Raw genomic sequence first — 57,671 nt, forward strand, 5'->3', positions numbered from 1 at the left:
TGCAAACCTCTTTAATGGATTTATTTCTCTGCAATCCCATCCAAATGACGAGCCATACGGCTTGTTGGGCTGGTAGCCGACGCCTTCTGATACTCGCTTTAGATGTTTCATAGAGAGCTTGCTCTATCCATTCAAGTTGAATGGCATTAATTACAGACTCATAATTTTTGCCATCTTCAATAGTATCATGAGCTAGAACTAACTCTTCAGCCAACATAGAAAAATCCCCACTAACAAAGTTAGTGGGGATTATCATACGATCCCAGGATCGTTCAAGTCTCTAAACCGATCGGCATTAACACCTAATGGTGTGGCTTATCTGCGGTCAGATTGTATTCCAGTGCGGAAGAGAGCAGTTTTGGCTTGGACAGCTGATGGTCTCGGCTTTCTCGTTGAGTGACAAAATCTTGTTGTGTCGTGTGCTCACTCATCATGACATTTTCATGTTTTTCTTCACCGATCGTTGTCTTGTAGACCAACTCATTCTCTGTATTTGGGTAATTGTGGCAGAGATATACCGCGGTCGAGTCTTTTAACGCGTATAGTTTTTCAAGTGACTCATACATTTGCTCTGCGCTGCCTCCAGGACAATCGATCCTCCCTGTTCCATGGTGAAACAGTGAATCACCTACAAAAATCGCATCACCAATTTTAAATGTTAGATCAGACGCGGTATGCCCCGGTGTTTCAATCACTTCCAAATGTGAATGACCAAAATCTAAGTGCTCATTTTCCATCAGAAAATGTTCGAAGTGATAAAGCTCGGATAAACAAAGCTCATCTTTACAACTCGCATAAACCTCTTTGACATGATCAGATATATAGATGGGAGCTTTAAAGACTTTACTGAGATGAAAACAACCAGACAAATGGTCAGCATGAATGTGCGTTTCTAAAATTGCTGTTACGTGAAGATGATGCTGCTCTACGTATTCAACGATACTCTGTGCAGATTCAAAACTAATTTTGCCATGGTCTTCATCGTAATCGGCTACAGGGTCAATAATAATTGATTCGTTGGTATCAGAATCGGCCACGACATAACTGACACTACCCGAATCAGAATGGAAAAAATGCTGGATAACCTGACTGGTCATTAATGCCTCCTTTGCGTTCAAATTTCGAACAAAACAATTATTATTTTAGTCAATAAGGCATTCTCATAATCGAGACGGACTGTGATATTATATTTTTTGAGTATCAATTATTGTGGTAACAACAGCTTAAACCCTTCGTGGGTCGCTTTAAAACCTAGCTTTTCATAAAACCTCAGTGCATCAGGTCTTAGTTTATCGCTAGTCAGTTGAATGACACTGCAACCCCTAACTTTCGCCTGATAAATAGCGTATTCAAACATTATCTCTCCAAGGCCCTGACCACGAAAGGCTTTATCAATCCTGACACCCTCAATCAAACAACGCCAACTCCCAATGTGCGTCAAATAAGGTATGTAAGTCATCTGCATCATACCAATCAGAGCACCCTGACTTTCAACCACGAGAAGTTGATTGTTTGGATCAGCAGAAATTGCATTAAATGCCGATGTGTAGGATTCATTGAGAGGCATGCTTGCATCTTCTCTTTGACTCCCTAGTTCATCATCAGCAAGAAGGAATACTAAACTGGCTAAATCATCTAAGTTGGCACTGCGATAGGTAAGGTTCATTGGAACTTCCTTGTAGACATCCATACAAACACATAAGACTTACACAAATAATATTTTTATTAAAAATATCATGACTTTAGAGTTTAATATAGAGATAACTTGATATGGACAGTCTAAAAAGGCAGTGTAATCTGAAATTAAACTGCCTTAGACCAGAAGATGCCTTAATCACATTTTAAAGAAACTGCTCAAACGTTTAAGCTCTTCACCAACTCTGGCAAGGTTACGGCTGGATTCAGACGTTTGGTCAGATGCGTGAGAAGTTTGGTCTGCAACATCACTAATCGTATTCATACGTTGACTGACATCTTCCGCGACTTCTCCCTGTTCGTTAACCGCCTGAGCAATTTGAGCATTCATTTCGGTAATCGTGCTTACTTCGTTTGAAATCGATGACAAAGACTCTTTGACCTGCTCTGTTTGCTCTACCATACCGTCGACCTGCTTCTTACTTTTCACCATTTCTGCAACCGCGGATTCGGCGCCAGATTTGAGCACTTCTATCATTTTCTCGATTTCGACCGTAGATTCTTGGGTTTTTTGAGCAAGAGATCGCACTTCATCAGCAACAACCGCAAAGCCTCGACCATGCTCGCCAGCGCGAGCCGCTTCAATCGCAGCGTTTAAGGCCAACAAATTGGTTTGATCAGAAATATTTTTAATCACGTCTAAAATAGTCGCAATATTTTCGCTATCCCCTTTCACTCGCTGAATTACATCTTGAGACTGCCCTATGGCTACAGCAAGTTGATTCATCCCATCAACGGTTGTACTGATCAGTTCATTACCTTTTACGGTTTGAGAATTTGCTAAATTCGCTGCATCTGACGTGGTATTGGCTTTTTGTGCAACTTCATGAGCTGACGAGCTCATCTGAGTCATTGCAGTGGCAACCTGATCAATATCTTGCTTCTGCTGCCCGACACCTTCACTCGTTTTGGTTGTCAGAGACGATAAATCCTCTGATGAGTTGGCAATGCTTTCAATATTAGTCGACAAGTTGCCAATCATATCTCGAAGCTGTTCTGTCATGGTCGCGATCGCACGCAGTAGCTCACCAATCTCATCGTTTCGATTGACTTCAATGACAACGCCAAGGTCGCCAGAGGCAATGCGCTGACTGGCTTCTACAGCACTTTTAAGCGGTGGTACGGTTAATCTCGTCATTAGCATAGAAACCCCCACCCCAAGAAGAATGGCGACCAATGCAATCAACAGGTTGGTCACACCCAAATTCTCTTCGAAGTCTTTGAGCATCGCCTTACCAATCTTACGTGCTTCAGAGGTCAAATTTTCGACATCTCTAGCTTCAGTTAACATAAGTTTATTGGTTTCAACGCTTTGCTTGTTAACGGCAAGATAGTTATCAAAAGCCTGTTGATACAGCAGTATTGCACTTTCTAAATCTTTAAGCTTTGGGGTATCCTCAGGGAAGCTTTTCATCAATAAATACATATCCGATAAGGTGTCACGAACATTCTTTATTGATTTCTCATCACCAGACAAAATGAAGTTTTTCTCAGCTCGCCTTGCTTCTAACATCCATTTAATCATTCGATTTGCATCATCAGCGATTTTAATTGAGGTCAAAATTTCTTCAGGTGGCGCATTAAATTCAAAAAGTTGTTCGACTTCCTGCTTTTCGATAATACGAATGTTGGTCACGATTTCATCGACCTGTCTTGCGTACTTACGCATGTCTTCACCGGCTTTGGCTTTCTGCCTTCTCTGAGATACATATTGATCCAAAGCAGCTTGGTATGCATTTAAAGAGTCAACCACCTCATTAAGCAAATCTTTAACCTTGGATTCGCTAACTCTGCCCTGTAGCTCACCGGCTAGAGCATTACTCTTGGAAATAAGGTCTTTAATTTCTCCAGCATAAGCTTCGTCATTACGCAAGGCGAGATTTTTTTCAGCAATGCGAATCTCACCGGTATATTTGACGATTCGATTAAAATCATCGGCAATCTCTACTTCACTATTGAAGCGAGACATTCCCATCATACCATTTAAGGTCACAACAGCTGTCATAATAACCAGCAAGCCAAAGGCACCAGATAGCTTAAAGCCCATTTTTAGATCATATAAAAACTGCATTTGCACTCACCGATTGGATTGAAATGATAGTTATAGAGCGATACTTAGTAAGCCTAGGATCTACCCACGACAATTCAAATGGTTTTATTCACATAAGTTGTGAAAGTACTTCGATGATAATGATAGGAAACGGATGTGAGATAGATAGTTCAGTGGGTAGCGGGAGAGACGGCTATCTGCCTCCTCAATGGTAAAAGTGACACGCGAAGGATGTTATGGCTAAATGGCAAAGCCATCATTTTCTGGGTCATGATTCCAGACGTATTCCGTCAGATGCGCGACTTTTTCTGCATGCTCACGACCATACAAGTGCTCTAATATAGCAAGAGACATATCGGTTCCAGCGGAGACACCGGAGGAAGTATAAATATTGTCTGATTTGACCCAGCGGGCTTTCTTATGCCAATTTGTTGAAGTACTGAAACCTTGTACCCAGTCAAAGGCAATTTTGTTTGTCGTCGCGCTGTGATTGGATAAAACACCGGCTTGAGCCAGTATCGCGACACCTGTGCAAACTGATACAACATAAGTTGCTCGTTCACTCTGAGCCTGGACCCAGTCAATCAGTTCCTTGTTGTTCACTTCTTGTCTTGAGCCTAACCCGCCAGGAATCATCAAAATATCACAGGTTTCAAAGTCACTAAAACTGTAATCGCAAACGCTCTTAGGCCCTGCACTACTTGCGACAGCACCACCAGTCTGAGAGACGAATTTGAGATCAAGGCCTTGATTAATGAAACGAGACATACCAAACATTTCCACAGGACCAAAAACATCCAGTAGCTCAAAATCAGGATATAGAAGCGTTGCAACGATAAGCTTTTTTGAAGTACTCGTTACATCTTTGCCTGAAGTTCGTTTACTTGCTGCTGTCTGATTACTCACTGCAGTAATCTCCTTGATATGAGGGTTCTGAGAGGAAAAAGCGCCCCTTTCTATTTTACTTACACAAACATGCCTGAACAAATATCGGGCTTTACAGCCAAAATACGTGGGCTTAGTAAAACAAAAAGGGGCCGCTGTTTTTAGATAGGTAGTGAGATCAGTTCAACGCCCAGTACGCCGCTGACTCCCATCACAACTAATAAGGACACTTTAAATACGGTTTTTGACCAAGGAATATAGTTATCCTCATCAACTTTTTTAAAGGTTACCTTCATCCACGAAAAGCAAGCGATCGCAGTAACTGCCAAGTACTCATAACCAGCTTCACCTAACACAAATAACGCGAATGAAGTCGCAGCAAAGGCCACAACATAAGCTTTCATGTGACGATGAGCTTTGCTAATTCCTTCTTTAACTGGCAGCACCGGAATACCAGCATCTCGGTAGTCTTGCATGCGGAACATAGCAATGGCATAAGAGTGAGGCATTTGCCACAAGCAAAACATAGCAAAGAGCAGAACGGCCTCCGTACTTATGTAATTAGTCACCGCTAAGTAACCAACAAGTGGTGGGACAGCACCAGAGATGCTGCCAACCAAGGTACCGTATACAGAAGTGCGCTTGTACCACATAGTGTAGAAGAAAACGTAAAATACGTAGCCAAGCAAAACCACTACTGCAGAGAGAGGGTTCGCCATCTGAAATAAAATGGCCGTTCCAGCGAGTAATAAAACGAGAGAATATATAAAAGCAACATCAATATTAATGTTTCCTTTGGCAAGTTCCCGATTTTGTGTGCGCTTCATTTTCTGATCGATATCTCGATCGAAAATGTTGTTTACCACACAACCCGATGCAATCACTAGCCCTACCCCAGCAAGGGTTGCCAATAATAAAGCTACACTGACGTTCTCTGTTTTTGCGGCAAGGAAGAACCCTGCCGCAACAGATATCAGGTTGCCGAAAATGATGCCTGGTTTAGTAATAGACAAATAACTTTTCAGCATGCTCCGACCTACAACTTCATGTTCACGGTCATGTTGTAGATGATCCACACAGAACCTGCGATTAAGATCAGTACAACAATGGCGGTAAACATTAGCGATACAAAGTTCCATTGTCCATCTTCAGTTTTCACTTCCATATGCAGGAAGTACTTAAAGTGGACGAAAATCTGCACAATCGCACAACCAAACAATAAGACATAAGTTGCCGTATCAGGAAGAGATTGAGACCAGACAAAATAGAAAGGTATTACAGTCAAGATTAAAGACGCAATAAAGCCTTTAACATAATCTGACGCACCTGTTTCCAAATGTTGAGCCATTACATTACCCCCAGCAAGTAAACGATAGTGAAGACACAAATCCATACAATATCGAGGAAGTGCCAGAACAGGCTTAAGCAGTTAAAGCGCATCGCCATGTTATCGTTAAGTCCCTTGGTTGAAAGCTGGTGATAGCATACTGCTAGCCAGATAAGGCCAAAGGTTACGTGAAGACCGTGAGTTCCTACCAGAGTGAAGAAAGCGGACAAGAAAGCGCTCTTCTCTGGTCCATGGCCTGCGGCGATCAGATGATGAAATTCATAAATTTCCATGCCAATAAAGCCAAGACCAAGTAGGAAGGTTATTTTCAACCAACGCTTGAGCCCAGCGACATCTTGGCGTTTCATTGCGATCATGCCAAAACCAAAGGTAATACTACTAAACAGTAGTAACATGGTTTCAACGAACACGAACGGTAGCTCAAAGATGTCTTTACCAGTAGGACCACTAATTGAGCCTGTTTCAAGTACTGCGTATGTTGCAAATAGAGTTGCGAACAGTACACAGTCACTCATCAAGTAAACCCAAAAGCCGAACAATTTATTACCGTTCGTATCATGATGGTGATCATGATGACCGTGAGATACAGAATTAGCTTGCATACGTTACCTCCAGATCATCTTTCTTATCGCCTTGTGGAGATTGTTTCTTCGCTTCTTCAAGCTGAGCACGGCGCTCTGCTTCAATCGCTTTGATTTCTTCTACTTCCACGTAGTAATCCACATCGTCATTGTAACTGTGTTGGATACAAGCGACGACAATGCCCACAAAACTTGCAGCGGCTAGCCACCAGATGTACCAAATCATTGCAAAGCCAAAAACTAAAGCCCATGCAGAAACATAGATTCCTGTCGGTGTGTTCTTAGGCATATGAATACGCTCGTATTCAACCTCTTTGGTAGGATCAAACTCACCATTTTGCTTTTGATACCAGAAAGCATCCAGCTCATCACCTTTTGGCAGGTGAGCAAAGTTGTAGAATGGTGGTGGTGATGAGGTCGCCCACTCAAAAGTACGTCCACCCCATGGGTCACCAGTAAGATCGCGATTCTGATCTCGGTCACGAATACTCACATAAATCTGAATAAACTGACAAAGAACACCCAGAGCGATAACCGCAGTACCCGCAGCAGCAACGGCAAGTAGAGGGAAGAACTCAGGGTTAATATCTTGACTCAAACGGCGAGTCATACCCATAAAGCCAAGCGCGTATAGAGGTAAGAACGCCATCAAGAAGCCGATGATCCACAAATAGAAAGCGCGTTTACCCCAAGTTTCATTCATCATGAAACCGGTTGCTTTCGGGAACCAATAGGTGATCGCAGCAAAACAGCCAAATACAACCCCACCAATAATAACATTATGGAAGTGGGCAATTAGGAATACTGAGTTGTGAAGTACAAAATCAGCACCAGGAACCGCCATCAATACACCTGTCATGCCACCCACACTAAATGTGATAAGGAAGCCAACTGTCCACATCATTGGTGTAGTAAAGCGGATACGACCTTTGTACATAGTAAATAGCCAGTTGAAAATCTTCACCCCGGTTGGGATGGAAATGATCATAGTGGCGATACCAAAGAAGGCGTTGACATTCGCACCTGAGCCCATGGTAAAGAAGTGATGTAACCAAACCACAAACGCCAAGATGGTAATGACGACTGTCGCCCATACCAAAGAGGTGTAACCAAACAATTTCTTACGTGAGAAAGTTGCCGTTACTTCAGAGAACACTCCGAAAATAGGCAGAACTAAGATGTACACTTCTGGGTGACCCCAAGCCCAAATCAAGTTGACGTACATCATAACGTTGCCGCCAAGATCATTGGTAAAGAAGTGGAAGCCTAAGTATCTATCCAGCGTTAGAAGCGCAATCGTAACCGTTAAGATTGGGAACGAGATGATGATAAGGATGTTGGCACACAAAGAAGCCCAAGTGAATACTGGCATCTTCATGATTGGCATAGAAGGCGTGCGCATACGCAAGATAGTCACAAAGAAGTTTACGCCAGTTAACGTTGTGCCCACCCCAGATATCTGCAGCGCCCATATCCAATAATCGACCCCGACCCCTGGACTGGCCTCAATACCAGACAGTGGAGGGTAAGCTAGCCAACCTGTTTGACCAAATTCACCTAACCCAAGCGACATATTGGTGAGAATAACACCCACAATAAATAGCCAGAAGCTCAGGTTGTTCAAATAAGGGAAAGCCACATCACGAGCACCAATTTGCAATGGTACGATAATGTTCATCAAACCGATTACTAATGGCATAGCAACGAAGAAAATCATTATCACGCCGTGGGCAGTAAAGATCTGATCATAGTGATGCGGCGGTAAATAACCCGCTTCCCCAGCAGAGGAAAGCAGTTGTTGGCTACGCATCATGACGGCATCAGCGAAGCCACGAATAAGCATTATCATAGCCACAGCTATGTACATGAAGCCAAGCTTCTTGTGGTCTACTGACGTAAACCATTCGTTCCACAGGTACTGCCATTTCCCTGCTTTTGTTATCGCGACCATTACCGCTAAACCAACCAAAGCAACGACGGCTAAGGTGATAACAATAATGGGCTCATGATAAGGAATTGAGTCTAGAGTTAATCTTCCAAACATTTCGATTATCCTTGGTTTTCAGGCAAACAGTTCATTGAACCAGGATGCTGTGTCACGACATCAGTAAACAAAAATGGCGGAACACTTGAGAATAGAGTGACGGGTTCTGCAATACTTGGCTCAGCCAAAGTTCTGAACTGTTCCCAGTCTTCGATTCGATCTGGACTAGACTTCACTTCTTGAACCCAGTTAAGGAAAGCAGCTCGGTCAGTCAGTGCTGACGCCGTAAATTTCATCTGAGAGAAACCTTCACCGCTATAGTTAGAAGCAAAACCTTTAAAGTTACCTTCATGATTAGCAATCAAATTCAGCTTGGTTACCATACCTGGCATAGCGTAGATCTGAGAGCCTAAACGTGGGATAAAGAATGCGTTCATGATGTTGTCAGAGGTGAGTCTAAACGTCACAGGCACATCTTTAGGAAAAGCGACATAGTTGACAGTAGCAATGTTCTCGTCCGGATAGATAAACAACCATTTCCAGTCAAGCGACACTACTTCAATCGTCATAGGTTTAACGTCACTTTCAAGAGGCTTAGAAGGCTCAAGCTCGTGTGTTGAACGCCATGTTATAACGGCAAGAATAGCGATGATAATGATAGGAATCGTCCATACGACCAATTCTATCTTAGTCGAATGTGACCAGTCAGGCGCATACTCTTGATCAGTATTCGTATCTCGGTATCGGTATGCGAAATACACTGTCATTAGAATCACGGGTATGACAACAATTAGCATCAACAAAAGGGCCGTAATTATGAGCTCTTTTGTTTGAACGCCAATAGCGCCTTTGGGGTCAAGTAAAGCAGAATTACACCCAGATAAAAAAAGAATGGCCGTCGCCAAACTTCCTCTAGACAAGATGCGTTTATATCTTGAGGCTTCCATTAACTTTCTCGATGTTTGTCCGAGTTCAGCTTTCATACACTGAAGCTCAGTTGTTATATTCATTAGAATGTTTATGTGTTGAGCGTGTAACACTGATACAAAGAACAAAGTAAAAAAATCAGCAAAACAGTCAATAACCATGCTATTTATGCGGATTATTCTTTACACTTTGAAGGAGAATGTTACAAGTGGCGCATTATGCTTAGATCAAGATCGAAGCTCACCCCTCGTATGCGCAAACTAACATTTCATTAATGGAACTATAAAGAAAAGAGTCAATATAAAGTGAGTGGGTATAGAGATAAAATTATTAAATAACAACAACTAAACAAAAAGCAACCAAACCGATTGTGTTTAAAATTCGTTCAAAAAAGACATAAACCACCATCAATTTAAGATGGTGACAAAAATCACAAATATAAGATCACATAGTATTAATAAGGTATTTAGATGCTTTATTTAAGCGCTTAACACATTCAAGAATAGGGTAAATAATAAAGTTCAGAGAGAGCGAATGCCCCAAGGTAAGGACTGTGAAACTTGGCTTATGTTTTTGGGGCTGATAACACACGCTCTGTGTTATCAGCCCCAAACTATTATCGACTCTATATCAATTACTTGATTCCATACTTGGCCAAAATTTTATCAAAGGTTCCATTTGACTTTATTTCCGCTAGCCCTTTGTTGAACGCGTCGATGTATTTGCCATTGTTAGAGTTAGCTAAACCAGAAGTAACATGCAGTGGATTAACCGACAAAGCGTTTTTAGTAAACTCGAAATTAGCCAGATTCATCCCCGCGCCGGATAAAGTCGACTTGGCCACTAATTCATCTTCTAAAGTTAGATCAATCCGTTTGGCAACCAGCTTCTTCGCATTGGAGACTAAATCGTTAGCTTCAGGTTTCTTGAAGTTGCTTGCACCAAGGAAATCATCGCCATAACCGTAATTGCGAATGATACCAACCGTTTTTCCCGATAAACTATCCATGCCGTTGTATTCAAAAGCGTCACCTTTACGTTTAATGAACTTGAGTGAATTTTCAAGATAGGGTTCGCTATAGTTGAGAAAAGCCGTTCTTTCGTTGGTAAACCATGTGGCGACCAATATATCAATTCTTCCATCTTTAACTTCGTTTAACGCCCGAGTCCAAGGCATTATTTTAAAATCTACGTCATAGCCCTGTGTTTTCATCGCTTCGGTTAAAATTTCAACCGAAACACCGGGACTACTGGTATCTTTTTGGACAAAGGGAGCCCATGGATCTTGAGCTGCTGTTACGGTTGCAGCAACACTCTGCACCGAAAAAAGGGCCGCAACGGCCAGCAATAAAAGGTTTTTCATAACAGGTCCTCAATAACTATTTAGCTTAAGTTCGGAATTTAGACATATGGTTTGCAATACTCTGGCTCAAGCTAAGCACTTCCTCTGTTGTTTGTGCATTTTGATCAGCACCTGACGCTACTTCATTCGTTGCTTCAGACGCTTCGACAATTGCTCGACTTATTTCTTCGACCGCCATTCTTTGTTCATCAGTAGCTTGTGATATTTGACCACTGCGATCAGATATTATGGTGATTAGGCTCTGAACTTCCCCGACAGACTCTTGAGATTCACTCACTCTTGCCGCTGTGTCTTCCAAAAGCGTTGCTATACGAGTCAGTTCGTCTTCGACTGACTTGGTCGCTGAACCCAAAGCGGTAATATTTTTCTGGATCTGTTCTGTCGACTCGCTGGTTTTTACCGCGAGGTTACGGACTTCGTCAGCAACCACAGCAAACCCTCTTCCTTGTTCGCCAGCTCGAGCAGCCTCGATCGCAGCGTTAAGAGCAAGCAAGTTGGTTTGTTCAGAAATGTCATTAATAACGTTAAGGACGGTAGTGATCTTCTCGCCTTCCTCCACCAAAATATGCATTTCGGCATTAACATGATTCATCTCTTCGCGCATGTTAATAATATCTGTGGCAGAGCTTTCTATTGCATTATTAACGCTGGAAGCTAACCCTGTCGCCGTCTGTGCCTGATCTGCTGTTTCAGAGGCGGTGTCAGCAACAATAGCCACTGACTGGTTTAGCTCTGTCGCTGCAGCTGCTACTGTCGTCAACTGGTGTTTCTGTGAGTCTAAACTGTCAGCATTTTTTCGCGCCGTTGCTCCGTTAGCCTGGGCTTTCTCACCGAGCGCTTCAGAAGACTCATTCACCTCTTTTACAATGACACGCAGAGATTCTGTGAATGTATTTATCCCATTTGTGATTGCATCAAATTCTCGGTACTTTGCAGGAGCCAGCTTGTTGGTTAAGTCACCATCACCAGACGCAAGGTCTTTTATGACATCCGTCAACTGAGCAATCGGTCTTAATACTGTGATTGAAAGCGCCACAATGATCACAACGGAAATAATCAGGTCTAACACAACAAGTTCGATGATGCTTGTACGAAGGGAATCTGCAAGCTTGGCGTCCATGGCGTCTGTATCGAAATAGACGACGACCTTACCGACATTGTTTTCTTCGCCATAATCAACAAAGGTAAGTTCGGTAGTTTGGCTCAATTCTTCTGGGAAGGAATCTTTGTTGGTTACGTCAACAAGCTGTTTCTCTTCGCCCTCTCCTTCCTTGGTCAAAAATAGCAGTTCGCTGCCTTGGGCATCAATAAGTTGGATTGCAGCAATCTCAGGTAAATCAAGTTCAGCAGACATTGCAACTTTGGCAGTATCCAAGTCAAAATCCCACACCGCTTTAGGAAGACTTATCGACATGCGTTGACTAGTGTTTTGCACATTGATTTCTAACTCTTGGTGTAAGTTTCCTTTGAAAGTCTGATATTTAATAAACGCAGAAACGAGCAGCACAAAGGTTAGTGCTACAATCACTTGAACAATAAATACTACCTTTAACCTTTTCAAAACTTGCCCCTCATGATTTTCGGCAGTTACTAAAAAAGTAGTAACTGATTAATCAATTATCAAATAGGATTATAAATGAGACCCAGATCACACTATATGCCATTGATAGCATTGTGTTTTATGTAGGGGCGAAATGTGGAGTTTTTTAACTATTCGTTAAATCGTGCCTAAACTCACGTGTCAGCGTAAAAGCCAATGAAGACGAAATCAGGAAATGAGATAAAAGATTAACAAGGACATATTTAAAAAATCAAGTCAGGCTATAGAGCTACGATAAACGCATACCTCTCGGGATTTTCCCCTCACTTGGACAAAGCGATTTTCTTTATACTGTATTCCAAGTTTTCTAATCACAGAGCAGGACTGATGATTGTCAGCAAGATGCTGAACTTCAACTTTAGAAACCTTGAGCTCACGCTTTGCGTAACCTATCAGAGCTTGCGAAGCTTCTAGAGCAATTCCCTTCCCCCAATAGTCAGTCCCTAACCAGTATCCTAAAATAGCAACCCCACTCTTTAGGGAAGGAAAGCTTACCGCACCAACAATGCTATCACTTTCTTTGAGGGTAATAGCATAAATAACCGCGCTTTTATGCTCAGATTTCTCTGAATGAGTCCCGATCCACTCAATTGCCATTTCCTCGGTATAGGGATGGGGGATATTTGCTGTCATATCTGAAATAATTTTTTGGCCAGCCAATAACGCAACTCTCTGACTATCTGATAGGCGAAAAGGTCTTAAAAGTAGTCTTGGCGTCTCAATACTTGGTTGCATTATTTCTCCGCTTTATATTTACAGTGTAAAAGCCAAAAAGGATGTGGAAATGAGAATGATAGCCCTAGAATAATAAATTAATCAAAAAGATAAAAGAGTAAATCATTTCGTCTCACCTAGCTACTCTCTAACTCATGCATCAAACATTTCAGGTTTTGGTTTATTTGCTTTTTTTGCTCTTGGCTCAACCCCTTTACTAACTGACCTTGCATTTGCACATGCTCTTCTAGAATTCTATCAATCAGTCCAACACCTTGTTTTGTCAGTTGGACGGGCAAACTACGACGATCAGATTGATTGCTTTGTCTTGTTATCAAACCTTTGGAAGTTAGTTTATCCAGGCGGTTTGTCATTGCTCCTGAGGTCAACATCATAGAGTCAATAAGCTCAGATGGAGTTAATTGAAATGGTTTGCCACTGCGACGCAGTGTTGCTAACACATCAAACTCTCCGAATGTTAGTCCGTACTGTTTATGAAGTTGTGCAACTTGAGTTTCCATATATTTACTCACTCTAAGAAGCCTTCCCATAATCGCCATAGGTTCAGTCTCTAGCTCAGGTTTTTCTCTCGCCCATTGCGCTACCAATCGATCAACTGCATCCATAACCTTTTCTCTCAAGTCTGTGCTAATCAAATACCTTTACATTAAGATACTTTACAATAACACACTAAAAGCGTACATTTCGCAAAGTATCTTAACATAAAGATAAATTAGCATGAATATACTACTGGCAATGATTCCCGCTTTTTTCTGGGGTACTACGTATGCGGTTACCCAATATACCTTGGCTGATTGGCCTCCTCTTTTGCTCGGTGCACTCAGAGCATTGCCTGCTGGACTGCTGTTATTAGCCTTAAAACCTTCACTACCCAAAGGTGAAGATTTGCCGAGCCTACTAAAACTTGGGCTAATTAATATCGCGGCTTTCTTTTGTTTGATCTTCATTATGGCGCAGTCATTACCTTCAGCAATATCAGGAGTTGGGATGGTATCTGTACCTGTATTTGCTATGTTGTATCACTGGCTTGTGCATAAACATCGGCCCACATTCATTCAAGCTTTGTCTGGTGCCATTTTGGTTATGCTGGCTTGGCTACTATTTTCACCAAGCCAAATATCACTTGATCCACTCGGACTGTTAGCCATGCTTTGCGCTATTATGTGTATCGTTGTTGGTAGTACGATTACTAAATCCTTGGGGAACAGAATCCATTGGTGGACGGTATTAACTTGGCAAATGATTCTTGGAGGTTGCTTACTATCGGTAATCGCAATCCTTGATGCCAGTGCTTCTCCGGATCGATATTCTGCTGTTATAAATCATTTTTCGATACTAAATGGCGCTGGCTTACTATGGGTAATTGGTTTAAACACTGCTCTTGGGTATGGTATGTACGTCTGGCTACTGCAACGCATGACAGTGGTGGACTTTACATTTGGCGGTATTGCAAATCCGGTAGCTGGAATTATATCAGGATTGATATTACTTGGTGAATCCTTTACCTCCTTCCAGTACAGCCTCATGGCAGGGATGATAGCCATGTCCCTTCTACCTCAAATAATACTCGCTATCAGGCAAAATAAACCTTTGCCTGATGCCAATTAGATGAAATGTGTGGCCTCACTAACTAGGCTATCAATTGGGTAGTATTTTATTCGTGAGAAAGCATCGCGTTTACAGTGTAAACCGATTTAAGAGTATTCTGGCAATACAAAATCATAAAAAAACCGAGTTTCAAAAACTCGGTTTTTCTTCAACGTAACTAACTCAAATCTCAGCGTTGTGATAAACCTGCTGAACATCATCACACTCATCTAAAAGATCTAGGAATTTTTGAAATTTCTCAGCATCTTCGCCAGTAACGGGAGTGTGGTTCTGAGGAACAAAAGTAATCTCCTCAACCTCTAAGGTTAACTCAGGGTATTCTGCGTTGAGTGCCGTCTTTGCTTTAAAGAACTCAGTATGTGGGGCAAATACAGTGATGACCCCATCTTCAAGCTCAATATCTGTCACATCAACATCAGCCATCATCAGTGCTTCAAATACGGCTTCTTCATCTTCACCTTTAAACTGAAATACCGCTTGATGATCAAACATATGAGCGGTTGTACCGGGAGAGCCAATTTTCGCACCTGTCTTAACAAAGCATTGACGAACATCTTGAAAAGTACGGTTTCCATTGTCTGTGAGACAGTCAACAATAACGCTAGCGCCACCAGGAGCAAAACCTTCGTAACGCGCTGGTTGATAATCTTCACCACCACCACCACAGGCTTTATCAATAGCTTTATCGATCACGTGTGCCGGAACCTGGTCTTTTTTCGCTTTAGTAATAAGGTGTTTTAGCGAAAGGTTCATGTCCGGATCGGAGCCGCCATTCTTGGCACACATGTAAATTTCTTTACCGTACTTGGAATAAACCTTAATTTTTGCGCCTTGAGTTTTAGCCATGGAGGCTTTACGCACTTCAAAACTTCTTCCCATCGGGATATTCTCTCTAAATCAAATGAACGCGGAGGATTTTAGCAAAAAACAAAACCATTTCAATTTATCAATATAAAGCAAGAATGCCTCAACCAAGTCCCATGATCTGCTTATATTTGGCGACGGAGTCAAGGAAAATATTTCTCTCGTCAGGATCTTGAATTTTATCAGCACTGCGCGTTATTTCTTCCGGGCTGGCTTTTGCTTCTCTCAGTTTCCAAACGAGAAACGACGCCTGCTTATCAAGCTCTATTTTGTTTTTGTCTTTTGCTGGGAGTGTGGACAGATTTATCGACATTTCAACACAAAGTCAGTTTACCAGTGTAGAGGTACTATAACACAATATCCCACCCCTTTGGCATACAAAACTAAGGGTGGCTTAATTGCCACCCTTTTTAGACTGTTTGAAAAGTTGAAGTCAGTGCCATATGCCGAGCTCTTTCGCTTCTTCAAGTGTCAATCCACTTTCACGGATTTCCTTTAAGGCTTCGATGCGTCTGCGAGCTTCCGCTGATTTAACACTTTTATTTGGCTTTTGTGACTCGACTTCATCATTGATATCCCACTTGTCAGTGATCTCAGTCATTTCATCATGGTCAATAGAATTAATGGACATTATAACCTCCGAAAAAACCATGCAGTGACAGCTAACGTATAGCAAAACCATACTGCCCTTGTTAATAATTTTAGACTCAGAATGTGATTAAGCTAATAATTTGAAATGAATTAATATCAATTTGATTAATAAATTCAAATGCAGCGTGAAGCCAGAAACATTGAATTAGTACCACCTATTCAGTCTTTCTAAGATAATAAATCGATATTGTTCAGGTATATAGCCAAGAAATTTTCTCTATTGCACCTATGTTTAATGGCACCATTGATACATCAGATATCAGCAATTCCGCGATCGCGTTTATTTAAACTAGATGACGGTTCAAACCTACTATTTATCAAACTATCAGTAATGCTAGCCTTCTGTAGATTTATTATCCAAGACTCTACGGGAGAGAAAATGTATGACTTCACCAGTGGCAAACACTAATCTGACTAGCCAAATCTTTAAAATAGAAAGTTTGGAGGGGCTGCTTGCAAGGAACTCTGAAAGTTTAGCTATGGACTCTGACCAACTATCAATTCGTCCTGCACTTATGGTACTTAAACCAGCAAAAGGCCCTCTGAGACTCTATTGGGAAATATCTCTAACTATCAAAGCCTTCTCACAACTTCTAAGTAGTAACACTTCCAGTTCAGAGAAGCACACCATGCTGGAAACATGTCTTGCTTCTTTATTGAATCAACGAGCACAGCTACAAGATATTTTGAATCAACATAGCTCATCCCAAAGAATAAAAAATAGTATCAAGATCAACAAGATAAATCGACAGCTTTGCAATCAACTCATCGACTATCTCAAGTACCCAAATCATCCTTCAGAAAGTGTCCAAAAAATTCTCCTTCTCGGACAGCCCGAAGAATTTAGACTTATATCTAAGCCTAAGCATAGCGAATTACCCCAATCTTTAAATTATCAAGGCCACCCTCTTCTTCCCGACATTACCGCGAGCGAGAATTATGTTCACTTTGGTGATGAATTAACCCCTGATCAACAGCGATCAATTCGTCTTAAATCTCGCATTCTCGATTTAGAACTCGGGGACCGACTCAATATCACTAATCATGATGATGAAATAAGTAACACCCTACAACAAGCTATTGAACATGCTGGTTCAATCAAAGATGGATTATGGGAAAGCTTCTGCTTGGGTGAAATTAAAGACGAAACGAGGTTTCACAAGAAATACCGAATACTCTGTTCCACACACTTCATGTTATATGCAGGAAGAATGCATCACATTGCCAAATGGCAGCACCCTCAGTTAATAAAAGACTATCTCGAACGCAAAGGAAAGAGCCTCCCTTGCAAAGTACTATGCAGATTCAGCGATGATGGAAACCATTCAGTTAACTACTATTCGATACATACGCGCGATATGTTGAAGAGTATTTTCCCCAAGCACGTCAGTACAGGTAATATCACCCTTTTTCTTGATGACAATAGTAAGATTACCGCTGAAAACTTGAAATGGGTTTTCAACATCTATACATCAGGTCAACGTGATTCACTACCAGCATTACCAAGCTTCCACTTTACCCAACTGAAAAAATGGAGTGAGTGTGTCGATCAACATGAATATTACCAGCAATTTTCAGACTACAAAAATGACAAGCTCCCCGAAGCCCTTCTGCTAAAAGACTCTCAAACCTTTACCTCTTCTGCATTTTGCCAATCTTCTGTCAACCCTTTAGACACGAAGGAAAAAGCGGAAGTCCTTGGTCGTTTTGAGCTTATCAGGCCCTTCTATAAATATGACGAAATAGAAAAAATGTGGCAGCGGTTTGCCACTTTAGACAGTGATGACAAGAAAGCCGTCGCCATTTCTAATTTTCTTGCCCAAAGTGACGAACCGCTCTTAGTCCTTTTCGGCGTCTTTTTTAGGGGAAAAGTCGTAGTGAAAAAGACGGGAGAAGCTATTTCCAATGTTTTTACTACGATTAAAAATCTGTTCAAGGAATACCATACTATTTCTGGAAGGATCACCATAGTCAAACTAAATACTGACCAAGTCATGGTAATCTCGACGCTCATGCATGATACTGCTATTGGCTACATTGATCTTACACAAGACAATCAAGTAACTCGACTAGTCCGTGAGTTAATCAAAACTGGAAATCAATCTATTAATTGGCTTAGCGAAACCAAAGACAATGCCAAGGCGCTACTTTCTCATCTCGGTTATAATCCGGACACTATCCTGCCGACACCGCAAGCTGACTATGATAGTAACCACGTTATGTTCAGAAACTGTGCATTTGACAACGAAGCATGGGAAGTCAAAAATGAAAGCGTTTTAGTTAATCTGAATCCCATTGCAGCCCTCACACTTAATTCGCTTCCAGGTATTCCAATCAAAGGGATATCCACCTCCTACGATACCCTATACGACTGCGTCGAAGATGAAGCTCGCGAAGTCATGCTATATAACGCCAATATTTACAAAGCGTTTCTAAAAGACAGTGAATGGTGGGAAAAGCTCCCCTCATTTGTGCCTTTCTTTGACCTATTCAACGCTTTAGTTAACGACCCAAGTTATGAGTTTGATCTTTCGTCAGAAATAGATGGCATCCTCTTTGATGTATTTGATCTTATCGTTACCGCTTTATGTATCGGTATTCCTATCACAAAACTAACCACTGCAGGAAAAGTGGCATTTAGATCGTCAGTAAGACTTCATATCACAAAAGGGCTGAAAGGAAATGCTCTTAAACGGGCAGTCACAAGAGATATGTTAAAGCTCGCGATGCCAGTGGTTAAAAATACCACTCGAGAATTGTTTGAGTTTCTCGTCGTGCCGCTTCCTTCACTAAACAGCGCTCCAAAACGTATGAGAACATCTAACCTTTGCTCAGATCCTAGCCGTGCTCGGTATGCGAGTAGCACTCGATATGAGCTCGATTCAGGCCCCAGTAGAGAGCCTTCATTCAAAACCCTTGAACAAAAACACATATTAAAAAGTCACTTCATTCAAAGAAACTTGCTTGACGAGCTGATATCAAAAGGTTCCAGTATCCCCAATAGAGGGGCCTGCCAGCAAATTTCAGCTTTATGGGTAAATGAAAAGCTAACCAAAAAAGTTTTTGGCCGAACTCAATTCCCAGCTCTTAAACACAAACCAGTTCAAGAAAGTAAGCGGGCCAAAAAATTATTCGAAAGAGCTTCTGAACTGCAAGAAGCTGAACGTAAAAATAATCTTTATAAGCCTGAGGATAGTTTAGATTCACTCAAGCTAGAGTACGATCCTCCGATATCAATTGTCCCCAAAAACCCATCAAAACCAAATATCACTGATCAACAAAGATGTGTTAACAGTTTAGTGGGAGGGATTTCCCGAAGAGCAACGCAAGGTGACCTTCCCGTGGGTTTTACTCTCAGCTATGATCTCACCGGCTCAGATGTCGGTCATAGCGTCGGCTTTTTATTGGATAAAAAAAGAGGCCTTAGTTTTTTTGAGCCAAATAGTGGTGAATATCTACTTACAGTATCTGATGGCTCCAAGGGCATAGACTCTGACAAACTAACAGAGTTCTTCAATGACTATTTCGAGTGCTTGGAAAAGAAATGGCCCAACTATATGCCAATAGAGTACGATAAAGTCATTATGGTACCCGTAAGGAAGGCAGGTGGCCGAGTCACGAGTCCCAATCCCCTAGTCCGACACTCAAGTCACCGATATGAACTGAGTACACCTCTATCCCGTCACCATGCGAATATGCATCAGGAGGGGGGGATAGTAACAGAAAGATCTAGAACATCAGTCGTAGAGCAGGGAAGCTTGGGAGGCGTACGTCAGCGTAATCAACCTGTTCCAGCAGTAAAAAGTAGCAGAGGGGACTATATCTTCTCTAATACTCAGATGGGTTCCAAAGACATCATAATCTCTGGCAATAGTCGCAGCAGTATATTAGATCACTTAAATAGTAACGGCATACAACGAATTACCAATGAAATCGACAAGGGTGCAATCTATGTCGGTTGGACAAAAGTGCCCGGCTCCACCAATAAGGTATTAAATCCAATAGGCGATTCTGCCAAAGCCACCATTAATGGCGCCACTAACTTAGCAGTAAGAGTAGGAGGAATACCATCTCCAGATATTGCAGGTACTGGTTTGAGTCCTGGTGGACTTGCAAAGCCAGCTGCAGGAGGCGGAGCTCGGCTCAGAATGATCAAAAAATGGAGAGGTGACCAAAAGGCTAACTATATAAACTCACGTGCTGCACTTGGCATTTCTTATATGCCCCAAGACGGATTTGTTGAAGCAGGAAGAGACTCTGTAACTTATGCTGAGATCGCAAATAAGGTGAACCTACTTTAAACATCGCACGAAAGCATGATCAAATATAAGCCTTGATCATGCTTTCTATAGAGTGGGAGGGGAAAAAAAGCGAGTTCTAAGAACTCGCAAAATATTCAGAATGAATGTAACAATATGAGCCAATCTACAAGGGATAATCCAGATCCCTCATTCATTAGAAAGGACAAAAGGTTGTCTATTCGCGGTAAATAATAGACAAAAGATAAAAAGCAAATGTCATATAATTGTCAGCAGAATGTAGGAGATATGTCTGATATTCAAAAACTAATCTTCCTTAACCAAGCATAAAGTTCCAATCTAAGACAATAGTTTTTGGACACCTTGGGCAAACTTAGAGTCATTCAAGCAACCAACAAATTATTTTACACCGCGACTTCATCAAGTGCTCGAAACACATTCTCGTCCAAATGCCCTTCATAGATTTGCTTACATACCTTTCTTCTCACAGCAAGCCCTGCTATCAAGCGTTCAATCGAAAGGTGCTTAACTTCATTTTGACTGTTATAAAGCTCAATAATCTTACTAAGTACCTCATAGGATATGATCTTCTGACCCACACGCAGAAAATCAAGCTTCTCCATAAGCTCCTTACACTCCTCAAGGATAGAACTATAAGAATGCCCAGTCATAGCAGCTAAAGCGGTTACAGAGCGTTCTAGAGCTTCTGATGAGGTATATTTCGATAAAGTAATGGTTATCTCGTCAGCATTAATCTCAACTAAGTGTTTACGTACCTTAACCCGACGGCCAAGTTTCCCTTTCGGTGAACGCTCTTTTCTTTGAATAGGCTCAAACTCACCATCAATAATTTGTGACATTTCATCTAGCTGCTGTTTCGTCACCATCTCATTGCGCAGCGGATTTGGCAATGTTGGTGCCATATTGCGCTTACCAGCATTGGTGGTACGAGCTCTTGCATAGCGCAATACTTCCTCTGCATCACATTTTATGTCGACTTGGTAGTCTTTGTTTTTAGAGCCTTGAACAACTGCAGAAATAGTTAAATGGTAGCCCCAAAGGTTGACGTTAAATGTCTCATCATCACTTGGTTGATCCTCTGATAGTTTTTTTAGCTCGCGGATCAGATCCATTGAAAAACGACGCCATTCTATGTTGCGAGCCAGTTTCTGGTTTAATGTGCTTAGCAACATCACATCGGTATGACGCCGTGACATGCGACTACGGAAATAGCTATACAGTTGGAATACAAGTGTATGCTGTCTCAGGATTTCTGGGGGGAAGAGGAAAAAGTAGTCACGTGTTAACAACTCCTCATAAAATGAAGGTTCCCAAACTAAAATATACAAATTAGGTTTTATTCGGATTTCTCCATCTTCACCTTCTGTTGGAGCCTCTTCAGACGCGGTTATGGTTCTGGCCAAGAAACGAAAACGATCACTTTTAAAACCCTCAGGCATATTCTCACTCAGCCATCTACCTGTTAATTCATGGAGTTGAAAATCTGTAAACTCGATTCTATCGATACTGTCTCTTATTGAATCACGGGCAGGTCCACTGTCTTTTTTACCACGTAACGAGAGAATATCAGTAATGTATAAAGGCGTTTTGTTTGGTGCATGTTTAGCATCAATATGATAGTCATGTTGATGATGTTCATGGTACTGAACCGTTAGAGTAAACAAAGCGAATAGCGTCATAAGATCATCAACCGTCATGATACTCTTGGATGATCGTGTCTCGATGACTGCTTTAGTGCCTGATATAGAAACTAAGCTTTTCTGATATTGCTTTCGAGTTCGTGGAGGAGCTAGAGCTTGATCAATGATCCCTGCCCAATTTGTCGGTGAAACAACAAATTGATCTGCTTCATCTTTCATCGCTGGAGGATTGTTTAGCCCATGCTCATTAAGTAGCCTTTTGTTGACATGGGTTTGTGCTAACGCTTTAGAGCGTTTCTGTTTTTCGTTTTGCTTAACCGATTCTGTGACTAGGCTGGTTGCACCTAATACCGAAATTAACTGGTTGGGATTGACAAAACGATGCAACATGGTTTTTCCTGCCAACCCATGTTCAAACCGAACCGGAATTTGCTGGAATAAGCCAATATTTACAGCGGCTCGTAATCGTTGTTGTATTGCAGCTCGAGTAAGTTGCCCATCAGTTGCATCAATTAGCTCTGTAGTTGATACCAACCCATCTTTACTCGTAAAACCTTGAAGTGAAATTAGATTTAATAACTCAACAATGCTTTTTGTGACACCTTTAAAGTGCTGATATTGTTCAATCCAACTAACAGCAGCTTCAGAAACTTCAAACATGTGGCCATCTTTATGGCTTCTGGGCGCTCTAATAAGGACTTTGTCTTTTGAGGTCATGGATAGCTACCCGTATAACTTAGGCCGTAATTTAATCATTAATCCGGAAAGGATAGGGAAAAACACTTCATAAAGAAAGTAAAAGTTTGTTGAATGTTTTAGTTTGCTGCCAAGATCGAACAACTAAAAGGTAACTGGTTCCAGTTTCAGTTATGTAAGAATCGAAATCAAATAAAATTAGAAGGGAAGCTTTTAGCCTGATCTTTATGATTATAATGATCTAATATGATTATATGATCAATGATCCGGCCAAATAAACTAACCTAAATGATTGTTATATAGAGATTATTTCTATCAAGTGTTTGAAAGGATGATCAAGTATACCTAGAAAGCATGATCAATTAAAAATGGAAACATGATCAATTTTTCACGAAACTATGATCACTGCAGCTTCGTACTGATGATCAATAATTTAATGAAAGCATGATCATTGTCTATTCACCTGTTATTCACATCGGTACCGATGTGAATACGTCTCTTTTTTATCATTATAATCGTATGTAGGCAAAATGTTCAGAACTATGATCATGGCAGGTTGCAGTAGTTTTGTTTTGGGATGCTTGTTTTTAGGCTAGGCAAGCGTTGATTTTGCATTCGTATCCATAAAACCATTTATACTCCATTTTCTATATACTCGGAAACATGATCAAGAAGATAGCTGTTTTTAGCTTTGATGTGTTCTTTGTTGTTCGAATTGATGCCATATCTTACTTTGTTGTATAAATTACTTGGTGAATCTACGTTTATCCGTAATCTAGTAAGATATACTCATGCTTCCGTGGCTTGAATTTACTTGATCATCGATCCGTATAATGATCTAAGTCAGAGAGGCATATAAGATTATTTTACAGGGAGATATTATCTCTTGATCATTGTTCCTAAGCTCTAGTTTGCTATAGGAAGCATGATCAAGATATTCCTCTTGATCATTGTTCCATTAATTTACGAGCAACCCCCATTATAGGTGCATACTGATGGTTTTTTCCTAAATGGCTTAAATTTTCTATCCCTAATAAGTCAAAATTACAGAGGCCGTAAAGTATGGTTAAGTATCAATCGTTCCGAACACATTATGATTTTATTTACATTGTAAATAAGTGACGTTGTAATATTTTAAATTAAATAAAATTCGTATGTAGTCTCTCACTATATTTTTCGCTTTCATGACAGGTTTTTTACTTAAATCTATCTCATTTCTAAAATTCATCCTATTAATGTGATTCTAATTCATAAATGTATGTTCAGCTTTTTGTTGTTATAGGTTTTTTTTGCTGTACAATTAGTATCAGTGACTTAAAACGGAATGTGGCAATGAAAAGAGACCAAACAATTGAAAGTCTTGTTCAACTCGCAGAGCAAACGGCTCAGGTGCAAGCCGATCGAATTGAGATTGTTTTAGAGGAACGCAGCGATGAGCATTTTCCCCCAATGTCAAAAGCCCTTATGGAGACCCGCTCTGGACTGACTCGCAGAAAGTTAGACGAAGCTATTAGTAAGCTGGAAGCATCTGGGCATCAGTTTACTAAGAATAATGCCAATCATTATTCTATTTCGTTGCAGGAAGCCCATATGTTGATGGATGCAGCTGGAGTACCCAAATTTCATCAACAAAAGAATAATAATGACAACAAACCTTGGATTATAAATGTTCAAAATCAAAAAGGTGGTACTGGTAAGTCAATGACTGCTGTACATCTTGCTGCTTGCTTAGCTTTAAATCTTGATAAACGTTATCGGATTTGTCTCATTGATTTAGATCCTCAAGGTTCGTTGCGTTTGTTTCTCAATCCACAGATTAGTTTAACCGATCATGATAATATTTATTCGGCTGTGGATGTGATGCTAGATAATGTTCCAGAAGGTGTAGATATCGATAAAGAATTTCTACATAAAAATGTCTTGTTACCAACTCAGTATCCAAACCTCAAGACTGTATCTGCCTTTCCTGAAGACGCGATGTTTAATGCTGAGGCTTGGCAGAACCTATCTAAAAATCAGTCTCTTGATATTGTTAAGCTGTTAAAAGAAAAATTAATCGATCAAATTTCTGACGATTTTGACATCATAATGATAGATACTGGCCCTCATGTTGATCCATTGGTTTGGAATGCCATGTATGCCTCTAACGCACTGTTGATCCCTTGTGCAGCCAAGCGTCTAGATTGGGCATCCACGGTAAACTTCTTTCAGCATTTACCAACCGTGTACGAGATGTTTCCTCAAGATTGGCAAGGATTAGAGTTTGTTCGTTTAATGCCAACAATGTTTGAGGACGATAATAAAAAGCAGGTTGCAGTATTAACAGAGATGAATTATCTACTCGGAGATCAAGTGACTATGGCAACGATTCCTCGTAGTCGTGCATTTGAAACTTGTGCCGATACCTATAGTACGGTGTTTGATTTAACTACTGGGGACTTTGAGGGCGGCAAAAAGACCCTTGCCACGGCACAAGATGCGGTACAAAAGAGTGCTTTGGAGCTTGAACGAGTTCTTCACAGTAATTGGTCATCACTTAATCAGGGATAAGTAAACAATGGCAATAAAAACTTCAGACTTAAATGCAAGGTTATTTGGCAAAGCAGATAAGCGCCATGTTGCAACTACTCAAGAGGCCCAAAAAGCAGCTAAGGACCAAGTTCAGGTAATAGAATTAGCGGTTGCGGGTGAAGATCTGGTTACCTTTGAGTTGCTGAAAGTTCCGGCTGACAAAATCGAACATGAAACATCAGTGTTTACTGATAATGCGCGGGAACAGGCATTTCTTAATGAGCATGCGTTATCCGATATTCTGAGCACTCTAAAAGAGCGAGGCCAGCAATACCCAGCGGTTGGTCGAAAGAGTACTGATGGAAAAATAGAAGTTTTGGATGGCAGTCGTCGACGTATGTCCTGTATCCTAGCCAACAAAGACTTTCTTATCTATGTTGCAGAAGACATTAACGGTGAGCATGCTAAGTTTTTGTCTGACGTTGCTAATGCTCATAAGCCCTTATCTTTGTATGAAAAAGGGAAAGAAATGCGGGCTAAGCTCACTAGCGGTGAAGCAGATGATCAAAAAGCACTCGCAAAAATGTTTCAATGCAGTGAAGCTCTGGTTAGTGGTGCGTTGAAAGCAGCGGATTTACCTCTGTCTTTACTTCAAGCGTATCCAAATGTCGCTGATCTTGGCCGTCCGACAATAGTCAAGCTACATAAGCAGTTTAATGAGCTCAGTGAAGCGAATCGAACCCAACTGTTAGAAAGATGCCAGTCTTCAGAAGGCTACGTATGGCAGAGAAGCCACGCGCAAGGGGTTGCCCGAATCACCAAGGAAGTTTCAGAAACCATAGAGCAGTGGATTGATGAACTAGCGCCTAAGAAAAATGCCGGTCATAGTAAAGTTGAGCTGATTAAAGGCAGGGCAAGCTATAATCGAAAAGGATCTGACTTGGCATTGAACCTCAAGAAGATAGATGATCACTTGATGCAAGAAATTCTTAACTTTCTTACTAATAAGTTAGATGGGTGACATATTTGTCAGCTTTGCCCACATACGAATTCTTTAACGAAAATACTTTAGTTTACAAAGCCGCCATGAGCGGCTTTTTTATCACTCTCATTTATTGAGCCAAGTTGTTATAATTCTTTTATTCTCAATGACTGATCTCTACCATGCTTGATTACTTTACCCGTCTTATTGAACTCGCTCGCCAAACTAATCATAGATATGGGTTGGTAATGTACGGGGACCATGAATGGATCTGCTCTACTGTAGATACTCTCAAAAGTTTCGTCTCCGATTCTGACATCGTTCAGCTAGGTGGGTCAGTAAGCGACGACCAAATTCGCCATATCTCTTATAAACAGGGAAAAACTTTGCTAGGGCAAGAATGTGAGTTATTGATTTGCGATCTTTCGGGGGGATTTGACGCAAATTCATTCTGCGCCGCCTTGGGAAGTGTGCGAGGAGGCGGTTTAGTCGTTATATTACCAAGGTTAACTAACACTTCATCATTAGCACAGCAATGGCTACAAGGTGCTTTTAAAAAGTTGATTCAACTTGAGCAATATAAGCCCTTACCTAAGGTAAAAGAGGTTAAGGTTCCATCATCAGCTACCCTCGGCGATCAAGTCATAGCGATAGAAAAAATAAAAAAAGTCTCTACTGGTCATCGCAAGCGTCCACTCGTGATGACCGCTGATAGAGGCAGAGGAAAAAGCAGCGCATTAGGTATCGCATCGGCCGAGCTCATGGAGCAGCGCCAGATAAAGATTCTTGTTACAGCCCCCAGTTTGGCAACAGTACGGCCTGTTTTTGAACATGCCCAAAAGAAATTGTTAGGTGCCCAAACAAAGAAAGGTAAGATTTGTTATTCGCATTCATCTATAGAGTTTATTGCTCCGGATGAATTGCTTACTAGTCAACCGGAGTGCGATTTATTGCTTGTTGACGAGGCGTCAGCTATTCCCATTCCGATGCTGCAGAAAGCTGTGACTCTTTATCACCGTTGTGTTTTCTCTACCACAGTTCATGGTTATGAAGGCTGTGGAAGGGGCTTTACTGTGAAGTTTCAAGATTGGCTTGAGGGTAAGAGGCCAAATACGTCCTTTTTCCACCTCCATCAACCTATTCGTTGGGCGAAGGATGACCCATTAGAAAACTGGTTATTTGACACTTTTTTGCTAGATGCTGAACTTGAACCACTGAAATTAAACCGAGGTTCAGACATTAGGTTAGAAAAAGTTCTTAAGCAAAACTTGATTAAACAACCCTCTTTATTACGAGCCAGTTTTGCACTTTTGGTGAATGCTCATTATCAAACAGCACCAAGTGATCTTATGTTACTGTTAGAAGAAGAGGCAATACAGCTATATATAGCTTTTTCTGACGGAGCGTGTATTGGTTGTGTAATGACCATTGATGAAGGTGGGTTAGAGGACAGCTTGATTAAATCAATTCAACATGGTAGGCGACGTCCAAGAGGTCACTTGGTGCCAGTGACTTTGGCTAACCAACTTGGTATTTGTCACGCAGCACGTCAACATAGCACCCGTATAATGCGTATCGCAATACACCCAGATGCTCAAAGAATGGGGATTGGGACAGAGGTGCTTTCTCGGCTCACCAAACAATCAAGGTGTGATTTTATGTCAACTAGCTTCGGTGCCACTGATGAACTGATTCGGTTTTGGACTAAAGCGGGTTTTTCTCCTGTTAAACTGGGTACACAGAGAGATCAAGCAAGTGGTTGCCACTCTATTATCATGATTAAGGGAGAGGTTGATTGGTTAGAGAACGCTGTAAGTTGTCATCGACAAGCAATGATTTATTTATTGAGCAGCCTTTTTTCCGATGTTGAAGTAGACATTATTCGTAGATTACTAGTGACGAACAACATTTCTACAGATAAAGCTGAACTTCCTGCTGTCGTTGATAACTACTCTATGGGAGGGGCAAGCTACGAAAGTGTTGTGCCATTTCTATTTGATTGGATATTGTCATCACCAATTCTCATCAAGGAATCATCGGATCTACTGGTACGTAAGGTTTTGCAGCAGCGAACGTGGAGACAATGCTGTGAAGAGTTTGTAGTATCAGGAAGGAAGCAGTTGGAGCAAAAAATCAGAGATGAGCTCAGAGCATTAATAAAATCCAACCAAGAGTAACAATGGTGTTTACAGTGTAAATATCCTCTTTATAAGAGGGCTCACTTTTTCTCGCACCTGTAAAACACTGTTGTATTTACAGTGTAAACTCGCCATCGACTATTTTAACAACCATATTTTTCTATTCCATTAGAAAAATATGGTTTTTTTGATAAAGACAATTCGTATAACGTATTGAAAATAAGATTATTCTATTAATTTTCTTATAAATAATGTGTGTTTATGTTCATAATGGGGTTGAGTTTGGTTGGCTAATCCGCAATTCCTTTCTACACTCAGATTGAGGCGTATGCTTCAACCAACGGCTAGGAAATATAAAAAATAAAAGGTAGAAACATGTATTGTTTACTTCCTGAGTCACTAGACATCTCGACAGTATTGGATGTGACGACTCAATATCAAACATGGTTTGCACACCAAGGCGCAGTAGAAGTGAGCGCTGAGAATGTAGCGCGCGTCGATGCTGCTGGCATCCAACTCCTTTCTTGTCTTTTTATTTCCGCAAAAAAACATCGCCGAGAGATTTATCTTATTAAGCCGACACAGCTTCTAACCGAAAGTATACAAAACCTGGGACTGTGTGAGGTGTTTGATGGAATAACGAAAGTCGGGGAGTAATCAATATGACTAAGATACTTGCAGTAGATGACTCTGTGTCAATACGTCAAATGGTTAGCCATACATTGCGTGATGCGGGCTACGAAGTTGAAACCGCTAATGATGGTCGAGATGCACTTACCAAGGTAGCCAGTCACAAGTTTGATGTCGTTATATCTGATGTCAACATGCCCATAATGGGGGGCTTTGAGTTAGTTAAAGCACTGAGAGATAAGCCCCAATATAAATTCATACCTATTTTAATGCTAACTACCGAAACCAGTACTGAAAAAAAACAGCAAGGTAAAACGGCTGGTGCCACAGGATGGTTGGTTAAGCCATTTAACCCTGAAACGCTCTTAAAAACATTAAAACGCGTTATTTGATCTCGAGATCTATACAGAGACACGTTATCAAGTAAGGGGAAAGTTTATGGCTTTAGATATGGAACAACTGCGCAAGATGTTTTACGAAGAGTGTCGTGAAAATCTTGAAGTATTAGAAGATGTCCTCCTCAATCTAGATGTAAGTTGTGTCGAAGATGAGTCAATTAATACTATATTTCGAGCCGCGCATTCGATTAAAGGAGGGGCAGCTACTTTTAATTTGCTCGATATTAGTGAGTTTACTCATTCTGTAGAAGCCTATCTAGACTTAGTACGCAACCACCAAAGAGAATTGAGTGCTAACACAGTAGATTTGTTACTCAAAAGTGGTGATTGTATTCATGCAATGCTTGAGGGGCATGAGCAAGGTAGTGATGTTGACACTGGCCTTCAAAATCATGTGAGTGATCAGCTCAATGCTTTATTGGGCGAATCAGTTAATGGTGATACTGACGCCTCATCATCGTTAGCTTTAAATGATGTTGCTTCAGGTGCTTCTAAACAGGCTGATTGGGAGGTGAAATTTGAGCCTCATGCAGAAATGTTTTTTAGTGGCAATGATCCACTGAGAATATTGAGAGAGCTGAAAGAATTGCATGAATCCTGTGTGATTAGTGCCGATGAAAGCCAGCTACCCAATATCGAAGATATTGAAGCTGAACTTTGTTACTTAAAGTGGACAGCACACCTTCCAGCTGAAGTGGCAGAAGATGATATTCGTGAGATTTTTGAGTGGGTTGAAGATGAGTGTGATCTCGTAATCGAGCGAATACTGCCAGGCTCGAATGAATGTGATGTTGAGAAAGAGCAACCCATTGAAGGAGATCCTGAGAGTCCGGACGCCCACACCATGGCTTCTAACCTGGACAAATCCGATCCTAAGCCGTCTAAAATCGCAAAATCTGAATCCAGTGTGAGTTCGATACGAGTAGATATCGATAAGGTCGATAGCCTAATCAATCTCGTTGGAGAGCTGGTGATTACTCAATCAATGCTGACAGAAATTGGTAACGATTTTGCCATCGATAAACTCGAGAAACTTAAAGCTGGATTAGCCCAACTACTTCAGAATAGTAAAGATCTACAAGAAAATGTCCTTAACATTCGCATGTTACCGATGAGCTTTGCATTTAGCAGATTTCCTCGATTAGTACGCGACTTATCCAGTCGACTCGATAAGCAGGTTGATTTACAAATCCAAGGAGAGCAGACAGAGCTCGATAAAACAGTACTTGAACGCATTGTTGACCCGTTAGTTCACTTGGTTAGAAATGGGATTGATCATGGCATTGAACAGCCAGATGTTCGTTTAGAGCGAGGCAAACCCGTTCAAGGAGTGATCAAGTTAAACGCTTTTCATCAAGGTGGTTCTATAGTGATCGAGATTAAAGATGATGGTGCTGGGCTTGACTGTGACAAGCTTTGGAATAAGGCGACTGAAAAAGGTGTACTTGCGGCGGAGGCTCGCCGTGAAGATATGACTGATAAGCAAATAATGAATTTAATCTTTGCGCCAGGCTTTTCAACCGCAGAGGAAGTTTCTGACATTTCTGGAAGAGGTGTGGGAATGGATGTTGTAAAGCGAAACATCGAAGAACTCGGCGGACATATTGAAGTGGAATCAGAAATTGGCATAGGTAGCTGCTTTACTATTAGTTTGCCACTTACTCTTGCAATACTTGATGGACAGCTGGTCAAAGTAGGAGGGGAAGTATACATCATCCCACTTTTGACAATAGTGGAATCAATTCAGATAGATGCAACTTGTATTAAGTCGGCTTCTGGGGGAGTGGAGCTCTATCGGTTACGTGAGGAAAACATCCCTATTTTGCGACTTCAAGAAGAGTTAGAAATGGGACAAAGTGGGTCTCTAGACGCGAGAATCCTTTGTTTTGTTGAAGCGGCAGGTAATCGAGTAGGACTATTGATTGATGAGCTTCTTGATCAACAGCAAGTGGTTATCAAGAGTTTAGAATCGAATTACAGCAAGGTTGCAGGTATCTCTGGCGCGACCATTTTGGGAGACGGTTCTGTCTCTTTAATTTTAGATATTCAAGGCTTAATTACACGTTTTCTCAACAGAGCTTCTGACTCTGCAAGCAAGGGCCTTGCGGCTTAAGGAGGGAAAATGGAAACGGCTATAACGGCACATGATGTCGCGTCAAAAATAGCGCTGCCACTGCAACGACAAGCCTCATCTGAGAGTGCTGAAGAACAGGGCGTCTCAGAAAGTGCGGACTTTTTAAGCTTTCAGCTAGATAGTGAGTTATATGGCGTAGAAATCAATGATGTGGAAGAGATTCGTGTCTGGGAAAGACCAACCCCCATTCCGCATGCTCCTGAATTTGTAAAAGGTGTGATTAATTTGCGCGGTATGATCGTTCCTGTCGTTGATTTAAGGTGTCGCTTTGGCGTAGGACGTAGTGAATACCTGCCAAGCACAGTGGTTATCGTGCTTCGTCTTAAACTTGATGAAAGTGAACGTTTAATGGGCTTGGTCGTTGATGCAGTGAGTGATGTTGTTAGTCAAGGGCAAAATGAGTTGTATCCCAGTGTAGGGGAGTCGTTAGTTACGCCCTACTTACAAGGTTTATTGAATGTCGGTGATCAGGTGATGTCTCTACTCAATACCGAGGAGCTGCTAAATATTGAGCGTGTTCTGGGGAGGGAATCATGATGATGCCACAGGAATTTCTCAGCTTTATTTTGGGCGAAGATGAATATGGTGTCCCTATCCTTGATGTACGAGAAGTGAGAGGGTGGGGAGCGGTTAGAGACGTGCCTAATTCTCCTTCCTATATGCTTGGGGTGTTAGAAATTCGTGGAGAATATGTCCCCATTGTTGATCTACGAGCTCGGTTTGGTTTTCCTCCAGCAGAGATAAGTGCAACGACCGTTGTGATTGTTCTTAATGATGCTCAGATGCACCCTTTAGGTATTATTGTCGACGGGGTATCAGAAGTTTACCCCTTAACCGATGAGCAAATAAAACCAGCACCATATGTATCACGTACGGTTGACCATAGCTATATCCGGGGTCTTGCATCGGTAGAGAATGGTCATCTGATTTTAATAAAACTTGAGGCTCTGTTCGATGTGGCAGAGTTGGCTGAACTAGAACACAGGGATCAAAGTTTGGCCTAATTAAGTCATACGAAACAATCAGGGAGAGGTGACTCATGGCATTTTGGAATCGTAAAGCTAAATCAAAGGTCATAGAGCAATTTGAGGCGGTCGCATCAGATAGCTTAATGGAGGAGCATGAGCCTGAAACACGAGGGCTGTCTAAAGAGCAGCTTTCTTCGGCACTCAATGCAGCGCAAACAGCGTTAATGATGATTGATAGGGATTTCAATATTACCTACGTAAACCAGAAGTCCATTGATTTACTGAAAACTCATGAAAGCTTATTTCAGTCTGTTTGGCCTAACTTTCGAGCCGATGAAGAGTTTTTGATGGGATACTGTATTGATGGCTTTCATGGAAACCCTGCCCACCAGCGCCAATTACTCTCTAATCCATCCAATCTCCCCTATACCACAACCATTACTGTAAAAGATGTACAAATTGAACTTAATGTTGGTGCCATAATCGACAAGAATGGGAACTATGCCGGTAATACGTTGGAATGGTCTGATGTCACTGAAGCTCTTAAGCAAAAAGATGATATTGCCCGCTTGCGTGCAGCAGTTGACCAAGCTCAAACTGCAATGGTAATGATAGACAGGGATTTTAATATCACATATGTCAACCAGTCAACCGTTGAGCTATTTGGCAAACATGAGGCTGCACTTCGAACGGTGTGGTCAGGCTTTACCGCATCAGAGGAGTGGTTAATGGGACGTTGTATCGATGAGTTTCATAAAAACCCTGCTCACCAAAGGCAGCTACTATCGACGCCAAACAATCTTCCATATAAAACCGATATCGATATCGCAGACATAAAAATAGAGCTTAACGTTGCCGCTATTATGGATGCTAAAGGCAACTATATTGGTAACACGCTAGAGTGGAAAGATGTCACGGCAAAACGAGCCAAAGATCAGGAAATGAGTCGCTTGGCCTCTGCTGTCAAAGGTATGACTACTAATCTAATGATGGCGGACAAAGAGGGGGTGATTCAATACCTCAATCCATCTCTATCTCACTTACTTAAGTCGCGAGAAAGTGATTTACAAAAAGCTTTGCCTGGCTTTGACGCGAGTAATTTAGTGGATAAGAACATTGATGTATTCCATAAAAAACCAAGTCATCAAAGAAATATAATCAATAATCCAGATCGCCTGCCTTTCTCTTCAAACATTGCTGTTGGGGAGTTGGAATTTAACTTAACTTGTATTGCGATGCACGATACGCAGGGTAACTACATTGGGCCAGCGCTTCAGTGGGAAGATATTACTGAGCAGCAGGATGGGCAGAGGCAGGTTGAATCTTTAATTCAAAGGGCGATATCCGGAGAGTTAAATGAGCGCATAGATACCTCGGTATACAGTGGTTTTATGAAAGAACTGGGTGATGGCATCAATAGTTTGCTTGATACCATGGTGGAGCCGATTGGCCAATGTATTGACGTAATGAGTCGAGTGGCAGATGGTGACTTGAATACTAATATGTCTGAAAACAAGGGAGAGTTTGGGCGGCTGTCAGATGCGGTGAATACATCCATTGTCAACCTACGAAATATGGTAGAAAAAATCACCCAATCTTCTGCTCGTGTAGCAACCGCCTCTACAGAAATTGCTGAGGGAAATAACGATTTAAGTCAGCGTGTTGAGGCTCAAGCATCGAACTTAGAAGAAACTGCAGCTAGCATGGAACAGATGACGGCAACTGTGAGGCAAAATGCCGATAATGCCAAAGGAGCCAATACTCTTGCTGAAGATGCGACCAAGAAAGCCAGTAAAGGTGGTGATGTCGTTGGGCAAGCGGTATCAGCGATGTCTGAGATCAATAATGCGAGCAAGAAAATTGCTGATATTATTGGGGTTATTGACGAAATTGCTTTCCAAACAAACCTATTGGCACTTAATGCTGCCGTTGAAGCAGCTCGTGCCGGAGAGCAAGGCCGTGGCTTTGCGGTAGTGGCAGGAGAAGTTCGTAATTTGGCACAACGAAGTGCAGCGGCAGCCAAAGAGATTAAAGGCTTAATCAAAGACAGTGTCGAGAAAGTCGATGAGGGCTCTAGGCTGGTTGATGAATCTGGAGATACACTCAGTGAAATAGTGGAAGCTGTCGAAAAAGTGACGGAGCTTATTGCTCAAATTGCTTCTTCTAGCCTAGAGCAGTCCACGGGTATCGATGAAATCAATCGTGCAATCGCGACCATGGATGAAATGACCCAACAAAATGCGTCCTTGGTTGAAGAAACATCAGCGGCTAGCCAATCACTTAAAGACGAAGGTAAACAGTTACTTCATCTAATGAATTTCTTCGCTACTGATGACAATGTGGCAACACTGGAAGTTAAAAGGCCCACTCCATCGGCCCCAAAGAGTAACGTAAGAGAGATACGAACCCCAAAAGTAGCTAACTCCGGTTTTCAGGCTAGTGAGGAAGGGGACGAATGGGAAGAGTTTTAAGCCGTGAAGAGGATGTTGTAGGTGGAACCGAGTTTGAACTAACAGATACAGATTTTAGGTTCATTCAATGGTTTATGCACAAACATGCAGGCATTTATTTCTCTGATCGAAAGCGTACCATGGTCTATGGTCGAATTAGCCGCCAGCTAAGGCGGCTAGGGCTTCGTCGTTTCACTGATTATAAGCTTCTCATTGAGCAAGATAGTGAAGAGCGGGTTGGTTTCATCAATAGCCTGACAACCAACAAAACACAATTTTTTCGTGAATATCATCATTTTGAGTTTCTCGAAAATGTCATGTTAAAAGAGTGGTCCAAGCAAGGCGTCAGTAACCTGAACTTTTGGTCGGCAGGGTGTTCTACAGGCGAGGAGCCGTATAGCTTTGTCGCATCGCTGTACTCTAAAAGAGCTTTTAGTACTTTCGAGCACATTCAGATTTACGCAACGGATCTTGATACTAAGGTTCTCTCACATGCTGCTCAAGGAATCTACAGCGATGATGCGATTTCTTCTATTCCTCCAAAATACTTGCAACCATGCTTTTTAAAAGGAAAAGGCAGTCAACTTGGTAACATAAAGGTTGCAAAAGGGCTACAGCAAAGTATCAACTTTCAACAGCTTAACTTGTTAGATGAATGGAACTGGCAGGAGCCCTTTGATCTTATTTCATGCAGAAATGTCATGATCTACTTCGATAAGCAAACTCAAGAAAAGCTAATAAAGCGTTTTTACCAACAACTTAAACCTCATGGGATTCTGTTGCTCGGGCACTCTGAAAGTGTTGGATCTTGTAGCGACCTCTTTAGACACCTTGGGAAAACCATTTACGTAAAACAGTAGGTATGACTATGTTTGGACAAAAAGAACTGAAGCCAATGCACGACGATAGTCATTTCAATCGTTTTTATCATCCTCAGAAAGAAATGCACATGGTCAAGGTTTTCCCTGGTGGACTTTACTGGAGTCAGCAAGACGATGAGTTGATCGCAACAGGACTGGGATCCTGTGTTGCTGTGTGCATGTGGGACGAGTTAATTGGTATTGGAGGAATGAATCACTTCTTACTCCCTTTTTGTAGTCAATCTGAGATAAATGCATGGCGGCCAGGTGAGATTGTCTCTACAGCTTCTCGTTACGGTAGCCATGCGATGGAAATGTTGATTAATGCCATGATTTCTCATGGTGCCCGAAGATCAGAGCTCAAAGTTAAACTTTTTGGTGGTGCTCAAATGATGGGTAGGCACTCGATGATAGGTGAGAAGAATATAGCGTTTATTTCGGATTATGTTCAGCGGGAAGGGCTAGATGTCGTTGCTCAAGATCTCGGAGGGTTGGAACCGAGAAGAATTATATTCAACCCTGTGAACGGAAAGGTATGGCTAAAGAGAGTACCTTACACTGAAGTTCATCAGCTTCAACTTCAAGAGGAGAAATATGCCAGTAAGTTAGGTAGAGAAAGCCATCGCTTTCATGATGATGATGTGGAGCTATTCGGATGAAAAAAATTAAAGTTTTGATTGTTGATGATTCACCAGTATTCAGGGCATTACTTGAGCAATTAATTAACTCTGATCCAATGCTTGAGGTTGTTGCGTCGGCGGAAGACCCTTACCAAGCCCGTGATTTGATCAAGCAGCATAACCCTGACGTCATCACATTAGATATAGAAATGCCCAAAATGAATGGTGTCCAGTTTCTAAAGAATTTAATGCGCTTGAGGCCTACTCCTGTGATCATGATCTCAACTTTAACCCAGCATGGTGCGCAGCCTACCCTTATGGCCTTGGAACTAGGGGCGGTCGATTATTTTCCTAAACCGTCGGTTGACAACACAGGTGACATGCTGAATTACAAAGATTTGGTCAACGACAAAATAAAAATGGCGGCAGGGGCCAATGTAAAACAAGAATACAGCAAGAACGTGACAACCCTAGCCCCTACTTGTAGGGGAAAAACGTCCATTGAGCTTATAGCAATTGGCGCTTCCACTGGAGGTACTGAGGCGGTTAGACAAGTATTAGCGGCTCTACCTGCAGGACTTCCACCTATCGTCATCACTCAACACATTAGTGCAATGTTTAGTGCCTCGTTTGCTCAAAGGTTGAATGAGAGCTGTGCGATACAAGTTAAGGAATTATCAACGAATAAGGCGCCTTTGATTAATGGATGTGCTTATGTTGCTCCGGGAGATAGACATCTGGTAGTGGTTAAACAGGGAAGCCATTTATATTGCCAACTTGATGACAGACCAAGTGTTAATAGACACAAACCTTCCGTTGATGTGATGTTTGATGCTGTAGCTGAAACGGTAGGCAAGAGTGCTATTGGCGTGATTTTGACTGGTATGGGTCAAGACGGTGCAGAAGGTATGCTTAGAATGAGACAGCAAGGTGCAAGGACTATTGCGCAAGATCAAGCATCTTCGGTGGTATGGGGAATGCCTAGAGTAGCTGTTGAGATCAATGCTGCCGAGGAAGTGAAGAGTCTTAAGCAAATCCCACAACAAATTTGTGATTGTTTAGAAAGTCATCATTGAGCCATAACGGCTAAGGCTAGGGATAGAATGAATATAATAATTAAGGTTAATAAGAACCGCTATGGTATCGCGATAGGAATTCAACTCCTGCTATTGTCGATTGGTATGACGCTATCCTCTTCGTTAGCTCATGTTGCTGTTATGATTTTAGCAGCGGCAGTACCTTGGTTTGTTATCCCGCGAAAACAGGAATCTCAGCCAGAGCAGCAGCCAAGTGCCAAGCCAGTCAAGGATGTACAAGCTGCGGCCAGAGATATCAGTAAGCTCATTGATCAGATATCACAACAGTTAAATGAGCCACTTGTTTTACAAAATAGTATTGTCTCTGAGTCCGTTGAAACCTTGAATGCGAGCTTCTTTGAACTACAGAATTTAGCTGAGAACCAAAATAATATTGCAGAGTCGCTCGTGTTAAATACATTGGCGAATAAAAATGATGCGTACGACATCACTCAAGTTTTACCGAAAACCGAAGCTATCATTCGTCAGTTTGTCGATACACTCATCACTGTATCAGAGAAAAGTATCTCTGCTGTACACAGCATTCACGATATGTCAGATAAACTAAGTACTGTCTTTAAACTTCTTGCACAAGTTCGGGGGCTTTCCGAACAGACAAATTTACTGGCATTGAACGCTGCGATTGAAGCCGCTAGAGCAGGAGATGCAGGCCGTGGTTTTGCCGTTGTAGCGCAGGAAGTCAGGAATCTATCTGTGAAAGCGGAAGAATTAAATAGTCAGATAGAGAAAGAGATTAATGTTGCGCAAAATACGGTCAGAGAAGCCAATAAAACGGTCGGTGAAATGGCATCTATCGATATGACCGAAGCGATAGAGTCTAAAGACAAAGTAGATGAGATGTTGCATGGTGTACAAAAAATGAATGCCATGGTCGAACAAGACGTACAGAAAATCAAATCTATCGGTGACACGCTGCACAGTAAAGTAGGGGATGGCATTCGGGCATTACAGTTTACCGACATCATAGTTCAGCAGGGTGATTACGCTAAGGACAGCACAGCGTTTCTTGTCCAGCTCAAGAACACTTTCGAAGATTATGCAAGTGATCGAATTGATGGTGACGGTTTTAATAGAGCGATAAATGAGCTTAAGGATAATGTTTGTCAGAGGAGTGCGCCAGCTGCTTCACAAGCAAGTATAGAAGAAGGCGAAGTGGAGTTTTTCTGAGTTTTGGTTAGGTGAATAAAGCAAGGCAAAGCGGTCTTGTTGGCTTGATAAGGAGATACTATGTCTGTTGAATCAGAAATTGATACAGGTGCAAAACATATCACGATTGTCATAGAAGGTGCTTTTGGCTTTAGTCTTGTTCAGGAGTTCCGTCGTTGCTATTCAGACAAAAAAGATTATCGCTATACCATTGATTTACGCAAGGTCGATTATATCGACAGTGCGGGTTTGGGTATGTTGCTGAATATGCACAACTATCTAGAGCAAGATGATGGAATGATCCGCATCACTAACACGCTTCCTCAAGTAAGAAAAATACTGTCAATTTCTCGTTTTGATAAAAAATTTGCCATCGAGTAGATGCTGAGGAGAGTGGTATGCATGTCATGATAGTGGATGATCACGCGACGAATAGAGAGTTGTGTCGGTTTATGTTGGGTGGCATCACGGAAAAAGTAACGACTTTCGAGAACGGAGAAGGTGTCGTCAATGCAATGCGGCAAATGCCAATCTTGCCTGATGTTATTCTTCTTGATGTTATGATGCCAATAAAAGATGGTTTTGTTACAGCAAAAGAAATTCGGGATGCGTTTCCTGGAAGGCATATGCCGATCATCTTTCTTACTGTTTTGGACGATCACGACTCATTTGAGCGGTGTTTGACTGTAGGTGATGATTTTATTCCCAAGCCAGTAGAACGAAGTGTACTGATTGCCAAAGTACAAGCCCACTATCGTATCGTGAAAATACATAACCAAGTAAGAGAGCAAAGAGATGAGCTGAGTCATTTCCATGAACAGGTACGTTATGACTATGCGATTGCTGAATCGATATTTTCTAACTTGATGGATGAAATGAGTTCCCAGCTTAAGAATATCTATGGGATAGATTATAAGTCTACGCCATCAACTGTTTTTAACGGAGATATGATTGTTGTTGCCAATCGCCCGCATGGTGGTGTCTATGTGATGATAGCAGATGCAACAGGCCATGGTCTTCCTGCTGCTATATCAGCCATACCCGCGACACGCGCTTTCTTTTCTATGGCTGCGAAAGGTTTGTCTCTTGGTGAAATTGTTCGCGAGCTTAATGATGTGTTAGTTAGATTCCTACCCATGGGAATGATGCTAGCTGCCAGTGTATTTGAAGTTAGAGCCAATGGTTTTGAGGTATCCTGGTGGGGCGGGGGATTGCCCGATGGCTACTTACTCGATAAAGACGGTACTATTGTGCGCAGATTAGTATCAACCCATATGCCTCTTGGTGTCCTAAAAGAGCATGAGTTCGAAGCCGAACTATTGCATTACAAGTTGGAACCTGATCAACGGATTGTATGTTATACCGATGGTGTGGTTGAGGCTGAAAACAATGTGGGTGAGCAATTTGGCCAAGCTAGACTGGAAGAAGCACTCAAATCGGGGCGGGCGATCATTCCTACTGTTTTTGAAGCGGTTAATAATTTCTCTTGTCGAAATGTGGGTGACGATCTTTCAATACTGTCGATGACTTTTCCGATTTCAAATGGGAACGATAGAGTTACCCAACAGAACAATTGCTACCTTAGCCAGACCCAATCTCAGTCCACAATCAATTTTCCAGCGTCTGTCCTAAAGTCGGTGTCCGTAATGAATGAAGTTCGACGTTTTATGACGGGGGTGATGTCAGGGCCACATCTGGATCTCATTTGTTCAGTATTGTCCGAGCTATTTGCTAATGCGATTGAGCATGGCTTATTAAGTATGGATTCTAAAATCAAAGAACAACCGGACGGTTTTTTTACGTTTTATCAACTGCGGGAGCAGAGGCTGCAAGAATTGCCAGAGCAATACTGGGTGTCTCTATCTATCGATTATCAGCCTGACGATACCAAAGTAGTAATGGCGCTTGAGCATAATGGCGAGGGCTTTGATCATTCTGTGCTAAAAAAGGACGACGATCAGTCTCTCACGCACGGTCGTGGCATCGTACTTGCTTCTGAATTATGTGATTCACTGGAGTACTCAAAGCAAGGTAAGTGTGTGACGGCGGTCTACCGATTGGACTCAAAGCATCATTTTCCCAGCTCGAGTTAATGATATTTACACTGTAAAAGCAGGTGAGTAGTGACCGACACCCTACTTTGCTACAAATTAAATATTGTATTCCTCCTGGATTATATAAACTAAACTTAAAGGGATTAAAGCAAGCAGGCTGTAAATGTGGGAAAAGTTAGTCAGCTTATCTGAAGATAGTCAACAGATTATCGCTAAGCTACCGCAAGACATGGTTCTTGACGAGAAACTCAGTGATAAAGGTGTTGAAGAGGCATTGAGTGATATCGGCGCCAGTGACTTTTGTTTACTAACTGATGAAGTGAATCGCTTCGTCAATTGTGCAAATGAAGGTAAAAGTGAAGCGCTGGTCGGGTTCCCCATCGCCGAAGTTAGGGATGCTGAAGTCGAGGTGGTGCTATCTGATCATGACATGCTAGCGAGCATGGTTGTAACGGGTGCATATCGTGGATCACCACTAAAAGGACCTCAAATCGTTCACGCATTAGCTCGCGCTCATGTCACCAAGGGAATCAATAAGCTTGCACTCAAAAAAGTGTTAGTTATGAGCCACCAGCTCAAGCCCGGTGAAACCTTTACCCAGCCAGTAGCTAAGGGTAAAAGCCCGGTGCAAGGCCAAGATGCTAGGTTCATTCCATTAGTTAAAGATGTTACCAAACAAGTGTTGGCGCCAATTGAAGATGAAAGTGGCAAAGTAGACATGTTAAACTTAGGTGAAACCGTCACGGTTGAAGCGGGTGCCCGTTTGATGAAACGTATCCCAGCGACAAAAGGTGTTCCTGGTATCACTGTCCAGGGAAAGTCCATTCCTCCCAAACCCGGAAATGATACTACTCTCAAAGTTTCAAAAGGATCGGAATTGTCTTCTGATGATCCTAACCTGCTCATTGCTCAAGTTTCTGGCATGCCCATCATCAAAGAGCGTTCAGTTGAAGTAGAAGACGCACTTTGCCTTCCATCAATCGGCGTTGCTACGGGTCACATAAAGTTTAAAGGAAACGTGATTGTCACTGGAAATATTGAATCGGATATGGTGGTACGTACGACAGGTAACCTTACCGTTGGTGGATTTATTGAATCAGCTGATGTCCAAGCTCAGGGAGATATTGAAGTTGCGAAAGGTATCATAGGTCACAATGTTTCAGAAGGTGAGGAGAAAAGCTGCAAGGTAAAATCTGGTGGCTCAATTACAGCAAACTATGCGCAGTTTTCAGAACTACAAGCGGCAGACAATATCAATCTTTCTATCCATTGTATGAGTAACGAGCTAAGGTGTGGTAGAGACCTTACGGTTTCTGATGAGGCTGGAAAACAGGGTACGCTGAGTGGTGGTAGTGCAAAAGTGGGTGGTAAGGTTATCTGCGTTAATTTAGGAGTTGAGGGCGATACTGCTACTCATGTTAATGCTTTTGCTCGTTACGCAAATTTTAAAGAGCGCCAACAAAAGTACAAAGATGAATACACAGCGGCCCAAGAAGCAACCATGAAAGTGGTTCGAAAAGAGCTTGAATTTAAGAAAACTCCCAAAGCTGAACGAACCGAAGAAGACGAAGCCAATCTTGCTAAAATGAAACAAGAGTCTAACGAAAGGTTAGAAAAAGCGAAAATGGCAAGAGATCGGCTAGAGATGGAACTAGAGGAAGCGCTGGAAGAAAATACTATCGAAGTTAAGAATAAAGTCTATACGCATGTTACGGTCCAATATGGTGAAGAAAAAGTGATCACAAAACGTGTTCATGGTACCAGTACTTTTAGCTTCACTCAGTATGAGATTAAGTGCGCTTCTGCGATGGATGAAGAAGCGCTAGAGCAAGAGTAAGTAAAACGCTATCAAGCTTGCCATTATAGCTATATCTAAGGAGGCAAGTTTATCTTTTTATGCGCTATTATGCTAACAGTCGTCGCCTGAGATAGGAACAACGAGGATGTCCACAGGGGAGCGATTGATGAGCTGTCGGGAGTAGGAAAGGATCTTACTCCAAAAATCTTGATGGTGTCCGCAAAGTAACAAATCAACACGATAGTTTTCTATTGTCTCCGAAAGTTTATTGGCTAAGTTACCAGTTCCGACCAGAAAATGTCGAATGGGAAAGTCTACGTTAGCTTCGAAGGACCTTAACTTTTTCATAGCAAGCTCATTGACAGGTCTCACATTGGTATCGGAATGGATATCAATAAGCTCTGGGTATATCTCTCCATGAGAGCCATCAAGGTGAATAAAAGAGATATCAGCGTTATGTTGCTTAGCCATAAAGATAGCCCTCTCTATCAGAATATTACTGTCATCAGATAGTTCTAAAGCAACCATAATATGTTGATATTGCATAGTTATTTCCTTCTTTTTTCTTTGACCTTGGTATCATAAAGCTGATTGAAGAAGAATATTGCTTGCCAGATCTCTAATGTGAAAGTTATTGGTTTATGCTCTCATCACTGTGACATAGTTAAATACTTCTTACCCTTAATTGTTGACACATTAGACACACAACTTTTACTCAGATTTGTTAAAGTTGGAGCAACGATAATGATGCCTTCCCGTTTTAGGATGGCCGAGTGTTTACCCCTGTTTCTAAAAATTCTATGAAGTTAAATCGATGTACTAATCGTCTGCGCAATTACGATTTTGAACTGACTTTGTTCAAAAGACGAGCTGCAGTCGCTTTTATTGCCATGGTATCTTTATGTTTTGTACTTGTTGCTAATCTATATAAGCTAGAAGTCGACAATTTTTCTTACTACCAAACGCGAGCAAACGACAATAGGATTCAAGTGTTGCCTATTTCGCCTCCTCGAGGCGTAATCTATGACAGAAACGGAAAACCTGTTGCCCAAAACATACCTATTTATGTATTGGAGGTTGTACCGAGTAAAGTCGCTTCTATGAAAGATTCTGCTGATCGCTTGTCGAACTATATCGAGTTATCACCAGAGCAAAAGCAAAAATTAACTCAATTACATCGCTCAAGCCATAAAACACAGACAGTTAAAACCGTTTTAAGTGAAATAGAAATAGCTCAATTCTCTGCCCATCAACATGAATTTCCGGGTTTTAGGGTCAATGCTGAAATGAAACGCTACTATCCCTATGGTGAGTCACTAACCCACATTGTTGGGTACGTAGCGCACATTAATGACCGTGATTTAGAACGTTTAAAAGAAGAGGGGGAGTTGGCTAACTATAGAGCGACAAAAATTATCGGTAAGTTAGGAATTGAACGATACTACGAAAATATTTTGCACGGAAAGCAGGGCTACGAAGAAGTTGAGGTAAATAACCGAGGCCGAGTAATAAGAACGCTTAAATATGTTCCTCCTATTGCGGGCAAAGATCTTGTCCTTAATATTGATGTCGATTTGCAACAGCATGTTTATCAACTTTTGGGCGACAGGCAAGGTAGTGCTGTGGTCCTCGATCCTACTGATAATAGTGTTCTGGCTATGGCTTCCAGTCCTAGTTATGATCCCAATCCATTTGTTGATGGTATCTCCGGAGCGGAATATCGTAAGTTATTGCAAGATCCCCATCATCCCTTACTCAATCGAGCAACCTTAGGTGTATACCCACCTGCATCTACGGTAAAACCCTTCATCGCGATAGCTGGTTTAAGTGAAAAGGTAGTAAGTCCTGATACTGTCCGAAACGATCATGGTCGTTGGCAGATCCCTGGCTCTAAACGTGGTTCCAAGGCTTGGCGAGACTGGAGGCGCTGGGGTCATGGTGATGTCGATGTCACCTTGGCGATTGAAGAATCGGTGGATTCGTTTTTTTATCAAATGGCGTATGACCTAGGCATAGACAGAATATCGGACTGGATGGGGATGTTTGGTTTTGGTCAGAGAACTGGTATTGATATCTTCGAAGAAACTGCGGCGAATATGCCAACTAGAGAGTGGAAGCAACGCAGGCATCATCAGCCATGGTACAAAGGTGATACGGTTCCAATTGGTATTGGGCAAGGATATTGGACGGCGACACCGCTCCAATTGGCTAAAGCTACTTCTGTATTGGTTAATCATGGGGCTGTGACCTCTCCACACATACTCAAAGCTGTGATTGAACATGGGCAGGAGTTTAGTCAAGCTCAGACTGTTGAATACGCAAAAACAAAAGAAATGAATCAAGTGAATGATGCATACTGGGATATTTCTCTTAACGCAATGCGTTTGGTTACTCAAGGTTCCAGAGGTTCAGGGCGCCGTTCATTTAGAGGAGCTAAATACTGCAGTGGAGGTAAATCTGGTACCGCACAGGTCTTTGGCTTAAAAAAAGATGAAGTGTATAACTCCAAAGAGTTAAGTAAACATCTACTCGATCATGGTCTATTTACGGGGTTTGCACCATGTGAAAACCCGAAATATGTTGCCACGGTAGTCATTGAACATGGAAATGGTGGTGCTAGAGTAGGGGCACCATTTATCAGAAAAGTCTTTGATTATTTACTGGTAGAAGAGAAAACATAGTAGTTTGAAGTCATTTGATTTTTGAGATTCTCCCCATATTAAACTAGATTCATATTGTCTGGTCGTTTTCTAGAGAATCATCAAATGAAAAACATTCTATCAAATGTTTCAGTATCCAATCGTTTGTTGGCTATATCCATTATTTTTGTTGTCACTGTCGTTATTATCGCTATGGATGTGATTTCGACGCTTGAAAAAAATAAACAAGATGGAACGGTAATCAATGTTGCGGGTCGACAAAGGATGTTGACTAAAAAGTTTGCCAGTGAAGTGATGCTCACTTTACAAAAACAAAGCCAAGTTACTGCGCCTCAACTGAACTACGAAAATACCATTAAACTCTATGAAACTTCATTGCGTGCATTAAAATCGGGTGGGCAAACCTTCTCTGATTTGTCGATGCAGTCACCCATTATCCTAAAAGAGAGTTCCGCCGTTGATTTTAAAACAAAACTCATCGAAGTTGAGCGGCTCTGGTTCACGCAAAAAATGCTAGCTTTGGATTTGTTGCAGAGCGAAATACGCCCTTCTGATGCGAAAATAGATGCCTTTATGATGGCAAATCACAAAACATTGGCAGCAATGCATCAAGCCGTTCTGAGCTACAACAAATATTCTGATCGAAACATTAGCTCTTTAAAAACGGATATAGTGTTCATTTCTTTGGTCAGTTTAACCCTCACTATGGTACTCCTTTACCTAATCGGCAAAAGCTTGACTCAGCCAATTCACCAGCTTGTGAAGATCACGAGAGAAATTAGCAAAGGTGATTTAAGTGATAACCACTCTGCTGGGTTGGCCAATAAGAGTGAACTTGGCTTTCTGGCGGCCAATATTTTTTCTATGAGACATGCTTTATCCTCAGTGGTTAAAGGCCTAAAAACTAGCGCAGACAGTATTTCACGTTTATCCAATCGGGTTGAGACCTTAGCCCAAGAGGTGGACAGTAGTTATGATGACGAAAAGCGAAAGTATGATGAGATCGCTAAAATCTCCGATGACTTGGTAATGTCGTTTGAGCGTGTTTCTCAAGTGGTTGAAACAACTTTATTGTCGGCGTCTGAAAGCCAAAAGAGTGCTGAGCTTGGTTTAGAGACAATACATAACAATATTAGAGCGGTTGAACTTGCTTCTGCTGAGTCAGAAAAAGTATCGGCTAACGTACAAGAGCTGAGTTTAGTCGCTGAAAAGGTTTATAGCATTATTGATGTCATTCAAGTCATTGCTGAACAAACGAACCTACTTGCTTTGAATGCGGCGATTGAAGCGGCCAGAGCTGGAGAGCAAGGGCGAGGCTTTGCAGTTGTGTCTGACGAAGTACGCATGTTAGCCAGTAAAACAAACCACTCTACAGGTGAAATTAGTCACCTACTTAATGACTTAACTGACAGGGTGAAAGCCTCTGTAGAATCTGTGGCTCAGTTGCAAACAGAAGTCGAGAACAGTAAGAAGTGCAGTAACTATACTGCTGAAAACATAGATCGAATTTCTAACTCTATCTCACTGACCGTTGGTCAGCAGCATGAAATTGCTGCTTTGATTGATGAGCAGTCAAAAAGTATCCATGAACTTAGAGAAGCACAGGGTTACTTATCTAATTTGTTAAAAAATACCAATAAAAAAATTAAAGATAGCTCATTTATCGCGGTGGATATGAATGATATGGCGAAGGGAATTTCCTCTACGTTAGATGATTTTTCTTTATCCGCCAGTGGCCAGTAGTCAGACTTGCTATATGATCGTGACTAGTACTATTTCAAAAGAAAAGCGGGTATGAATACCCGCTTTTAGTAATTTTCTTGATGGTAGGCTCAGGAGTTACTTTTGGGTGCACTTTTGTTTACCTCTTTCCAAAATTGAATACGAATACGGTGCAGTCGGGCTCTTCTCATTTTTTTCATTAAACGTCCTCACTATGAGTATTTTCAGACTATGACGATTGTAAATCAGCTACTTAGTGAACAAATTTAATGTAGTGAGCGATAGAAAAGATCGCCAGAATTCCGAGTTTAGTTTTTCCTCAAATACTGAATTTTATTTAATGAAAGTGAAGTTAAACTCATTTTCATGGAACTGTAATGTAAATCTCACCTCGCCTGATTGCGTATTCCTTACAAAAGAAACAATAGTTTAACTTTGTTGTCATTTTTGCGGTCTATCCTCTCCCAATATTAAAAAAACACACAAGGAGTCAGCAATGAAAAACCAAGAAGAGCAAGAGTCTCAATTTAGTCAAATGGTAGATGCGAGATTATCTCGTCGGCGTTTTTTAACTGGAACGGCTGCTGTTGGAGCAGGCGCTTTTTTATCCCTCAACCCAATTGCTAAAGTGTTTGCAGATAACAAGAAAAGCGTATTACTGAACTTTGATGCCGTTCCTGCCTCTACAAACGACACTTTTATTGTACCTAAAGGTTACAAAGCAACACCTTTGGTTTCCTGGGGGGATCCTCTTTTCGGCGACTCCCCTGCGTTTGATCCAAGTGGAAAGCAAAGATCTCAGGCACAATTAAAGCAGTTTGGTGACAATAATGACGGTATGAGCTTATTTCCTATCACCAAAGATAGAGCAGTCCTTGCGGTTAATAATGAGTATACCAACTATGAATACTTATTTGACCATGGCGGTCAGTCAATGACGGCGGATGATGTGGTTAAGGCTCAAGCGGCACATGGAGTGACGGTATTTGAGATTACATCATCAGGTGGTAAATGGCAGCTAGATAAAAATGGCACGCGCAACCGCCGAATTACCGCAAATACTGAAATGAGATTAACCGGACCTGCGGCTGGACACAGTTTGATGAAGACTAAAATGGATCCCTCTGGAACCAAGCCTCTTGGAACGTTTGCAAATTGCGCCAACGGACAAACCCCGTGGGGAACTTACCTCACTTGTGAAGAGAATTTTGACGGTTATTTTGGCAGCGTTAAAAAAGTGGAATTATCTGATGATCATAAACGCTATGGCATTTCGGCACAGCAAAGTGAATGGCAGTGGCACAATACCGACGAGCGTTTTGATGTTTCATCGAACCCTAATGAGCCATATCGTTTTGGCTGGATTGTTGAAATCGATCCCCATGATCCGACATCGACTCCTCTAAAGAGAACGGCTCTTGGTCGTTTCAAGCATGAGAATGCCGCAGTCGTGGTCAATGATGATGGTCATGTCGTTGTATATATGGGAGATGATGAGCGTGGAGAGCATCTCTATAAATTTGTGTCCAAGAATAAATATCAGCAAGGCAATGACAAACACAACAGAAACTTATTGGAAGAAGGGACTTTGTATGTTGCTAAGTTCGATATGGATGATGACGAACTAAAAGGTCATGGGCAATGGTTAGAGTTGACCTTTGGGAAAAATGGTTTGGATAAAACCAATGGTTTCGGTGACCAAGCGGAAGTGGTTACATTTGCTCGCCGAGCGGCCACTCATGTCGGAGCAACAACCATGGATCGCCCTGAATGGGTTGCCGTTCACCCTGATAAGAAATTTGTCTTTTGTACCCTGACCAATAACAAACATCGAGGTGTCAAAGAGGGACAGCCTGTCGGAGGACCTAACCCGCGTAAAAAGAATCACTATGGGCAGATTATTCGTTGGGCACCATCAAACGGCGATCATACAGCTAAGACATTTACTTGGGATCTTTATCTCATCGCTGGTAATCCAAGTGTGCATAAAGGCAATTTGTATGCGGGAAGTGACAATATTAACACAGGTAATATGTTCAATAGTCCTGATGGTATCGGTTTTGATAAGGCAGGCCGCTTGTGGATTCAAACTGATGGCGATTACTCGAACAAAGGGGATTTTGCTGGACAGGGTAATAACCAAATGCTTTGTGGTGATCCTATGACAGGCGAAGTACGTCGCTTTTTAACAGGACCTATAGCGTGTGAAATCACAGGTTTGACCTTCTCTGAAGATTATAAAACCATGTTTGTAGGCGTTCAGCATCCGGGAGACAGCGGAGCTCCGTCTCACTTCCCTGCTGGTGGGAACAGTAAACCTAGGTCAACTATTATGGCGATTACCCGTGACGATGGCGGTGTGATTGGGGCGTAATCACGTTCGCGCATTTTTGCAAACCAAGAAAAGAAGGAGCAGTGATGCTCCTTCTTTTCTTGGTTGTAAAACAACTAAAAAAATCTTACGTTCGCACTAATCTGAGCGTCCTCGACCAGAAACTTTCCATGTATCCACTACTTGTCCATTTTTCACAACATGCAAATAGTCAAAGTTGTTTAAAGTGGTGTCACAATGGCTAGGGGTTAGCATTAAGGTTTGACCTATATTGAGTGTTTGGTGTGAGTCGATATGCAGTATGCCATGCTCGTCACCGCCACATTGATAGGTGATATCCTGCCTAGTATCGACAGTCGGCATCCCTAGATCGATTGAAAGTGACTTCATACCAGCGTCAATGACGGCGCGGTTTGGTGTTGGGTGACTTATCACTGTGCTAAGTACTTTTAAAGCTGGGGCAAACTGCCGGTTAGCATCCTGATTTTGCTCGTCTCCGATCTTGGTATATGAAGCATCCATAAACAGATACGATCCAGCTTGTATCTCAGTGTAATGCAAACCTTGATAGGCCTGATAAGTACCAGTACCACCCCCGCTGATAATTTGGGGTGTTAGGTTGCGTGGTTTGAGTTCGGTTTCTATGTAGTCAAATAGCTCGGTAACGGCTGTTCGAGCTTGTTTTTGTCTTTCTTCGAAACCTCTAACAAGTTGCAAGTGTCCACTGTATGCTTGTATGCCCGAGTAATTTACTCCTTGGGTATCGACGATTTTCTCAATCAGAGCTAATAAGTCTTGGCCAACCGCGACACCACATCTTTGTTGACCACTTTCCACCTCGATTAGAAGGTTGACTTCTACTTGCGACTGCTTGGCTAATTTAGCAATACTCTCAACGTGCAAGGGGTGGTCGATGACTTGATATAGCTTTGCTTTAGGGTATTGAGTATGGAGCTTAATTAGACGCTGGACTTTGTTATCCCCTGCAATAGGCGTGGTGATAAGAATGTCTTCAATACCACCTTCGAGCATGATTTCAGCTTCACCGAGTTTAGAAGTACATATTCCTTTTGCACCGAAATCAATCTGTTTTCGTGCTAGCTGAGGGATTTTATGTGCCTTAGTATGAGGCCTGAGTGTTAAGCCAAGATGATCAATTCTACGTTGCATTTCTGTCAGGTTGTTCTCGACAGTGTCTATGTCAATGAACAAGGCTGGTGTATCTAGGTTTTCTAGTTTCATAGTCTGATATTTCTTATTTTATCGCATTTTGGGGAACATAGGATTTGTTGTTATGGCGTGGTTTTGCCTAATATTAAACTATCGCCCTTTATTGCCGTTAACATATTAGTAACCTTATTTTGTTTTGCGACTCATTTTGAAAGCGAGATTGTGTTAATAATGCCACATCAGCTATTTATTTGAACAGTAATAGCTTTTCCGAATTTATGATGGATTGATTTATGGCACACCGCTTGCGTTATTGAGATTATTCATGCACTTTGAATCACAGGAGGCGGTTATGGCTCATTCCCTTAATTCTCAGGCTGGCCACCGTAGTGTCAACATCTTTAGCCTACGTATGTTTGCTGACAACAAGTCACATCACCCTGAAGTTGAGAAATATGACGCAAAGTATGATGATCGTTCCCAAAGTAACGGCTTTCCATTGCTGGTTGATTCAGGCGTGTTTGAGTTTCCGGAACAAGTCTGTCCTTATACCAAGTTTGATACGGACAGTGTGATTGCAGAGAAAGACACATTAGGCTCTCTGACCATAGATTGTCATGGCCGGTGGTGCTACTCAGTGTATAACATCAAGATGCAATTTCTAAAACTCGGTGAGAAGAAAATGGAGCAGTTTTCTGTTTGCACCGAGCAAGGCCAGCAATTCACAGTTTTTTTGACTCTGATTGGGAGTCAAGGCGGTGCTATGGTTGATAAAGTAACAACGGAAACCTCTGCGTTCTAGCTTTGAGGTCTGATTAGGCGGCATTGAGTTGTGCCGCCAGCTCACGGCCACTTCCACGAAACTTGTCTATTGTCGCTGAAAATTCAGCGGGTATTTGTAGAAGTCTAGAATCTGGATGCTCATTGATGTATCTCATTTTAGACTCATCGGTTATGAGTTCATCCCAATCTCTATTTATTGTGCGCGCCAAGTGAATGGTTGTGGCCATTTGAGGAGATAATTCAGCGTCTCTTGGTTCATGGAAGTTTGCGATAGCATCAACCATAGGCGCAGGAAAGCGCCATGATCTTGCTAATTTCGCACCTAATGCTGGAGCGCTGATATTTAGCAACTCTTCTTGGACAGATATGGCGTCTTCTCCATTTTGTGCTCGGGTTGCTATTTGTATAGCGGCCTCAGGTACTAATGTGTGAATCATGAGTTCGCCGATATTATGTAGGATGCCCGTAGTAAAAACTTCGTGAGGGTCCACTTTCATTTGTTCAGCAATTTTACTCGCAATGACGGACACTTCAAAAGTGTCTATCCAGTATTGATTGAGATCTAATGTTTTTACTTTAGGAAAGGCACTCGACAATACAGAGGCAACGACTAATGTTCTTATCGGCCCTGTTCCCACACGTAATAGTGCTTGATGAACGGAAGATACGGGCGTATTCCCACCAAAGTGAGCAGAGTTAGCCATGCGCAAAAGCCTTGCGCTAAGCACCTGATCAGTTGATATTTTGTGTGAGAGTTGCTCGAAATCCACTTCATCTTCATTCACCATGTTGAGCAAATCTTGAAGTACTTTTTGAATGCGAGGCAGTTCGTTGATACGAGATAAAAGAGCTTCTTGCGCCATGTATAAAACCTATTAGCCTATGAGAGCCATTACTATAGGATAGCATGTTGGTGTGATGCCTGAGACGTACGTTGGTACAATAAAGTTTGGGGTGTTAGAGAACTCGATTTCTTGCTAGCATTGAATTTAAATAGTCGGGGAGCTTATATGGACTGGTGCCTTATAAGCTGAGATCGCATTGCGGGACCCGTCGAACCTGATTCAGTTAATACTGGCGTAGGGAACTATTTGCACGGGCGCGTAAGCGACACCTGTTCTCACTTTGCTCACTTATATTGTGTTAAGTGGCTGTGATTGGCAAAGCGTTTCTTTACTTCCAGTACAAGGAGCTATTATGCCAAACCAAGACCTCATCCCTCCAGTCGTATTAACCATTGCGGGTTCTGATAGTAGTGGAGGCGCTGGTATTCAGGCTGATATTAAAGCCATCTCCGCAACTGGTAGTTATGCTTGTTCTGTTATTACGGCGATTACTGCTCAAAATACACTTGGTGTTTCTGCTATTCATCCGACACCACTTCAGCTCATTGAAAGTCAGCTAGATGCGGTATTTAGTGATCTTGAGGTTGCCGCTGTTAAAGTAGGAATGCTTGTGGACTCAAGCGTAATCAAGTTAGTTGTGGATAAACTTAAGCAATATCAACCCCAATACTTAGTTGTTGATCCTGTGATGGTTTCGACCAGTGGACAATTACTTACAGAAGATTCTTCAGTTAGTACATTAAGAGAGGAATTGCTGCCGATGGCCGATTTAGTTACCCCTAACTTGCCAGAGGGAGCAGTGCTTATTGGAAAAGGTGAGCCTAAGGATACACACCAGGTAGAGAGTATGATCGAGCCATTGCGTCAACTTGAGTGTGAGGCTGTGCTTTTAAAAGGCGGACATATGGAAACTTCATCAAATAGTTCCGATTTACTGATTCTACCTAATCGTATCGAGTGGTTGCATTCGAGACGTTATTCAACCCGCAATACACATGGTACAGGGTGTACACTATCTTCTGCTATTGCGTCTTATTTGGCTCAGGGTTATCGATTACATAAAGCTATATATTTGGCAAAACAGTATATCACGCAAGCCATTGCTCACGCCGAATTGCTTAATGTTGGGCAGGGAAGAGGGCCTGTTCATCACTTTTTTGATGGTCATGCCAATGTTCGTTGATATGCGGTTACCCTTAGTGTTCATCTAGGAACTGGCTCAGCAGCAACAGGCTATTGGTCCTAAGTTATTGAGCAATATAATGCTACTGTGTGATGGCTTTAACATGTTAGTGCGAACTTTCACTGATTTGACATTGATCTGATAAATTGTCCTTAGTGCATCGATTAATATTTTGCCTCTTCAAGATTTCGATGCGGAGTATAGGTGGTGAAGCATTCTTTATCTAGCAATCAATATTATGTGACACTTCTGGTCTTATTTTTTCTTGGAATAATGGCGCTAAGTGTCTTTGTTAATGATATTGATTTACTCAGCTCTGTGTCAGTCCCTGTAGGTATTAGCGCAACTGCCCTAACGTTTTCTGCGGGCCCCAAAGGCTTTGTTATTTCGCTTATGGTTATGTTATCTATTTCTTGGAAACTCATTCCAACACGTTCCGAGCGGGTCAAAAAAGTAGTGCACCTAGGGTTGATACTTGTTCTAGGCTTTGTTTGTAAATCGGCCCTTAAACAGCTGACTGAAATCCCTAGGCCATACACTGAAGTCTTAACTCAAAATCTTTTGATCCCCCAGCCATCGCATTTCTATAACCTAAGTTCGCTGCAGAAAAATGAGGTGATAGCAGAGATGGGGGGTATAGTGAGTGGTTGGAGAACGTCTCAATGGCAGGGAGAGAGAGATTACTCATTTCCTTCAGGACACACTATTTTCGCTGCTGTTTGTTTGGCATTTTTTGGTAATGTATTTCTCCGAAATGGTCGTTACTTGCTCACTCTGGCAATAAGTGCTTGGGCCATGGGAGTAGCATACAGTCGATTATGGTTTGGAATGCACAGGCCTATAGATCTTTTAGGCTCTGTGGTTTTTGTTTTGATGATCTACCTGTTCGCTGACAAGTTGGAACGTTTGAGTGATAAAATTCTGAGCTGGTGCCTTAAAGCGAAATTGGGATAGAGGTCTGGGAGAAAGAAACTGTCAGGAAAAATACAAGGCTTCCCAACAGTTACACTTTACGTTATAGATTTCGCATAAGTATCTCGTACTCTTCATTAGCTTTCGATATGAGGAGGTAAAGCTCTATCGCGTCCTTGTCATCAAGATCGAGTTGCCACTGGTTTTGTGCTTCCTTGCCTTTTAAGCGTGTCTTGCCTGCTAGTTTTTCAAAGCTTACGTTGCAAAGCTCTGTTTGGTGATGTTCTTTGTTCTCAATAATATCAACATCTAATAGCCCAGTCGGGTTTACCTCGATATGTGCATGAAAGTGATTTTTATCTTGCAGTTCGTAGTCTCTGAATGTTGAAATCATCGTAAATTCCCCCTAGCAATTTATTGATGAGTTTTTCAATTGTAGGACAGTGTTTCGCGTGTGGTCACAAATAATCTCGAAGCTTGATCTTGGTTAAACAGGTGTTCAAAATTCCGTCACGGATTTCAGTCTTTTTTCGATTGCATCGATCGCATGAACGACAGCTGCTGGTGGAGATTTTGAATAGGGATGAAGCGCATAGACATTGTTTATTGCTAGATAATGATCTTTAAAACAAGGCTCTATATCAGAATATTGAGTAAGTAAAAAATCTGGCAATAAACCAATCCCCATGTTGTGTTGAATAAGACTAGCTACTTGATTGACGCTGTTTGCTCTGTGGTGGGACGTGTAGCTCAGTTCTATAGTCGATGCGCTTTGTTTGTTATGCAGGGTATGAACTACTTCTTTGGTCTGCCAGTGGTTTGCGATGTAATTTGCGTCACTGGGCGACTCAAGGCTGTGCGTTGATTGGCAGAGTATGTCTTGAAAGCGGCCAATTCTTTTTTGTTTTATGTGACTATTTGGGGACTCTCCAACTCGAATGGCAATGTCGATATCGTGCTGAAGCAAATCTAATTGTCTATCGTCGGCGATCAAGTGCAGTGATACCTTGGGATACAGGGCAAATGCATCACTTAAAGCTGGAATGACTATGCTATCCATCAGGGCGACCGGTGCGGTTACCGATACTTTCCCTTGCTGTTGATGTTGGAGTTGGTGTATGTCCTCCCATGCTCGCGACATCACATCATTTAATGCGACACAGTGCTGATAGAATTGTTCTCCAGCCAGAGTCAGTGATTGTCTTCGCGTTGTTCTCTTAAGTAAATCGACATTGAGTTCATTCTCTAGATGCTTAAGGTGATTACTAAGTACAGACTTTGATAGCTCAAGCCTCTCAGCTGCCTTCGAAATAGAGCCTGAGTCTACAATCGTTTTGAAGATCAACATTTGCTTGTGTTTATTCATTATTGTTCTCTTTTTATAAACAGTGTTTTCTAATTTGTTTGTTTTTCCATGTTAAAACTAGAAATACACTGCTCTCATCAAACTAGCAAGGAGAATTACAATGAAACCATCAATTTTGACATTATGTAACTTGGGTAGTGAAGGGTGGAAAACGGCATTTAATCAAAAAGATGCCAAGGGATGTGCTGAGCAATATACTCATGATGCAGTTATGGTCGCTAAGCCTTTTGGTATCTTTGAAGGTCGTGAGCAAATACTTAAATTTTGGCAAGGCATCATAGATCAAGGTTTTTCTGATGTGGCTTACAGCGACATTCAATGGGAGCAAGTCGATGATAAAAGCTTTGCATTGTCTTCGCGTTGGATCATGAACAAAGCCTATGGCGTTGTTCATAAAGAAGTATGGACCTTATGCGAGGATGGGGCTGCGCGTTTGTCTTTTGATGAATTTGAAGTGTTAGGGGAAAGATAGTAATGCTAACGGGGTTTATCCCCGTTGTAGTATCGAAGAGCGACGAGTTTGGCTAACATGACCTGCGCCCACAATATTTATTTTCATACTGGTTTCCATACACTTACTATCTTCTCGATGGTTCATGCCCTTCATAGACTGGCAGGGTTGTTTCTAGTTCTTCCCAATTTCCTTTTGACGTGATGAAATTATGAGATATTGGCCTTTCGACTATATCAGTATCGATAGCCCTTAAACGGACTCTCACTTTGTCTGGCTTGGTTGAATTTGAGCTATAAATGGGTGCACCACATGTTAAACAAAAATACTTTCGCTTACCTAAGCTACTTTCATAGTAAGTAAGAGTACTTTTTTATCATTGAGCTAAAGATCGGATTTATTCACATAACCATTGGTTGCAAACGCGCTACCACTTGCTTTTCGGCATAGTGAACAATGGCAATAAATAGGGAGAAACTCAATTTATAATCAATGGTTTAATCACAGTGGTCAAACTTTGGCGGCAAAAGCATGTTAACCAATCTGGCTGACAAGCTAAAGCAGATATGTGCTCAACATAGGAGAAGGTTGTGAATACGAAAGAGGTTAGTCTTCTGTCGCTTCATGGATCGCTTGCTTGGTATCTTCCCATACTTTAGATGAGTCATCTTTTACTCCTTGCCACGTATTTGAGCAGCCAGCAATTAGTAATATCAGAGCGATAAATGCGATTCTCATGTTTTGTCCTCAGTTAGATTGCTTGTTGTTAACTGTATCAAAAATGATGCAGCTAAACAGGTTTTTGCTCTTGCTTTGTGCTCCAGTGTGAGTCATATGCATCAAGAAAGTGAATAATCTAGCTGTGTTAACTGAAATCGGTTTATACTTCGACTGTTGTAGAAATGCTTGTGTTTAGGAGCAATGAATGAAACTTGAGGAAGTGGCAAAGGCACTCAAAGAGCTTGGACACCCTACTCGCTTATCGATTTATAAATGTGTTGTCAAAGCGGGTAAGAAAGGCGTATCTGTCGGTACTATCCAAGATATGCTAGAAATTCCAGGTTCGACTCTTTCTCATCATATTTCGAGCCTAGCCTCGGCAAAGTTGATTACCCAGCGACGAGAGGGGCGAATACTCTATTGTGTGGCCGAGTACCAAAATCTCTCTGAGGTAATTTGTTTTCTTCAGGCTGAATGCTGTATCAATGAATCTTGTTAACAACCCCCGTTCATATAGGAGAAATGCATGATTTCAGCTTTTTATGCTTCGATATTAGCTGGATTAATGATCTGGCTTTCGTTTCAAGTTATCAAACAGCGTCGTAGTGCTAAAGTCGCGTATGCAGATGGTGGTGTCAGTGCGCTGCAAGTGGCTCGGAGTGCGCACGGTAATGCAGTTGATTACATTCCAATCACTTTAATTTTATTAATTTTGGTTGAGTATAATGGTGCTAGTTCGTGGATGATTCATGCCATCGGTAGTTTGTTTTTTGTGGGTCGGATAATACACGCTAGGGCTATTTTGGCAGAAAACTTAAAAGGTCGAGTTCAAGG

At 41.7% G+C, this 57,671-nt stretch carries 51 protein-coding genes, 1 pseudogene and 1 riboswitch (1 of these 53 running past the window's edge); of the genes and pseudogenes, 27 read left to right on the plus strand and 25 right to left on the minus strand.

Features of this window, described 5'->3' with window-relative positions; all coding sequences use genetic code 11:
- The 14 genes from DPF90_RS05170 to DPF90_RS05235 form a co-directional block, all read right to left on the minus strand.
- A partial coding sequence (locus tag DPF90_RS05170; protein WP_205395164.1) for a transposase domain-containing protein occupies positions 1 to 217 on the minus strand: 217 nt, incomplete at its 3' end.
- Positions 218 to 302: 85 nt separating this feature from the next.
- Positions 303 to 1,097, minus strand: coding sequence for an MBL fold metallo-hydrolase (locus tag DPF90_RS05175; protein ID WP_114785267.1), 795 nt, complete (start codon positions 1,095 to 1,097; stop codon positions 303 to 305).
- Between the two features lie 107 nt (positions 1,098 to 1,204).
- The gene (locus DPF90_RS05180; protein ID WP_114785268.1) at positions 1,205 to 1,666 is read right to left on the minus strand and encodes a GNAT family N-acetyltransferase; all 462 of its coding nucleotides are present in this window, start codon (positions 1,664 to 1,666) and stop codon (positions 1,205 to 1,207) included.
- Between the two features lie 168 nt (positions 1,667 to 1,834).
- Positions 1,835 to 3,766 (minus strand): HAMP domain-containing methyl-accepting chemotaxis protein, encoded by a 1,932-nt coding sequence (locus DPF90_RS05185; protein ID WP_114785269.1) that lies wholly within the window; start codon positions 3,764 to 3,766, stop codon positions 1,835 to 1,837.
- 219 nt (positions 3,767 to 3,985) lie between these two features.
- Positions 3,986 to 4,651 carry a DJ-1/PfpI family protein gene (locus DPF90_RS05190; protein ID WP_205395165.1) on the minus strand — a complete coding sequence of 222 codons (666 nt, stop codon included), beginning with the start codon at positions 4,649 to 4,651 and terminating at the stop codon, positions 3,986 to 3,988.
- A 140-nt stretch (positions 4,652 to 4,791) separates the two neighbouring features.
- Entirely contained in the window at positions 4,792 to 5,658 is an 867-nt protein-coding gene (cyoE, locus tag DPF90_RS05195; RefSeq protein ID WP_114785270.1) for a heme o synthase, read from the minus strand.
- Positions 5,659 to 5,666: 8 nt separating this feature from the next.
- On the minus strand, positions 5,667 to 5,978 hold the full coding sequence (cyoD, locus tag DPF90_RS05200) for a cytochrome o ubiquinol oxidase subunit IV (protein ID WP_114785271.1): 312 nt from the start codon (positions 5,976 to 5,978) through the stop codon (positions 5,667 to 5,669).
- Complete coding sequence (gene cyoC, locus DPF90_RS05205; RefSeq protein ID WP_114785272.1) at positions 5,978 to 6,580, minus strand: cytochrome o ubiquinol oxidase subunit III; 603 nt, start codon at positions 6,578 to 6,580, stop codon at positions 5,978 to 5,980. Before cyoC ends, cyoD begins: the two co-directional genes overlap by 1 nt.
- A complete protein-coding gene (cyoB, locus tag DPF90_RS05210; protein WP_114785273.1) occupies positions 6,570 to 8,603 on the minus strand; it encodes a cytochrome o ubiquinol oxidase subunit I in 2,034 nt (677 codons plus the stop codon). Before cyoB ends, cyoC begins: the two co-directional genes overlap by 11 nt.
- Before the next feature lie 5 nt (positions 8,604 to 8,608).
- A complete protein-coding gene (gene cyoA, locus DPF90_RS05215; RefSeq protein ID WP_114785444.1) occupies positions 8,609 to 9,490 on the minus strand; it encodes a ubiquinol oxidase subunit II in 882 nt (293 codons plus the stop codon).
- Between the two features lie 614 nt (positions 9,491 to 10,104).
- Positions 10,105 to 10,833, minus strand: a complete 729-nt coding sequence (locus DPF90_RS05220; RefSeq protein ID WP_114785274.1) for a transporter substrate-binding domain-containing protein — start codon at positions 10,831 to 10,833, stop codon at positions 10,105 to 10,107.
- Between the two features lie 25 nt (positions 10,834 to 10,858).
- Positions 10,859 to 12,394 carry a methyl-accepting chemotaxis protein gene (locus tag DPF90_RS05225; RefSeq protein WP_114785275.1) on the minus strand — a complete coding sequence of 512 codons (1,536 nt, stop codon included), beginning with the start codon at positions 12,392 to 12,394 and terminating at the stop codon, positions 10,859 to 10,861.
- A 255-nt stretch (positions 12,395 to 12,649) separates the two neighbouring features.
- Entirely contained in the window at positions 12,650 to 13,168 is a 519-nt protein-coding gene (locus DPF90_RS05230; RefSeq protein WP_114785276.1) for a GNAT family N-acetyltransferase, read from the minus strand.
- A gap of 116 nt (positions 13,169 to 13,284) precedes the next feature.
- Positions 13,285 to 13,773, minus strand: coding sequence for a MarR family winged helix-turn-helix transcriptional regulator (locus DPF90_RS05235; RefSeq protein WP_114785277.1), 489 nt, complete (start codon positions 13,771 to 13,773; stop codon positions 13,285 to 13,287).
- A gap of 112 nt (positions 13,774 to 13,885) precedes the next feature.
- On the opposite strand from DPF90_RS05235, the gene DPF90_RS05240 reads away from it, so the two are divergent.
- Positions 13,886 to 14,776: a DMT family transporter gene (locus DPF90_RS05240; protein WP_114785278.1), complete on the plus strand. Its 891-nt coding sequence runs from the start codon at positions 13,886 to 13,888 to the stop codon at positions 14,774 to 14,776.
- 162 nt (positions 14,777 to 14,938) lie between these two features.
- Here the strand turns inward: DPF90_RS05240 and DPF90_RS05245 are convergent, their stop codons facing one another.
- The 3 genes from DPF90_RS05245 to DPF90_RS05255 form a co-directional block, all read right to left on the minus strand.
- The gene (locus DPF90_RS05245) at positions 14,939 to 15,655 is read right to left on the minus strand and encodes a YebC/PmpR family DNA-binding transcriptional regulator (RefSeq protein ID WP_114785279.1); all 717 of its coding nucleotides are present in this window, start codon (positions 15,653 to 15,655) and stop codon (positions 14,939 to 14,941) included.
- 88 nt (positions 15,656 to 15,743) lie between these two features.
- A complete protein-coding gene (locus DPF90_RS05250) occupies positions 15,744 to 15,953 on the minus strand; it encodes a DUF3283 family protein (protein ID WP_114785280.1) in 210 nt (69 codons plus the stop codon).
- Positions 15,954 to 16,073: 120 nt separating this feature from the next.
- A complete protein-coding gene (locus DPF90_RS05255) occupies positions 16,074 to 16,271 on the minus strand; it encodes a PA3496 family putative envelope integrity protein (protein ID WP_114785281.1) in 198 nt (65 codons plus the stop codon).
- Positions 16,272 to 16,674: 403 nt separating this feature from the next.
- Here DPF90_RS05255 and DPF90_RS05260 point away from each other — a divergent pair, with 403 nt between their 5' ends.
- Positions 16,675 to 20,592 (plus strand): hypothetical protein, encoded by a 3,918-nt coding sequence (locus DPF90_RS05260; RefSeq protein ID WP_114785282.1) that lies wholly within the window; start codon positions 16,675 to 16,677, stop codon positions 20,590 to 20,592.
- Positions 20,593 to 20,954: 362 nt separating this feature from the next.
- Here the strand turns inward: DPF90_RS05260 and DPF90_RS05265 are convergent, their stop codons facing one another.
- A complete protein-coding gene (locus DPF90_RS05265; protein WP_114785283.1) occupies positions 20,955 to 22,928 on the minus strand; it encodes a replication initiator protein RctB domain-containing protein in 1,974 nt (657 codons plus the stop codon).
- A 1,311-nt stretch (positions 22,929 to 24,239) separates the two neighbouring features.
- Here DPF90_RS05265 and DPF90_RS05270 point away from each other — a divergent pair.
- From DPF90_RS05270 to DPF90_RS05345, 16 genes are all read left to right on the plus strand, one after another.
- Positions 24,240 to 25,457, plus strand: a complete 1,218-nt coding sequence (locus DPF90_RS05270) for a ParA family protein (protein WP_114785284.1) — start codon at positions 24,240 to 24,242, stop codon at positions 25,455 to 25,457.
- A 7-nt stretch (positions 25,458 to 25,464) separates the two neighbouring features.
- Complete coding sequence (locus tag DPF90_RS05275; RefSeq protein ID WP_114785285.1) at positions 25,465 to 26,439, plus strand: ParB/RepB/Spo0J family partition protein; 975 nt, start codon at positions 25,465 to 25,467, stop codon at positions 26,437 to 26,439.
- A gap of 143 nt (positions 26,440 to 26,582) precedes the next feature.
- Positions 26,583 to 28,577 carry a tRNA(Met) cytidine acetyltransferase TmcA gene (locus DPF90_RS05280; protein ID WP_205395166.1) on the plus strand — a complete coding sequence of 665 codons (1,995 nt, stop codon included), beginning with the start codon at positions 26,583 to 26,585 and terminating at the stop codon, positions 28,575 to 28,577.
- A gap of 336 nt (positions 28,578 to 28,913) precedes the next feature.
- Positions 28,914 to 29,195 carry an STAS domain-containing protein gene (locus DPF90_RS05285; protein ID WP_114785287.1) on the plus strand — a complete coding sequence of 94 codons (282 nt, stop codon included), beginning with the start codon at positions 28,914 to 28,916 and terminating at the stop codon, positions 29,193 to 29,195.
- 5 nt (positions 29,196 to 29,200) lie between these two features.
- Complete coding sequence (locus DPF90_RS05290; protein WP_114785288.1) at positions 29,201 to 29,560, plus strand: response regulator; 360 nt, start codon at positions 29,201 to 29,203, stop codon at positions 29,558 to 29,560.
- Between the two features lie 46 nt (positions 29,561 to 29,606).
- Complete coding sequence (locus DPF90_RS05295) at positions 29,607 to 31,679, plus strand: chemotaxis protein CheA (protein WP_114785289.1); 2,073 nt, start codon at positions 29,607 to 29,609, stop codon at positions 31,677 to 31,679.
- A gap of 9 nt (positions 31,680 to 31,688) precedes the next feature.
- Positions 31,689 to 32,237, plus strand: coding sequence for a chemotaxis protein CheW (locus DPF90_RS05300; protein ID WP_114785290.1), 549 nt, complete (start codon positions 31,689 to 31,691; stop codon positions 32,235 to 32,237).
- The gene (locus DPF90_RS05305) at positions 32,237 to 32,704 is read left to right on the plus strand and encodes a chemotaxis protein CheW (protein ID WP_205395169.1); all 468 of its coding nucleotides are present in this window, start codon (positions 32,237 to 32,239) and stop codon (positions 32,702 to 32,704) included. Before DPF90_RS05300 ends, DPF90_RS05305 begins: the two co-directional genes overlap by 1 nt.
- 35 nt (positions 32,705 to 32,739) lie before the next feature.
- On the plus strand, positions 32,740 to 35,139 hold the full coding sequence (gene aer2, locus DPF90_RS05310) for an aerotaxis transducer Aer2 (protein ID WP_114785292.1): 2,400 nt from the start codon (positions 32,740 to 32,742) through the stop codon (positions 35,137 to 35,139).
- On the plus strand, positions 35,124 to 35,978 hold the full coding sequence (locus DPF90_RS05315) for a CheR family methyltransferase (protein ID WP_114785293.1): 855 nt from the start codon (positions 35,124 to 35,126) through the stop codon (positions 35,976 to 35,978). The genes aer2 and DPF90_RS05315 overlap by 16 nt, the downstream gene beginning before the upstream one ends.
- 8 nt (positions 35,979 to 35,986) lie before the next feature.
- Complete coding sequence (locus DPF90_RS05320) at positions 35,987 to 36,637, plus strand: chemotaxis protein CheD (protein ID WP_114785294.1); 651 nt, start codon at positions 35,987 to 35,989, stop codon at positions 36,635 to 36,637.
- The gene (locus DPF90_RS05325; RefSeq protein ID WP_114785295.1) at positions 36,634 to 37,674 is read left to right on the plus strand and encodes a protein-glutamate methylesterase/protein-glutamine glutaminase; all 1,041 of its coding nucleotides are present in this window, start codon (positions 36,634 to 36,636) and stop codon (positions 37,672 to 37,674) included. Before DPF90_RS05320 ends, DPF90_RS05325 begins: the two co-directional genes overlap by 4 nt.
- 27 nt (positions 37,675 to 37,701) lie before the next feature.
- Positions 37,702 to 38,862 carry a methyl-accepting chemotaxis protein gene (locus DPF90_RS05330; protein ID WP_114785296.1) on the plus strand — a complete coding sequence of 387 codons (1,161 nt, stop codon included), beginning with the start codon at positions 37,702 to 37,704 and terminating at the stop codon, positions 38,860 to 38,862.
- Positions 38,863 to 38,922: 60 nt separating this feature from the next.
- Positions 38,923 to 39,222, plus strand: a complete 300-nt coding sequence (locus DPF90_RS05335; RefSeq protein WP_114785297.1) for an STAS domain-containing protein — start codon at positions 38,923 to 38,925, stop codon at positions 39,220 to 39,222.
- A 17-nt stretch (positions 39,223 to 39,239) separates the two neighbouring features.
- A complete protein-coding gene (locus DPF90_RS05340) occupies positions 39,240 to 40,934 on the plus strand; it encodes an ATP-binding SpoIIE family protein phosphatase (RefSeq protein WP_114785298.1) in 1,695 nt (564 codons plus the stop codon).
- A gap of 124 nt (positions 40,935 to 41,058) precedes the next feature.
- A complete protein-coding gene (locus tag DPF90_RS05345; protein ID WP_114785299.1) occupies positions 41,059 to 42,732 on the plus strand; it encodes a DUF342 domain-containing protein in 1,674 nt (557 codons plus the stop codon).
- A 72-nt stretch (positions 42,733 to 42,804) separates the two neighbouring features.
- Here the strand turns inward: DPF90_RS05345 and DPF90_RS05350 are convergent, their stop codons facing one another.
- Complete coding sequence (locus tag DPF90_RS05350; protein WP_114785300.1) at positions 42,805 to 43,239, minus strand: universal stress protein; 435 nt, start codon at positions 43,237 to 43,239, stop codon at positions 42,805 to 42,807.
- Between the two features lie 254 nt (positions 43,240 to 43,493).
- Between DPF90_RS05350 and mrdA the strand changes: the two genes are divergently transcribed.
- The 3 genes from mrdA (at position 43,494) to DPF90_RS05365 (ending at position 49,449) form a co-directional block, all read left to right on the plus strand.
- On the plus strand, positions 43,494 to 45,374 hold the full coding sequence (mrdA, locus tag DPF90_RS05355; protein WP_114785445.1) for a penicillin-binding protein 2: 1,881 nt from the start codon (positions 43,494 to 43,496) through the stop codon (positions 45,372 to 45,374).
- Between the two features lie 84 nt (positions 45,375 to 45,458).
- Complete coding sequence (locus DPF90_RS05360) at positions 45,459 to 47,096, plus strand: methyl-accepting chemotaxis protein (RefSeq protein WP_114785301.1); 1,638 nt, start codon at positions 45,459 to 45,461, stop codon at positions 47,094 to 47,096.
- A 475-nt stretch (positions 47,097 to 47,571) separates the two neighbouring features.
- Positions 47,572 to 49,449 carry a PhoX family protein gene (locus DPF90_RS05365; protein WP_114785302.1) on the plus strand — a complete coding sequence of 626 codons (1,878 nt, stop codon included), beginning with the start codon at positions 47,572 to 47,574 and terminating at the stop codon, positions 49,447 to 49,449.
- Positions 49,450 to 49,545: 96 nt separating this feature from the next.
- Here DPF90_RS05365 and DPF90_RS05370 read toward each other — a convergent pair whose 3' ends face one another.
- Complete coding sequence (locus DPF90_RS05370) at positions 49,546 to 50,649, minus strand: DSD1 family PLP-dependent enzyme (protein WP_114785303.1); 1,104 nt, start codon at positions 50,647 to 50,649, stop codon at positions 49,546 to 49,548.
- Between the two features lie 280 nt (positions 50,650 to 50,929).
- Between DPF90_RS05370 and DPF90_RS05375 the strand changes: the two genes are divergently transcribed.
- Complete coding sequence (locus tag DPF90_RS05375) at positions 50,930 to 51,379, plus strand: VCBS domain-containing protein (protein ID WP_162813991.1); 450 nt, start codon at positions 50,930 to 50,932, stop codon at positions 51,377 to 51,379.
- A 13-nt stretch (positions 51,380 to 51,392) separates the two neighbouring features.
- On the opposite strand, the gene DPF90_RS05380 is transcribed toward DPF90_RS05375, so the two are convergent.
- A complete protein-coding gene (locus DPF90_RS05380) occupies positions 51,393 to 52,223 on the minus strand; it encodes an HDOD domain-containing protein (RefSeq protein ID WP_114785305.1) in 831 nt (276 codons plus the stop codon).
- Between the two features lie 125 nt (positions 52,224 to 52,348).
- A riboswitch (TPP riboswitch) is annotated at positions 52,349 to 52,463 on the plus strand.
- Positions 52,464 to 52,557: 94 nt separating this feature from the next.
- Between DPF90_RS05380 and thiD the strand changes: the two genes are divergently transcribed.
- Together thiD and DPF90_RS05390 are read left to right on the plus strand one after the other, a co-directional pair.
- Positions 52,558 to 53,388: a bifunctional hydroxymethylpyrimidine kinase/phosphomethylpyrimidine kinase gene (thiD, locus tag DPF90_RS05385; protein WP_114785306.1), complete on the plus strand. Its 831-nt coding sequence runs from the start codon at positions 52,558 to 52,560 to the stop codon at positions 53,386 to 53,388.
- 207 nt (positions 53,389 to 53,595) lie between these two features.
- On the plus strand, positions 53,596 to 54,342 hold the full coding sequence (locus DPF90_RS05390) for a phosphatase PAP2 family protein (protein WP_114785446.1): 747 nt from the start codon (positions 53,596 to 53,598) through the stop codon (positions 54,340 to 54,342).
- A 61-nt stretch (positions 54,343 to 54,403) separates the two neighbouring features.
- Here DPF90_RS05390 and DPF90_RS05395 read toward each other — a convergent pair whose 3' ends face one another.
- Together DPF90_RS05395 and DPF90_RS05400 are read right to left on the minus strand one after the other, a co-directional pair.
- Positions 54,404 to 54,694, minus strand: a complete 291-nt coding sequence (locus DPF90_RS05395) for a hypothetical protein (protein WP_114785307.1) — start codon at positions 54,692 to 54,694, stop codon at positions 54,404 to 54,406.
- Between the two features lie 105 nt (positions 54,695 to 54,799).
- Positions 54,800 to 55,666 carry a LysR family transcriptional regulator gene (locus DPF90_RS05400; RefSeq protein WP_114785308.1) on the minus strand — a complete coding sequence of 289 codons (867 nt, stop codon included), beginning with the start codon at positions 55,664 to 55,666 and terminating at the stop codon, positions 54,800 to 54,802.
- Between the two features lie 100 nt (positions 55,667 to 55,766).
- Between DPF90_RS05400 and DPF90_RS05405 the strand changes: the two genes are divergently transcribed.
- Positions 55,767 to 56,138 carry a YybH family protein gene (locus DPF90_RS05405; protein ID WP_114785309.1) on the plus strand — a complete coding sequence of 124 codons (372 nt, stop codon included), beginning with the start codon at positions 55,767 to 55,769 and terminating at the stop codon, positions 56,136 to 56,138.
- A gap of 106 nt (positions 56,139 to 56,244) precedes the next feature.
- Here DPF90_RS05405 and DPF90_RS20535 read toward each other — a convergent pair.
- Positions 56,245 to 56,585: pseudogene (locus DPF90_RS20535) on the minus strand (GFA family protein); the annotation flags it as partial.
- 138 nt (positions 56,586 to 56,723) lie between these two features.
- Positions 56,724 to 56,855 (minus strand): entericidin EcnAB, encoded by a 132-nt coding sequence (locus tag DPF90_RS05415; protein WP_114785310.1) that lies wholly within the window; start codon positions 56,853 to 56,855, stop codon positions 56,724 to 56,726.
- Positions 56,856 to 57,042: 187 nt separating this feature from the next.
- Between DPF90_RS05415 and DPF90_RS05420 the strand changes: the two genes are divergently transcribed.
- Both DPF90_RS05420 and DPF90_RS05425 read left to right on the plus strand, forming a co-directional pair.
- Positions 57,043 to 57,336: an ArsR/SmtB family transcription factor gene (locus tag DPF90_RS05420; protein WP_114785311.1), complete on the plus strand. Its 294-nt coding sequence runs from the start codon at positions 57,043 to 57,045 to the stop codon at positions 57,334 to 57,336.
- Between the two features lie 27 nt (positions 57,337 to 57,363).
- Positions 57,364 to 57,671 carry the 5' portion of an MAPEG family protein gene (locus DPF90_RS05425; protein ID WP_114785312.1) on the plus strand. Its footprint extends 79 nt past the window's final position, so the window shows 308 of its 387 coding nt (coding positions 1-308); the start codon lies at positions 57,364 to 57,366; the stop codon falls past the right edge of the window.

This window comes from Vibrio tetraodonis (assembly GCF_003350295.1).
Taxonomy (GTDB): domain Bacteria; phylum Pseudomonadota; class Gammaproteobacteria; order Enterobacterales; family Vibrionaceae; genus Vibrio; species Vibrio tetraodonis.

Excerpts from the sequence above, each read along its gene's own strand:
- DPF90_RS05265 (WP_114785283.1), bottom strand. The coding sequence starts at position 22,928 with ATGACCTCAAAAGACAAAGTCCTTATTAGAGCGCCCAGAAGCCATAAA.
- DPF90_RS05370 (WP_114785303.1), bottom strand. The coding sequence starts at position 50,649 with ATGAAACTAGAAAACCTAGATACACCAGCCTTGTTCATTGACATAGAC.
- DPF90_RS05320 (WP_114785294.1), top strand. The coding sequence starts at position 35,987 with ATGTTTGGACAAAAAGAACTGAAGCCAATGCACGACGATAGTCATTTC.
- DPF90_RS05415 (WP_114785310.1), bottom strand. The coding sequence starts at position 56,855 with ATGAGAATCGCATTTATCGCTCTGATATTACTAATTGCTGGCTGCTCA.
- DPF90_RS05420 (WP_114785311.1), top strand. The coding sequence starts at position 57,043 with ATGAAACTTGAGGAAGTGGCAAAGGCACTCAAAGAGCTTGGACACCCT.
- cyoB (WP_114785273.1), bottom strand. The coding sequence starts at position 8,603 with ATGTTTGGAAGATTAACTCTAGACTCAATTCCTTATCATGAGCCCATT.
- DPF90_RS05400 (WP_114785308.1), bottom strand. The coding sequence starts at position 55,666 with ATGAATAAACACAAGCAAATGTTGATCTTCAAAACGATTGTAGACTCA.
- DPF90_RS05315 (WP_114785293.1), top strand. The coding sequence starts at position 35,124 with ATGGGAAGAGTTTTAAGCCGTGAAGAGGATGTTGTAGGTGGAACCGAG.
- DPF90_RS05280 (WP_205395166.1), top strand. The coding sequence starts at position 26,583 with ATGCTTGATTACTTTACCCGTCTTATTGAACTCGCTCGCCAAACTAAT.
- DPF90_RS05300 (WP_114785290.1), top strand. The coding sequence starts at position 31,689 with ATGGAAACGGCTATAACGGCACATGATGTCGCGTCAAAAATAGCGCTG.
- DPF90_RS05375 (WP_162813991.1), top strand. The coding sequence starts at position 50,930 with ATGGCTCATTCCCTTAATTCTCAGGCTGGCCACCGTAGTGTCAACATC.
- cyoE (WP_114785270.1), bottom strand. The coding sequence starts at position 5,658 with ATGCTGAAAAGTTATTTGTCTATTACTAAACCAGGCATCATTTTCGGC.
- aer2 (WP_114785292.1), top strand. The coding sequence starts at position 32,740 with ATGGCATTTTGGAATCGTAAAGCTAAATCAAAGGTCATAGAGCAATTT.
- DPF90_RS05360 (WP_114785301.1), top strand. The coding sequence starts at position 45,459 with ATGAAAAACATTCTATCAAATGTTTCAGTATCCAATCGTTTGTTGGCT.
- DPF90_RS05405 (WP_114785309.1), top strand. The coding sequence starts at position 55,767 with ATGAAACCATCAATTTTGACATTATGTAACTTGGGTAGTGAAGGGTGG.
- DPF90_RS05245 (WP_114785279.1), bottom strand. The coding sequence starts at position 15,655 with ATGGGAAGAAGTTTTGAAGTGCGTAAAGCCTCCATGGCTAAAACTCAA.
- DPF90_RS05330 (WP_114785296.1), top strand. The coding sequence starts at position 37,702 with ATGAATATAATAATTAAGGTTAATAAGAACCGCTATGGTATCGCGATA.
- DPF90_RS05350 (WP_114785300.1), bottom strand. The coding sequence starts at position 43,239 with ATGCAATATCAACATATTATGGTTGCTTTAGAACTATCTGATGACAGT.
- cyoA (WP_114785444.1), bottom strand. The coding sequence starts at position 9,490 with ATGGAAGCCTCAAGATATAAACGCATCTTGTCTAGAGGAAGTTTGGCG.
- DPF90_RS05290 (WP_114785288.1), top strand. The coding sequence starts at position 29,201 with ATGACTAAGATACTTGCAGTAGATGACTCTGTGTCAATACGTCAAATG.
- DPF90_RS05325 (WP_114785295.1), top strand. The coding sequence starts at position 36,634 with ATGAAAAAAATTAAAGTTTTGATTGTTGATGATTCACCAGTATTCAGG.
- DPF90_RS05230 (WP_114785276.1), bottom strand. The coding sequence starts at position 13,168 with ATGCAACCAAGTATTGAGACGCCAAGACTACTTTTAAGACCTTTTCGC.
- DPF90_RS05175 (WP_114785267.1), bottom strand. The coding sequence starts at position 1,097 with ATGACCAGTCAGGTTATCCAGCATTTTTTCCATTCTGATTCGGGTAGT.
- DPF90_RS05185 (WP_114785269.1), bottom strand. The coding sequence starts at position 3,766 with ATGCAGTTTTTATATGATCTAAAAATGGGCTTTAAGCTATCTGGTGCC.
- DPF90_RS05260 (WP_114785282.1), top strand. The coding sequence starts at position 16,675 with ATGACTTCACCAGTGGCAAACACTAATCTGACTAGCCAAATCTTTAAA.
- DPF90_RS05340 (WP_114785298.1), top strand. The coding sequence starts at position 39,240 with ATGCATGTCATGATAGTGGATGATCACGCGACGAATAGAGAGTTGTGT.
- DPF90_RS05180 (WP_114785268.1), bottom strand. The coding sequence starts at position 1,666 with ATGAACCTTACCTATCGCAGTGCCAACTTAGATGATTTAGCCAGTTTA.
- DPF90_RS05395 (WP_114785307.1), bottom strand. The coding sequence starts at position 54,694 with ATGATTTCAACATTCAGAGACTACGAACTGCAAGATAAAAATCACTTT.
- cyoC (WP_114785272.1), bottom strand. The coding sequence starts at position 6,580 with ATGCAAGCTAATTCTGTATCTCACGGTCATCATGATCACCATCATGAT.
- DPF90_RS05270 (WP_114785284.1), top strand. The coding sequence starts at position 24,240 with ATGAAAAGAGACCAAACAATTGAAAGTCTTGTTCAACTCGCAGAGCAA.
- DPF90_RS05240 (WP_114785278.1), top strand. The coding sequence starts at position 13,886 with ATGAATATACTACTGGCAATGATTCCCGCTTTTTTCTGGGGTACTACG.
- thiD (WP_114785306.1), top strand. The coding sequence starts at position 52,558 with ATGCCAAACCAAGACCTCATCCCTCCAGTCGTATTAACCATTGCGGGT.
- cyoD (WP_114785271.1), bottom strand. The coding sequence starts at position 5,978 with ATGGCTCAACATTTGGAAACAGGTGCGTCAGATTATGTTAAAGGCTTT.
- DPF90_RS05365 (WP_114785302.1), top strand. The coding sequence starts at position 47,572 with ATGAAAAACCAAGAAGAGCAAGAGTCTCAATTTAGTCAAATGGTAGAT.
- DPF90_RS05220 (WP_114785274.1), bottom strand. The coding sequence starts at position 10,833 with ATGAAAAACCTTTTATTGCTGGCCGTTGCGGCCCTTTTTTCGGTGCAG.
- DPF90_RS05235 (WP_114785277.1), bottom strand. The coding sequence starts at position 13,773 with ATGGATGCAGTTGATCGATTGGTAGCGCAATGGGCGAGAGAAAAACCT.
- mrdA (WP_114785445.1), top strand. The coding sequence starts at position 43,494 with ATGAAGTTAAATCGATGTACTAATCGTCTGCGCAATTACGATTTTGAA.
- DPF90_RS05380 (WP_114785305.1), bottom strand. The coding sequence starts at position 52,223 with ATGGCGCAAGAAGCTCTTTTATCTCGTATCAACGAACTGCCTCGCATT.
- DPF90_RS05275 (WP_114785285.1), top strand. The coding sequence starts at position 25,465 with ATGGCAATAAAAACTTCAGACTTAAATGCAAGGTTATTTGGCAAAGCA.
- DPF90_RS05255 (WP_114785281.1), bottom strand. The coding sequence starts at position 16,271 with ATGTCCATTAATTCTATTGACCATGATGAAATGACTGAGATCACTGAC.
- DPF90_RS05345 (WP_114785299.1), top strand. The coding sequence starts at position 41,059 with ATGTGGGAAAAGTTAGTCAGCTTATCTGAAGATAGTCAACAGATTATC.
- DPF90_RS05305 (WP_205395169.1), top strand. The coding sequence starts at position 32,237 with ATGATGCCACAGGAATTTCTCAGCTTTATTTTGGGCGAAGATGAATAT.
- DPF90_RS05335 (WP_114785297.1), top strand. The coding sequence starts at position 38,923 with ATGTCTGTTGAATCAGAAATTGATACAGGTGCAAAACATATCACGATT.
- DPF90_RS05285 (WP_114785287.1), top strand. The coding sequence starts at position 28,914 with ATGTATTGTTTACTTCCTGAGTCACTAGACATCTCGACAGTATTGGAT.
- DPF90_RS05295 (WP_114785289.1), top strand. The coding sequence starts at position 29,607 with ATGGCTTTAGATATGGAACAACTGCGCAAGATGTTTTACGAAGAGTGT.
- DPF90_RS05250 (WP_114785280.1), bottom strand. The coding sequence starts at position 15,953 with ATGTCGATAAATCTGTCCACACTCCCAGCAAAAGACAAAAACAAAATA.